Raw genomic sequence first — 57,542 nt, 5'->3', positions numbered from 1 at the left:
GTTCTGATAATGCGATGGTAACGACAGACGCGGTTTGTTTTTATCAGGTGCTTGATGCGGGAAAGGCCAGCTACGAAGTGAATGATTTGACACGGGCGATGCGAAACCTGGTGATGACGAATATTCGGGCGGTGCTTGGCTCAATGGAGTTGGATGAGATGTTGTCCAACCGTGATGCGATCAATATAAAGCTCTTGGGTAAAGTGGATGAAGCGACCGATCCCTGGGGAATTAAGGTGACCCGGATTGAGATTCGCGATATATCTCCACCACAGGATCTGGTCGCTTCAATGGGCAACCAGATGAAGGCTGAACGGGATAAGCGGGCGGCAATATTGGTGGCTGAAGGTCAACGGGAAGCCGCCATTCAAGTTGCGGAAGGTCAGAAGCAAGCTGAAATACTACGTGCGGAAGGCCAAAAGCAAGCGGCAATTCTTGAAGCGGAAGCGCGGGAGCGTCAGGCATCAGCTGAAGCTATGGCCACTAAAGTCGTGTCTGAAGCTATTAGTGATGGTAACCAGCAGGCAATCAATTACTTTGTGGCTCAAAAATATACAGATGCACTGCAAGCGATAGGGGCGGGCGACAACAGTAAAGTGGTGTTGATGCCGTTAGAAGCGAGTAGCCTTATTGGCTCTATTGGGGGCATTACTGAACTGCTGAATAACACCAAAGCTAAGGGCTGAGATAATGGCAGACTGGTTTAATGAACTAACACATTGGCACTGGCTGACGCTGGGCATGCTCTTGCTGACATTGGAGGTGCTTGGCACCTCTGGCTTTCTTATCGGTTTGGCAGTGGCTGCCCTGGTGGTGGCAGGTGCCGTGGCGCTGGACCTTGTGAACAGCTGGCAGTATCAAGTGCTCTGGTTTGCGTTACTGGGAATAGTGTTTACGATCCTTTACTGGCGAGTGTTTCGTGCGTTTAATCGTCAATCAGATGAGCCTATGCTGAATGACCGGGCGGCTCAGTTAATAGGTCGTCGTTTTCGCCTGGAAAAGGATTTCGATCATGGACAGGGACGGGTTCAGATTGGAGATACCTTATGGAAAGCAGAAGCGGAGGGTAGTCTGGCAGCAGGTGCCTCGGTTGAGGTTTACGGCAGCGAAGGGATGGTGCTGAAGATTCGTCTTCTGCCGGATAGTTGATCGCTTTTTTTGCACACTGTAGGCTCTCTTATTTGGTTTAAATAAAACGATGATATCGCCGGGGCATTAGCAGCTCGGGTGGTGTCTGTTTTAAAACTGAAAGCATCAGCGTTTTACCATGCCTAGTTGAACAGTACAGAGTGAATTTCAAGGTCTCATGCAATCGTCAGAATCAGATAAACTAGCGAGCCAGGGGGTGCTGGAAGAGGCTATTCAGCAGTCCGTCATCAGGGGTATTCACAGATATTTTGATGCTTGTCGGCAGCGGGTTCCCGGCTTTATTCAACAGCATTTCAGCTATCCTGCCGCACTGACTACCAACCGGGTTGCTTTTGGTCTTGATGTGTTACGGGCGCCGGTAAATCTGTTCTGGGCACCGTTATTTGCGCTGGTCAGTATGATTCGCTTTGGTGTTGGTCGCTTTGAGCGCCTTAGCTGGCTGCATCGCTTACTCGGGCGTTTTCCTGCTGGCTTCACGACGCAGGTGCAGACACATATCAGTGAATTGGTACTCAGAGATCTGTTGCAACATAATCTACCGCAACATTCATTGAGTTGGTTTATCGCGGAAGAGCTACGTACGCTGTATCAACAGAATGAAAATACGACCATAGGAAGTACCTTGTTTCATGCCCGGGCAGAGCCTATCGTCGAAGAGGCGCTGGCGCAGTATCGCATCACTCGTACCGCTTCGGCCGATATTACTAATACGCTGTCTTGTACCGTTCTGGGAGCTTTTGCTTTTCAGAAGTTTACCCCGGGAGGTATTGGTATCGCGTTGGTGCTCTCAACGATTATCAGTACGGAACTCGCGGCCACTGATTTTTTCTTAGGCGAAACCTTAGGCCATCTGTATTACAGTGTTTTTCCGCCTTCACCCTCTATCGGGGTGACACTGGCGACCATCGCCGGCGTACTGTCTCTGTTGTCCGCCGGTGCTGCATTATCCGGTGTGATCTCCGATCCGATACAGGCGGCAATTGGCCTGCATCGCTATCGACTGAATAAAATGCTCAGGCACATGGAGCTGGATATGCTGCGCCAGACAGACAGTAGTTTTCGGCCCAAAGATCAGTATGTCGCCCGTATTATGGAGTGCTTCGATCTGGTTCGAGCCGGTCTGTCCTGAACTGTTATAGCCTCTGAGTGAGAAAGGTAGTGGTTTTCGTTGCAGAGACTCCCTTAGCCGTGAATACAAAATCTAATGTTGCACCGGCCGGGCTGGTATAGCTGCTACAGATACGAAACGGTAGCCAGGTTGAACTACTTTCCCTGAGATCTATATTGGTGGGGCCGTGTAACTGAAAGCGGCTAGGGTCCGATAGTGAGACCTGGACGATATCTATTTCGTCTGAGAATCCTTCTACTTTGACACGGTATTGGTTGCATAGCCTGTTCGGTTCAACCCGGGTGAACAGTTCGGTACGATCGCGCTGAATTTCAATCAACAGACTTTTTGTCTCAGTAAAACCGTAGACCACAGCTGTGATAGCACTCAGCATGATAACGCCGTAACCTAGCAGTTTCATCCGTAATTTTGGTGAGGTGAAACCTTTTAATTGCTGCTCTGAAGCAAAGCGTATCAGTCCCCGTGGTCGCGACAGTTTATCCATTACCGTATTGCAGCCATCGATACAGGCTGCGCAATCGATACAGGCAGCCTGCAATCCGTCACGAATATCAATGCCAGTGGGGCATACCTGAACACACACGCCACAATCGACACAATCACCGCTATTCTCATCCGCGTTCCTGTATTGAGCACGAGGCTCACCCCGGCGCGTATCATAACTAACCGAGAGGGTATGCTGGTCAAACATCACACTCTGAAAGCGAGAGTAGGGGCAGGCATGCAAACAGATTTTTTCCCGTACAAGCCCAGCATTGGTATAAGTGAGCGCGGTCATAATGAGCAACCAACTCATCATAGTGATAGAGAGCTGCAGGTTGATGCCATCCATGACAATCTCTCGTATGGGAACGAAATATCCGGTAAAAGTGACAGCGGTGCCTAAGGCTAACAACACCCAGAGTCCGTGTTTCAATAAACGGCGAAAAAGACGTACCCCTTTGAACGAACCATCATAACGGGCTCGTTCATTTGCGCGTCCCTCAGTCAGTTGTTCAATGCGAATAAATAACCAGGTCCAGATACTTTGAGGGCAGGCAAAGCCACACCAGACACGGCCCCAGGCGACCGCTACAAAAAACAATAAGGTTGAGCCTGCAATCATCAGTCCTGCCAGCAGAGGCAGGTCATGCCATGAAAGTACGCTGCCAAAAAGATGAATGCGACGCAGCTCAAATGAAAAAAATAGAACTGGCTGGCCGTCAATCTGAACCCAGGCTAAAGCAAAATAGAGGGTAATCAGTGGCCAGGTCGTTAACCGTCTGAGGTTCTGAAAATATCCCTCGATGAGTCGAACGTGAAACTTACCGTCAGTTGCAAAGGGAGGGGTTGGGTCCTGCCGCACAGGGATTCTTTGAGTCATAGCTTCGTACCAAATTTTGATTAGCTGTAGATTAAGCTTGCAAAAGCGATAGGAGCAGGTGTAAATAAAATATACTTAATAGGTACAGATAGGCGGATTAACGCGACATGACATCAGAGTATCTCTATCAAAGGCTGGAAAGTTGGCTGCGGAAGGGGATTGAGGAGCAGCGCTGGCATCCGGGTGAGCGGCTCCCCTCTATCCGAGATCTGTGCCGACAACATCAACTGTCTAAAGCAACCGTTCAACATGCATTACAGCGATTGGAGGTGCAGGGCATACTGGAGGCCAGGCCAAAGGCCGGGTATTTTGTCGTCCTCCAGACGGAAGCGGTCAAGGAGCCGGTTAGCCGATCGCGAATAGAAGCGCCCAGGCCTGTCACCGGGAGTGACCTTCTGCTGGATATTATGCGTCGGAGTGCTGCGTTTGATCTGTTACCGGATCTGCACGCGGGCGATCTGCCCGCTGGAATTGTCACGCTTAATCGAGCTATTGCTCGCGCCCTTCGTCGACAACGGGGTGAGCTCTCCCAATATTATGATGAACCGGAAGGGGATCTGAGTTTAAGGCAGCAGTTAGCCTGGCATCTTTCGCGAAGAGGGTGGCCAGTTGATATCGATGAATTATGTGTCACCTCGGGTTGTCAGCATGCGTTGTTTTTGGCCCTCATGGCAACCTGCGAAAGCGGTGATGTTGTGGCGGTTGAGTCACCGGGTTTCTATGGTGTGTTACAACTACTCGAACAGCTGAATCTGCAAGTGGTTGAGGTGCCAACTTCCATCTCCACTGGTATGGATGTTGAGGCTCTGGAGGAAGTGCTGAAACGCTGGAAAGTGAAAGCCTGTGTTGTGTCCCCTGCTTTTTCTACGCCGGGAGGGGCTTTAATGCCTGATAGTGCTAAACAGAGATTATTAGCGTTAGCAGAACGCTATGACCTGGCGCTGATTGAAGATGATATCTATGCAGACACGGCGCTGGGGCAAGTGCCGGATCCATTGAAAAAGCTTGATACGGATAATCGGGTAATTCTTTGTAGCTCTTTTTCAAAATCGTTGTCCCGTGACCTGCGCTTAGGCTGGATCTCAGGTGCTCGCTGGCATGCGCGTATCATTCATCTCAAGCTGGTCACTCAATTAGCCAGTAGTCGTTATCTGCAGCAGGGTGTGGCTGAGTTTATGCGAGATGGAAGCTTTGCCACACATCTGAGGCGACAACGTACTGAACTCAGGGAGCGGCGTGATCAACTGATGGTAAATCTACGAGACTGGCCGGGTGATGTCCGAGTCAGCCTGCCTCAGGGTGGGTTGTGTGTATGGGTTGAGCTGGATGATCAGGTTGATACGCTGAGTGCCTATTCACAGGTATTACAACAAGGGGTTGTGATCACCCCCGGCCCTCTGTTCTCAGTATCCGGTCAGTTTAAAAACTGTCTGCGAATTAGCTTTTCTCACCCCTGGGATGAACGCCGGGTTACCGCACTCAAGCGACTTCCTGGGTTACTTGTTTAGTTGTGGGTTTAATTAATTTGCTGATCGCTGATTCAGACCAGCGAGCTGTGGGATGGCGCCTGGAGTTTGGCGTAAAAAACATCTGGAATCATGGGTTTTGAAAACAGGTATCCCTGAAAACAATGGCATCCCAGCTCCATTAACGCACTGCGTTCATTCAATGTTTCGACGCCCTCGGCGATGACCGTCAAATCTAACCGATCGGCGGTCGCAATAATAACCTCAACAATCGCCGCAAGCTCAGAAGAGGCGCGCAACCCAGACACAAAAGACCGGTCTATTTTCAGAATGTCCAGAGGCAGATCGCGGAGGTATCTGAGCGAAGAATAGCCGGTACCGAAATCGTCAATGGCGAAGGAAATGCCTCGTTGCTTCAGTAGTTTCATCTTATTGCTGGCGATAGAAAAATTATTCAGCAGCATGTTTTCCGTAATCTCTAACTCAACCAGTCGTCCAGGAATGTTTTTCTCATTCAGCATCTCCACCAGACGGTCGACAAAATCAACCTGCATGAATTGCAAAGGACTGATGTTGACTGCCAGTCGGTTGAATGACTCGGGCAAGCCTTGCTGATGCCAGTCAGAAAGCTGATTTATCGCCCGCTTCAGAACCCAGTTACCAATCTCGACAATCTGACCGCTCTCTTCGGCGATACCGATAAAATCGCCTGGGTAGATGACTCCGTTCTGCGGGTGCCGCCAGCGTAACAGTGCTTCAGCCCCAATAATCTGATCAGCATCGTTTACCTGAGGCTGATACCAGAGCTCAAATTCATTATTTTCCAGTGCCAGATGGAGGCCTTTTTCCAACTCCATTCTTTCCTGTGCAGTCGATTGCATCTCAGGGTCAAAGAATTGAAAGTTATTGCGTCCCTGCGCTTTTACCCGGTAAAGGGCGGTATCTGCGTGGCGGAGTATATCCAGTGAATTATTGGTGCTGTCCGGGAAAACAGCAATACCGATACTGGTACTGCAATAGAGCTGGTGGCCGGCAATGTCGAAAGGCACAGCCATCTGCTCAAGGACCTTTAAGGCCGTGGTGGCCGTGCTTTCTGCACAGAGTTCGGCAGAGGAGCCTGTTTCAGTCAGGAGTACCACAAATTCATCCCCACCAAACCGGGCACAGGTGGATGTATCAGGCAGAGCCTGGGTTAAGCGCTTGGCGACTTCGCAGAGAATCGCATCACCGATACCGTGGCCCAGAGAATCGTTGATGGTTTTGAAACGGTCCAGATCCAGATAGAGCACCGCACCGAAGTTTTGGTTTTCCTGGTGTTGTTTGACTGCGTTATTGAGATGGTCAATAAAGAGTCTGCGATTTGCCAGCCCTGTCAGGGTGTCAAAGAAGGCAAGTTCAAAAATCTGCTGCTCGGCCTCTTTTCGCACACTGATATCCCGCGCGAGAATCAGAATGTAGTCTTCGTTTTGTAAGCGCATCCTAATGCAACGGGCTTCAATAGGAAAATGTTCTCCCTGAGTACTGATCTGGATATCTTCTATGGTGCTAGCCTCTTTTTCATTGATGCTTGAGAAGAGGGTTTGTAACTGAGAACTTGTGTAGTTTTTACTAAATTCAGCGAGGGATCTACCCAGGAGTTTAGCGCTATCGATTGCTAAAGACTCGGTTGCCTGATTATTGACCTGAATAATGATACCGTCTGCACGACAGAGGAACATCGCATCGCCGGCATTCTCCATCAGAGAGCGTGAAAAGTATTCGCTTTTAGATAGCTCCTGAATGGTCTTATTCAGCTGATCTGTCATCTCTTTTCGTTCATGCCACAGCCGGTCAAAGCTGGAGACTAAATCGCCCAGTTCATCCTGCTGATCATAGGGAGGCGTAACGTTTTTATCGTTTTTACCTAATTGATTAACCCAATGTGCAATATTAAGAATTGGCTGAGACAGGTAGCGATAGAATAATATTAGAAAAATACTGGCCAGTGCGATGTTATAGAGCAATCCCAGCGCCATGCTGGTGACTGCCCGTCGGGTAAAGTTACCGGTAATCAGAGTGGTATCCAGGTCGATAATCAGCGTCGCAGAGCCGGTTCTGGATTCTTTAATGCTAAGTGGCGTTGCAATATGACTTTTGAAATAAAATAGGTTGTTACCCATCATCGTAAGCGGTGATGACTGGGCCTTCTGAGCACTACTTTCTGCCAGAGTATCACCGAAGTCATCAATCAAGGTGGCGCGATAAACTTCAGGAGCCAGCGTGAGGGCGGTAGTCACATCCTGAGCCAGATTACGATCAAGGTTATATACCGCTTGAATGGCAGTATCGCAATGCATGGCGATGGTTTGCTCTATGCCAAGATTGAAATCTTTACGTTCCTGCTTATAATCCAGATAAATCTGTCCGCTGGTAGAGATCAAGCCCAGTAATAAAGATATTGTTAAGACAATAATGGCTTGCTTGAATGCAATCTTATGGCGGAAAGCAAGCTTCATATAGCCGCCTTGATTATCACTCTGATACTTTGTTTACAAATAGCGATCATATATCTCATCCAGTTCACCAGACGTTTTGATGTGCTCAAGCCCGGTGTTGAACTGTTCCAGTAATAGCGTATTACCCGGATAGGTTTTGCTTAAGCAAAGGTAAAATGAAACGCTCTCTTTGTCGGTAAAACGCTTTGTCTTGATCTTGTCCTGGAGCCCTAGCTGACGAACTCGATAGAGTGCTGTCAGTTCACCGATATAAAACACATCGATATCCCGGAAAAGAACAGAGCGAATACCACTATCCATATCCTGAGTTTTGCTATGGGGGATCTCTTTGCTGGCCAGCTCTTTTTGCATAGCCCAGGCTTCAATTGCATTGACCTTGTATTGGCTGAGGTCTGTTAACTTAGTCAGTTGACTATCATCAGTGTCGTTGGCCATCAGTGCAACCTGATTGGCTTCGCTCACTTTGTCGCTGAAGAGAATATAAGCTTCCCGTGCAGGCCGTCTTGCGCAACTGGTATATCCGGCGATATAGCCATGCTCAAGATTTTTTCTGATACGTTCCCAGGGTGCGGTACTAAACTTAACCTTAATACCGACTTTAGCAAAAGAGGCTTTGACGACCTCAATATCGATTCCACTGAGGTTATTCTGATCGTCCACGATGGTATAGGGTGGGTAATCAATGGCGAATATTTCGACGTGTTTTACTTCGGCCATTAACAGAGAAGTAAAGCTCGTTAATAACGCAAAAAAGATAATCCGAGACTTGAATAACAACACAGCGATCCCTCATCAAAATTGTTGCAGGTATATGTAACAGCAGATGTTTAACAGGGATATGACAAAAGTTAAGAAGCGGAGAATATCCCTATCTCCATTCTTTTCTTTTCTGGGAAAAAATCAACCGTTAGCAGGTTAAAAAGTGACCAAAATGGGGTAGTGAAATCGAATGCAGAGGGCCCGCGAATGAGTGTTAATGCTTTGAGACAGTAAAATTCTGCCAGCCTTCAATAATCTCGATGAAATCCTCTAAACCGCAGCTGGCTGTGGACTCCTGATCGTAAAACTCAAGGTGATCTTCGGGGGCATCATCTTCGAATGCTGAATCCAGCGCATGCGCACGGATAATTGCCTCATCTCTGTTGAGTATCAAATTGTACTCTGCACCTTCCATCAGGTAATCCAGCCGTTGCCGTTGCTGAAGTTCAGTAATAACCCTGAGCAGTTCAGTAATAACTGTCTGACGGCTGCGCAACTCATAGGTGAGCCAGTAGCCTAAAGCTTCATGGCCCATGGAAAAATCAGCTTTAAAGGCACCGTAAATATCATGGGTAAAGTCATAATCCATGGCAGTGTTCCATCAGTGTTAAGTAATTAGTGTAAGGGGATGCGGAGCATAGCACAGGCCTCTTTATAGCGCAGAGATTAGAGGCTCGCAAAGAACGCGAGAGTAGCTAGATGTCACTGCGTGACTTGCTAGTTGCTCGAAAATCAAAAGCTTGAGAAGGTTATGTAGGAGGTACGTCCCCGTGCCGATGGGAGTGCGGCCGTAGCTCGAAAGAGCGAGGGCCGGTCAGTCCCTTTGCTTTTTCGAGCCACTAGCTAGCCGAACTTGTTCGGCGGTCTAGCTGTTTATTATCTGAGTGACCAGCCGTCTTGGTCCGTGGGGTGTTGCTTCAGCTCGCCCCAAACGGAATAACATTTGTACTGTATCGCCTTTATCTATACCAAAGGTTTCTTTGAACCTGGCTTGTAGTGGCAGCATTTCAGGGTATTCCTGCAAGACCTGGCTCATTGGATGCTGCGCAAGCCCCATTGCGGTGGTTTTCAGGTTGATGCGACAGTACTCGCGACCAACGATTACCTGATCTAGTCGAGAGTTGCCTGTGGTAGTAATCCAGGCAAAAGTGGCAGTTGATTCAGCTGCTTTCTGGGTCATCGTCACGGCTTGTTCACCGAATGAGGTAGGATCTTTTTCGGTACTCTCCCGTGAGAGTATAAAGTTCTCGACGAAGACCTTCTTAAGCCCGCTCAATCCGGCCTGCGCCACGCTGAACCCGTCGCGATGTTGTTTCACCTCATCCTCATTGAAGCGAAACATCGCAATAGTCTCATGATCACGGCCTTTATCACCCACCTCGATCTGCATCGCATCGGTGAGTATCTGCTCGAAATGCTGCTTGGCTTCGGCAGAGCTGACGATGCTCAGGGCGTGATTATTATTCTTACCGTGAAAACTTTGTAATGTCTCGGTTTCTGTTTGGCTCAGGCTACGGTTGTCATACTCCCGCTTATTAGAGTGTCGGATGAGCAACTGAGCAAATAGAGGGTCGGGAGTGATCCCCGGCCGTTCAATCAGTTCGATAGAGGCAACGGGTTTATCGAGTAGCTCTGTATTGCTGTACATACCCTGTGGAAAGTAATCAATACTGGCTTCATGGCCAAGTCCGCTGGCGGCAATGGCCAGGGTTTCCAGAAATGTCCCCTGACCGATATGTATCTGCCGGTAAAACGGATCGGTGGCGGGCAGCAAGCGTTCGGGGTCTACATAAAGATCGAAGCTATGCGAGCCTGTTAAGTTAATAATCCAGGGCTGTTTATTGTGGGGGTTAGGGCAGAGGATGGCATAGGCCAGTACCTTCATGCGGATATCCTGCTCTGCTGGATCGGGCCCGTTCCAGCCAAAATTATCGGTAGGGGTGACGTCACTGCACCCTACAACAGTGCTGCCTAAGGCGGCCGTTCCGATACCCAGGCCGGTAATTTTAATAAAGTTTCGACGGTTCATTTGATTGATCCTTACATAAACGTATAAGTAATAAATATTGCTAGTATCAGTTAGAAATCAAACTGCATTCCATGGAATATATATTAGTTTGATTCCTTGGAATGCAAAGCGTATTCTTTGGAATATTATTCATACCGCTTCATATGAATGTTTTTAAGATGCCGTTTAAGTGTTGGAGATATGTGTGAATTCAAGAGAACAAACAGAAGTTGGGCTGATGGTACAGCTGGGTATTATTCGCCAGTTAATGGCCACTCGCGAAGCTAAATTATTTGCGAATGTATCGTTGAATCCCTCGCAATTCGGGGTGTTGAATCACTTTACCCATAACCCTGAACGCAGCTGGACGGTGACTGAACTGGCCGGTGTGATGGAGATGAATCAGCCCGGTATCACCAAAGTTGTCACGGTGCTTTTAGATAAGAAACTATTAGAGTCGGGGGCGGATAAAGAAGATAAGCGTCGACGTTATTTGAAAATAACCCCGCAAGGGTTAAAACTCTGCGACGAGATTTTAGGCTCTCTACTGCCTGATATTTCACACATCTTCGAAAGCTGGGAAGACGGGGAAATATCCCAAATGCATCAGCAGATGGAGAAACTGATGCGCTGGCTGGATGAGCATCGGGAAGATATAAAAAACGTGAGTGGCTAGAACGGTCGCATAAAGCGCGAAAGTGGCTAGAACGGGACTGCGTCCCTGCTAGTGGTTAGACGTGACTACGTCGCTTGCAAGGAAAAGCCGTTGCTCGATCGTCGCTTCGCGACTGGCTCGTTGTTTGTAGCTCGGAAGAGAAAAATTAAAAGCCTGCGGAGGTTATTAAGGGAAAGGTTGGTTGAGTAGGAGGTCCTACAGTATTAATACATTTTGTAGTTACCCTGAATCTAAAAGCCCAGTATCACTGCTGGGCTTTTTGTTTTTTCTAGCGACTAGCAAGCGGCGAAGCTGCGTCTAGCCACTCTCGCGTTTTCTGCGAGCCGCGCCTTATGCGAGTATCCCTTCAACCTCTTCAATAAACCCCTTCAACATCGCCAGACAAGTCCCGGCGTCGACATCGGTCATCTCATTACCTTCGCGCAACACGTAACGGGCATCGTCCAGGTCGGTGCGGAGGGAGAAGTAGAAAGTACCTTTCCAGAATTTGCTGGGCATGGGTTCCTGCTTCAGGTGTTCGCGGGCGATGCTTTCGTCGTTCACGCTGGGTAAAACCGCCAGTGCTTTATGCTTGTAGACTTTTACCACAACGCCTTCGGGCCAGTGTTGTAAACGGACATCCAGATCACACTTAATATCAGCGTTCTCTTTCTTGATATAGATCTTCTTCACTTCAAATGAACCGCGCCACTGGGCGAACTGCTCGCCGCTGAAAATCTGCTGCTCTATACCGTCAAAGTAAGTTTCGATCTGTTGGGTAATCTGGTTGATATCGTTAGACACTGTGAGACTCGCTTTAGCTTAAAACAAAGCGGGCAGGTTACCGGTTTGATTAACAGAGATCGATTGAGTAATTCTTATCGGCAGATAAAAAGTGTTACCAGAACAGCCGAGCATCACTGCCGCGCTGTTTCTTTATCAAACGACTGATTTACCTAATCTGGGTAATTTCCTCCTCCCAATCTATTTGCTTAAAAACTAATCAGAGCTAGATTACAGAGACATGAACTCTTCACCAGATTGTGAGCAGTCAATCAGTCGTTGGTCATGGAGACCCCTGAACTAAGGCGCTGGACGTCTTATACAGATGGATACAATGGAATGTACTCTGATAATCGATTTTTGAAACCAGTTGGTTTCTCTTTTGCACAGCGTTCAGCTGTTCTGTCTTCAATGCTTAAACACTCAACGCTTGGTGCTGTTTTACTGGCGATCCTGCTGGTATATCCATCGGCTTATGCGACGGACTATTTTGAAAATTACAGTGGTTTTAAACAGGCTCTGACACAGGCACTGCAGTCATCCGGTGATGTAAGTAAGAAGCCAGGCGCTGTGAGTATTATGCTGAAATACAATGATTCTCTGGTGAGCTATGAGTATCAACACTGGCAGGTAAAGCCGGAGTCGGTTTGCTACAGCGTTAAATATTGTAATGAAGCAAAGTATTCAAGATGTATGGATAGGGCGGATGAATTCTTTCATCAAACCTGTGAAGACCTGAAACAGGAAGGTTTAGCCCAGCCACGGGCTGCCGAATATCAAAAACTGTATTGTAGTGCTGCAGAAAAATTAGGGTCTTAAGTTAGTTGCATCTGACTAAGCGCCTGAATCAAATCTGGGCTCTTTTTTTGCAACGTTCTAAGCGAGCTTTTTTATTGCTGCGAGAACACAGCTCCTACAGTCTTGATACCTATGGTAGTTACCCACAACCCAAAAAGCCCAGCATCACTGCCAGGCTTTTTTCTTTTTCGAGCAACGAACTACGAGCAAGTCACGCAGTGACGTTCGAACTACTCTCGCGTTTTCTACGAGCCTCGATTGGCGGAAAGTCGCAACTGATGGTAGTTTAACTGCTTCGTCGAGCATCAATTACACATGAGATTATGTATGAAAATATTTTCGGCCGTTGTAGCACTCTGTCTGGCTGTGTTCCTGTTTTTTCTGGCACACGATATGGAAGGCATCAGCCTGCTGCGTATGGGTTATATTGTGGGTGGCGTTTGCTTACTAACACTGACACTCTTCATCTTTGTACCCCCAAAGACAGACGAGTCAGAATAAGCGGCTGGAATAATTGGGCCGTTTATCCACAGTCTAAATAAGACTGTCTCATTTTCCGTATAAAACCAGTCCGTCCTGTTATTCCCTCGGTGCACTCTGTGTTCTTAGCATGCCCCTTGGGTACTGTGGTAAAACCATATATTTAACCAAATGCTCACCACAGAGGGCACAGAGTTCGCAGAGAAAAGCTAAATTCGGATAATTAGGGGCTGGGTAACATTTAATAAATACAAAAAAGCCCGGCATCACTGCCGGGCTTTTGTTTTTTCTAGCTACTAACAAGCGGCGGAGCCGCGTCTAGCGAGGAGTGAAGCGACGTTCTAGCCTCTGTTGTGCTAAAGCGCCTCGATCTTCCCGTACTGTTCGGTCAGTTGACTCAACGAAGCCTGAAGCTCTGCCAGCTTCTCGCGTTCCTTAGCCACAACCGCCTCCGGTGCATTGGCCACGAACTTCGCGTTGTTGAGCTTGCCTGACAGACGACCAGATTCTTTCTCTAGCTTGTCCATCTCTTTCTTCAGACGGGCCAGCTCGGCACTCTTATCGATCAGACCAGCCATTGGGACCAGTACCTGCATCTCGCCAACCAGCTGTACCGCTGACATCGGTGCTTCTTCGCCGGCTTCCAGCCAGGTAACCGAAGCCAGAGATGCCAGCTTCGCCAGGAATGCCTGGTTGGCTTCCAGGCGGGCCTTATCGTCGGCGCTACCGTTCTGAATCAGGATATCCAGCTCTTTCGCGGGAGAGATACCCATCTCACCCCGGATATTACGAATACCGGTGATAACGCCTTTAAGCCAGTTGATATCGGCTTCGGCTGCGCCATCGAGCTTGCTTTCATCTGCAACCGGGTAGGCTTGCAGCATGATGGTGTCGCCTTCAACGCCAGCTTCCTGCTTGATGGACTGCCAGATCTCTTCGGTGATGTACGGCATGATCGGATGGGTCAGACGCAGGATGACTTCCAGTGCGCGAACCAGCGTGCGGCGGGTGCCGCGCTTCGCTTCTGCTGAGGCGTTGTCGTCCCACAGAACCGGTTTAGACAGCTCCAGGTACCAGCCACAGTATTCGTTCCAGATGAAGTCGTAGAGGCACTGGGAAGCCAGGTCGAAACGGTACTCATCCAGATGCTTTGTGACTTCAGTTTCAACTTTCTGGAGTTCACTCGCAATCCAGCGATCTGCCAGAGACAGCTCAAGGTCGCCACCGTTTTGGCCACAATCTTCGCCTTCGGTGTTCATCTGCACGTAACGGGCAGCGTTCCAGATCTTGTTACAGAAGTTACGGTAACCTTCCAGACGTTTCACATCCCAGTTGATATCACGGCCCGTTGAGGCCAGTGCTGCCAGTGTGAAACGCAGGGCGTCGGTACCATGGGCGGCGATGCCTTCCGGGAACTGCTTTTCGGTACGCTTGCCGATCTTTTCAGCCAGTTGTGGCTGCATCATGTTACCGGTACGTTTTTCCAGTAGCTCTGGCAGGCCGATACCGTCGATCATATCCAGCGGGTCGAGTACGTTGCCTTTCGACTTCGACATCTTGTCGCCGTTTTCATCGCGAATCAGGCCGGTCACATACACGGTCTTGAATGGTACCTGCGGTGTGCCATCTTCATTTTTCATGAAGTGCAGGGTCATCATCATCATCCGGGCAACCCAGAAGAAGATAATATCGAAACCGGTCACCAGTACATCGGTGGGGTGGAATGTCTGCAGACGTTGCGTGTCTTCAGGCCAGCCCAGGGTGCCAAAGGTCCACAGACCGGAGCTGAACCAGGTATCCAGAACATCATCGTCCTGACGCAGTTCGGTTTCCAGATCCAGACCGTATTTTTCACGGGCAGTGGCTGCATCTTTAGCAACGTAGACATTGCCTTCGTTGTCGTAGAATGCCGGAATCCGGTGTCCCCACCATAGCTGACGGGAGATACACCAGTCCTGAATGTCACGCATCCAGGCGAAGAACATGTTTTCGTATTGCTTAGGCACGAACTTGATATCGCCATTCTCTACCGCTTCTACGGCAGGACCAGACAGAGTCTTGGCGTCGGCAAACCACTGATCGGTGAGCATCGGCTCGATAACTACACCACCACGGTCGCCGTAGGGAATGGTCATATCGTTTTCTTCGATCTTAACCAGCAGACCGGCTTCATCCATATCGGCAACAATCGCTTTACGGGCGGCAAACCGCTCCATGCCGCGGTATTTCTCCGGCAGGGTTTTGTCCAGATCGTGGTTTTCGCTGCCATCGGTATTGAAGGTTTCTGCCGCGTCACGGATATCACCGTTAAGGGTCAGAACGTTGATCATCGGTAGCTTGCAGCGCTTGCCTACTTCATTATCGTTGAAGTCGTGGGCCGGCGTGATCTTCACACAACCGGTGCCTTTTTCCATGTCAGCATGTTCATCGGCAACAATGGGAATACGACGGCCAACCAGTGGCAGGATGATCTCTTTGCCGATCAGATCTTTGTAACGTTCATCGTCGGCGTTAACCGCAACACCGGTATCGCCCAGCAGGGTTTCCGGACGGGTTGTACCCACGACCAGGAAGTCATCACCGGCAGCGGTTTTTACACCATCGGCCAGGGCATAGCGCAGATACCACATCTTGCCTTTGACTTCGCGGTTTTCCACTTCCAGATCGGAGATCGCAGTGTGCAGTTTAGGGTCCCAGTTAACCAGGCGCTTACCACGGTAGATCAGGCCTTCGTCATACAGACGGATAAAGGCTTCCTGAACGCCGGTGTAGAATCCGGAATCCATGGTGAAACGCTCGGTTGGCCAGTCAACAGAGTCGCCCAGACGGCGCATCTGATTGGTGATCATACCGCCGGATTCACCTTTCCATTCCCAGATCTTTTCGATAAAGGCTTCACGACCCAGATCATGACGGGTTTTCTGCTCTTCAGCCGCCAGTTTACGCTCAACCACCATCTGCGTGGCGATACCGGCGTGATCGGTACCCACTTGCCACAGGGTGTTCTTTCCCTTCATCCGCTGATAGCGGGTCAGGGCATCCATAATGGTGTGCTGAAAAGCATGACCCATATGCAGACTGCCGGTGACATTCGGCGGTGGGATCATGATGCTATAGGCTTCACCTTCACCGGAAGGGGCGAAGTAACCATTATCTTCCCAGGTTTTGTACCAGGATTTCTCGATCTCGTGCGGCAGGTAAGTGGTATCCATTAATCGACCGTGCTCTCAATGCTTAAATTAGGGCAAAAAAAATAGTCAGATATTATACCCGGCGGGTACTTAAGTAGCTAGACGTGCTGCGCACTTGCTAGTGGTTAGACGTGCTTTGCACTTACTAGAAAAAGAGAAGAGCATTTATGCTGCTGAACTGAAATGTTTTTTCTAGCTACTAGCCAGCGGAGAAACCGTGTCTGGCGACTCGTGAAGCGACGTTCTATCTAATGAGCAGTTGTTAAATGTCGCTCCGAAACTTGCTAGTGGTTAGAACGGAGCCTTCGTCTCCTGTTAGAAAAGCATTTTGGTTCTGTAGTATCTATATTTTCTTTTGCTCTTTGTTTTTTCTAGCAAGCGACATAGTCGCGTCTAATCACTAGCAGGAAACGAAGTTTCCGTTCTAGCGACTTCTGCTTACGTAGTGATGAGATATGCCTTATCGTCATCGGTCAGGTTGAACTACACTGTGGCAGTTAACTGGCAAACAAAAAGGATTTTGTTATGAGTTATGAAGATTTGGATGTATGGAAACGTGCTTGTCGGATAAGTTGTGAGGTATATACGGTGCTTTCCCGCTGTCGTGATTTTGGGTTCAGAGATCAGATCACCCGAAGTGGTTTGTCGATACCCAGCAATATTGCAGAAGGGTTTGAGCGAGGCTCGAGAAAAGAGAAACGGAAGTTTCTCTACTATGCCAAAGGTTCTTTAGCTGAACTGAAAACTCAGGTTTATATCGGTCAGAGAATTGGCTATATCCATAACGAAAGAGGGAATGCCTGGCGAATGGAGCTGGATGAAATCCAGAAAATGCTGGCTGCACTTATTAAATCTACTGAATCCTGAGCGTTCTTATCTTTATCTAACTACTAGCTAGCGGCGAAGCCGCGTCCAACAAGACACGCAGTGACGTCTGGCGACTTATGAGGCCTTCGGCCTCATATCATGCATCTTCGGTGTTCTGCCGTTGCTTTTATAGAGGGCGAAATTTTTGCGGGTTGCCGCGAGGATGTCGGGTTGTTGAATGACAATCTCGAGGATTCGGTCGAACTTCAGGGTTTCCGCTGAAGCCTCCAGTGCCAGGTTGATGTAAACATCACGGTGTTGGGGTAGTTGATCACCCCAGCCGATCTGCACCGGGGCATCGGGTTTGCTGTTGAGCAGTCCATGGGGAATAAACGCATCCGCCCGGTAATCCCAGAGTAGCTGATCCAGACGTTCCGCTTCAGTTTCGCCGGTGACATGAATGTAGACGTTCAGACCGTGGCCTAATACTTTATCCGCCAGTCGGCAGAGGAAAGTGGTACGGCTTTCCGGCTCGGCATCAGGAAGAACATAGAAATCAGCTTGGCTCATACTTTTAAATTCCGGTCGGGGTCTGAGTGCGCCAGTGCGGCGCTATATCTTTTCTCAAAGAACTCACTTACTCACTGCAAGTAACTCTTTTTGAAAAATGTCTTGCGCTGACACACTCATATACCAGACTCAGGGCCCTGTGTTTTTAGGATTTACTCGTCGTCAGCCAGATCATCAACCTGAGCGATAAGGTGCTGACACAGCAGTGGAACGCAACGTCCGGTCGCGCCTTTTGCTTTACCCGCACTGTTCCAGGCAACGCCAGCGATATCCAGATGTGCCCAGCGATACTTCTTGGTATAGCGGGACAGGAAGCAGGCAGCCGTGACGGTACCCGCTGCCGGGCCGCCAATGTTGGCCATATCGGCAAAGTTGCTGTCCAACTGTTCCTGATACTCATCCCAAAGCGGCAGACGCCAGGCTTTATCGGCGGAAAACTCACCGGCGGCCAGCAGGTCATCGGCCAGCAGGTCGTCATTTGAGAGCAGGCCGGTTGCCTGATGTCCCAGCGCAACAATACAGGCACCGGTAAGGGTGGCAACATCGACAACGGTGGCTGGGTCAAAGCGTTCTGCATAGGTCAGCGCATCACAGAGTACCAAACGACCTTCGGCATCGGTGTTAAGGATCTCTACGGTCTGGCCGGACATCGTGGTGACAATATCACCAGGCTTTGAGGCGTTGCCTGCAGGCATGTTTTCGGCAGACGCGATGATAGCGACGACATTCTGCTCCAGGCCTAACTGGGTCAGTGCTTCCATGGCTCCCATTACACTGGCAGCACCGCACATGTCATATTTCATCTCATCCATCTTAGCGCCAGGCTTAAGGCTGATGCCACCGGTATCAAAGGTGATGCCTTTGCCGACTAAGACATGAGGTTGTTGATCTGACTCGCCACCTTTGTATTCCATGACGATCAGTTTAGAGGGCTCCGAGCTGCCTTTACCTACGGATAGCAGGGAGTGCATGCCCAGTTGTTCCATCTCAGCTTCATCGAGAATAGTGGTAGTCAGCTCATCGCACTCTTCAGCCAGCGCCAGTGCCTGCTCTGCTAGATAGGAAGGGGTGCAAATATTTCCCGGCAGGTTGCCCAGTTCACGAGCGGTATCAACACCGTTGGCGATAGCCGAGCCATCGCTGATAGAGAATTCACCCAGCTCTGCATCATCCTGGCTAAGCAGAAAAGCGATGCTTTCCAGATTCAGGGGATCGGCCTTTTTGCTCTTGGTGGCGTCATACTGATATAGCTCTGCGCTAGCCCATTCGGTGTTATGGCGCAGTTGACGATAGAGATCCTGATCGGCACTTTCCAACCCGTCTAATGCGATCACTGCTGATTGGCATTGGATCAGCTTCAGATTGGACATGATGCTCTTGATGATTTTCAGTTGGTTGCGATCATTACGCTCATCGGCTTTGCCGATACCGATCAACAGAACACGGGCAGCACCGATGCCTGGAACCTTGTGAAGTAACAATGCCTGACCGGCTTTGCCCTGGTGATCACCGATAATATCGTTCAGATAACCGGCAGAGGCAGTATTGATCAGCGCTGCTGAAGGAGCGAGTTCGCCATCAGGGGCGATACCGACGATTAAACAGTCAGTTTCCAGAGATTCAACCGAACCGGTAACTATTTCAAATTCCATGCTTTCTCCACACAAGACATCGTGCCTGGTTTATAAGATAATGACGCACCGGTTCAGCCTAAGTGTGCTGGACAGGTTTTATAATGCATTCCCGGATTTTATCCTAATGCCGCAGAAACAAAACCCCGTTTTCGGTATCAGAGACAATTCTTTACCGGCAATTACACAGGATACGGTAGTTTGATTATCTTTCGCTATCTGGCCAAAGAAGTTCTGATCAGCATGGTAGCCGTCACCACGGTACTGTTGTTGATCATTATGAGTGGTCGTTTTATTAGTTATCTGAGTATCGCTGCCGCCGGTGAAATACCGATGGCAGCGGTATTCTATTATCTGCTGTTTCGCTTGCCGGGCTTTCTTGAGCTGATTCTCCCACTGGGGCTGTTTCTGGGTATTCTGCTCGCCTATGGCCGTTTTTATCTTGAGAGCGAGATGGTGGTGTTGCAAGCGACGGGCATGAGTCAGCGCCGTCTGACGATGTACACGCTGGGTCCGGCGGTACTGACCGCTTTGCTGGTAGGCTCGATGAGCCTGTTTTTATCGCCTTATGGTGCAAACCAGACCGAAATTATGTTGCAGAAACAGCGTAACGTCGGTGAATTTGATCTGATTACTGAGGGGCGCTTTCAGGCGATGCCCCGGGGTGATCGGGTGACTTATATTGAACAATTAGATACTAACAGCGGCACGATGAAAGGCGTTTTTATCACTGAGAAGATCAAGAAAGGTGATAAGGAGCAGGCGGTTATGGTGGTGGCTGAAAAGGGCCGTAGTTATACCAACCCAGAGACGGGGGTGCGTTATCTGGTGCTAGATAATGGTTATCGCTATGAGGGTAACCCCGGCGAGGCGGATTATCGACAGATTCAGTTCCAGGAATATGGTATTCGGTTGCCCAAGCAGGAACAGGTAAAACCGGTTAACGAGCTTTATTCTATCCCGACCGAAGCGTTGTTTGACGGAGATAATGCCGAGCGAGCCCAGTTGCACTGGCGTTTATCTCTGCCAATGCTGACGTTGATTGTTGCACTGCTGGCGGTACCTTTGAGTAAAACGAACCCCCGGCAAGGACGATATGCCAAGCTGATACCCTCGATTTTGTTGTATATGACCTATTTATTATTGTTGACCAATGTACGTAATTATCTTGAAAAAGATGGTGGCCATGTGGCGTTACTCTGGTTGGTGCATCTGCTGTTCTTCGGTGTTGCGATGAGTATGTTGTTCTTTCAGGGGCGCTGGGCACGACTGTTGGGTCGCCGGAGGGTTGAACATGCGGCGTAAGCTGGATCGTTATATCGGCAAACAGGTACTCCTGAGTATTCTGGTGGTGATGGTGATCGTCGTCGGTCTGGACTTCACGTTTCGGGTAATTGAAGAGTTGCCTGAACTGAACGAGCGCTATACCACGTTAATTATGCTGGGCTATGCCGGGCTGAACATGCCTGCCGCTTTCTATGAGTTTTTGCCTTTGGGTTGTCTGGTCGGTTGTCTGATCGGCCTGGGTGGACTGGCCAGTGGCAGTGAGTTGACGGTTATGCGGGCGGCAGGTATCTCTGTCTGGCAACTGGTGCGGATGGTACTAAAACCGGTTATCGTACTGTCGTTACTGGCTTTGGTTGTCGGTGAATATATCGCGCCATACGCGGGGGCCCTTTCGGAGAGTATCCGGGCACATCATCTGAACCGGGGCACCGTATCGGCTCGTGCGGGTGTGTGGCACCGTGAGAGCGGTGAATATATTCATATCAATGTTGTGACGCCAGACGGTGAAACCCGGGGAATTACGCGCTTTGGACTGGCACCGGATAGTAGTCTCTCGTATAGCAGCTATGCGAAGAGTGGCCGTTATCAGAATGGGGCCTGGGTTTTAGAAGATGTGACGGAAACCCGCTTTATTGAAGACCGTACGCAGACGACGGTATATGACACTCAGGCCTGGGAGATAGAACTTAATCCCCAGCGCTTGAAAGTGCTGATGGTTAAGCCAAAAGAGATGTCGACCAGTGAGCTGTACAACTACAGCCAGTATCTGGAAGAACAGGAGTTGGATAATGATCGCTTCATGCAAAGTTTCTGGCGCAAAGCGTTTCAGCCTCTTGCCATTATCGGCTTAGTTCTGGTCGCTGTTTCTTTTATCTTCGGCTCACTGCGCAGCGTTTCTACCGGCCAGCGGATTATCACGGGTGTGGTCGTGGGTATGGTGTTTAAAATCAGTCAGGATATCCTGGCCCCACTGAGTTCGCTCTATCAAGTAGCCCCGGTCTGGTCTGCACTGGTGCCGATTTTGATCTGCATGCTGTTGGGCGGATGGCTTATTAAACGGGCGGGGTAGCTCGCAAAAAGCGCGAGAGTGGCTAGACGTGCTCCGCATTTGCTGGTGGTTAGACGCAACTTCGTTGCTTGCCAGGAAAAGCATTTGGGCTGCGGTATATCCGTGATATTGATATTCTTCTTCTGGTCTTTGCTTTTTTTAGCTCCTGGCTAGCGACGTAGGAGCGTCTCGCAAGTGCGAAGCACGTCTCGCTACTATCAGTAGGGCACGTAGGTATTCTTTATTTACTTTTCTTGTTTAACAAAACAATCTGCGTTTCGGAAAAGCTGTCATGCCAGGTGGCTTTGTTAGCTGAAAAGAGCATCCAGAAGAAGCCCAGGCCGAAGCAGGCGAATGATAGGATGGCGGTCATGAAGCGGATAAGAGCCTGACGCAGGCTGATATGTTTGCCATCTATGGTCTGTACTCTGAGTTTCCAGGCTTGCATCCCCAGCGTCTGTCCCAGGCGCACCCAGAAGTAGGCGAAGAAGGCGAAGGTCAGTAGAAATAGCACAGATTGAAATAGCGGGCCTTCAACAACATTTCCGTTATTCAGGCCGACGGCAGCAAAACCGGTACACATCCAGATGGCTGCAACCAGAAATGCGTCATAGATCATCGCTGCAAAGCGACGTAGCAGACTGGCTTGTTGCACTTCAGCTTCACATTCCGGAAAAACTCTATTCATCGTGTTAATTTCTGTCTCAGGCTTCAAATCAACACCGGGCGATGCCGGTGCATGGCTCTAGTTTGGCAGGCGGAACAAGAGGCGTAGCCGGGTTCCCAGCAGGCTACCGGCAAAGGCGGCTATCAACCATAGCCAGCCATGCAAACTGCCGGAGACTATACCACCAAAATAGGCACCGATGTTACAGCCAAAAGAGATTGTTGCACCGTAGCCCAGCATTACTCCGCCCAGTATGGCTGCAAACCAATGAATGCTCGGGATCTGCCATTGCCAGCTGAATTTTCCGGCCAGCGTAGCGGCCAGAAAAGCTCCCAGAATAATGCCGATGTTCATGACTGAGACGGTATCGCTCAGTAAAGGCTCCATCAAGGCTTCTTCGCGTCCTGGCTGCAGCCAGTATGCCCAGAAATCTAATTCTAACTCCAGCCCGATGGCAAAGGTTTCTTCCAGCCACAGGTAGGCTTTTGCACCCCAGAGGGGGTAGGCGACTGCAACGGACCAGGGTCGTCCGGTTTCAGCGAGTACGGCAAAGTTAAGCAATGCCAGTACCACGCCGCCCCAGATAAAAGGCCAGGGCCCCTGTAGTAGCATTTTCAGATTGAAGTTGTGTTGGCGAAGATCCTGTTCAATATCACCGTGGTAACGCTTTTCCAGCCAGAAAGAGAGGCTGGCAATGAGCGCAAAAAGGGCCAGGTTTACCGCAATAGCCAATCCGGTGCCCAGTGACTCAATGATCGCGACCGGTGCAAACTGAGGTAGGGTGGTCCACCACTCATAATCGGCACTGGCCCACAAGCCTCCAATCATAAAGCCAACCATGCTGGGAATGGCTCTAATCTGACCACCACCTACATGATAGAGGTTGCCTGATGCACAACCGTTGCCTAACTGCATGCCGATACCGAAAATGAAAGCCCCGAAAATAACAGACCAGCCAAGCGGGCGAGTGTAACCTGCAACGTCATCTCCCAGCAGCGTACCGCTGGAAAGTACTGGGAAGAACAGGCAGACAGCAACCCCCAGCATGAGCATCTGAGCACGAAGCCCTCGTCCCCGGCGATTAACGATTAGGTTCCGCCAGGCAGAGGTAAATCCGAAAGAGGCATGAAACAGAGAGAGACCGAGGGCTGCGCCCAGGATTAGCAGTGTCGCCTGGTGGCTGTCATATTCCCGGAGTAGATACAGGGATCCTGTAATCAGTAACAGCAGAGCCAGCGAAAGGCTGCGAAGCCGGTTAAAGCGCGCAGTGAGCGGCAGGGTTTCAATTTGATTCATGGGGGTATCGGGCAGACAGCTGGTTAAAAGTTGGCCACTATAGCACTCTTCGGAAGAGAAATGGAGTTAGACACAGGTATAAAAAAACCGGACACTGGCCCGGTTTTCTATACGGTGACAATCTTTATTTGAACGGAGTTACATATTTGCTCTTGTACTCTGTTGCCAGTAGCTTCGCTTGTTCCAGCTCAGTATCCGACAGTTTCATAACGATTCTTGACTGAATAGCGCTGGCGGTTGGATTGCCCAGCTCCAGTGCGTTTTGCAGCCATGCGTACGCGGTGATGTTAGTCTGTTGTCCCGCATCAGAACCGTGATTGTTGGAGTACATTGCGCCCAGGAAGAACATGGCATCCATATACCCTTTTTCAGCGGCTTTACGGTACCACTGCTCAGCTTGAGCGAAATCTTGTGCGACACCTGAGCCAAAGTTATAGGCCCGTCCCAGATTATGTTCAGCCTCTACCAGGCCTTGCTTTGCTGCCATTGAATACCAGTTCAGTGCTGCAGAGGTATCGCGGCTCACGCCATAACCAAACTCATACATCTCGCCTAAACGGTTTTGTGCGAGAGCATCACCGGAATCAGCAGCAGGCTCAACGGTCTTAAGTTCAACTCGATAGGCTTTATCTTTGTAAGCCCGGCGACTATTAACACATCCCAGATGGCCCTGATCACCACAGCGATTGTAAAATTTGACGGCCTTTGCTTCATCAGCGTCAACGCCCCAGCCGAATTCGTACATCTGACCCACCATGTTCATGGCATCTAGATTGTTTTCCCCGATTAGCGGCTCCAACTCAGACATCGCAGTGCTGTAATCCTGTGCTTCAAAGGCTTTAAGGCCTTTTGCCAAGCTAGCGGAAAATGCAGAGGCTGTGTTGAGAGTCAGTAGCAGACCGGTGGCGGCCAGTAGTAGTTTCTTACTCATCGTGATGGGCCCGTATAGTTGTATATAAAAAATTGGCGCCTATTATAGCGGCCTGCTTGGCTGTCTTGATAGGGACAAAACAGAAGTTTTTGACCGGGACTCTTGGCGCAGATCAGTTAATTGCTTAATTAGCAGGATCTAATGTTGGGCGTATTCTACATGATCAACCTGAAAAAAACAGGGTTTTGGTTAGGAAGTTGCGAGTATGCTCAAGGGGATTTAACTTCCCAGCAGCTCGATCATATAGCCATCCGGATCGCGGGCAAATGCCAGAATGGTTGAGCCGTGGAGCATTGGACCTGGTTCACGAACGATCTGACCGCCCTGCGCTTTGATTTTTTCACAGGCATCGTAGACATCCTCAACTTCGATGGCGATATGGCCGTAGGCGTTACCCATTTCGTAACTGCTTGTCTCCCAGTTATGGGTAAGCTCCAGTGCGGTAGTCTCGTGCTCGGGGCCGTAACCAAGAAAGGCGAGAGTGAACTTACCGTCTGGAAAATCTTTGCGGCGTAATAGTTTCATTTGCAGAATTTCAGTATAGAACGATATCGATTTTTGAAGGTCTGTGACTCTAAGCATTGTATGTAAAAGTCGCATTTTGGGCGCTCCCTGTTTGTGGCCTGATAGCTATTCATCGTAAACTATAGCCAAGACAGATCAAATTCATCGTTGAGTATTCTGTTATCTGTATCGGTAATTAAGGTGTATGTATGTTTCAAGATATGTCTAAAGCCCTGGACCAGTCTATGGGGCCGTTTAAAGAACTGGTAAATATTCAAACTAAAATGCTGGAAGAGCTAACACGTCAGCAGATGGCTTGTACTAAGGCCTGCATAGACGCGACGGTGGCGCAGACCCGTCAGATGCAAGGCTGTAATTCGCCTGAAGAGCTGATTAAGCTTCAACAGGATTACGCTAAACAGCTGGAAAGCTCTTTGAAAGAAGCAAATGATAATAATATGAAAGCATTGAACAGCGCCTGCGAATCAGTTGAGCAGCTGGCGAGTGATGCTTTCGATGCTTTTGCGCCTAAAACGTAGATGCAGGTCTGGTTTAACTACTAAGTGAGTTTTGATGAGTAAGGAAATAGGCCTTTTTTACGGTTCCACGACTGGTAATACCGAGAGTTGTGCCGAATTGATTGCTACCCGAATAGGTATGGATCGGGTTGAGCTGCGAGAGCTTGCCAACGACGGATTAGACACAATATCTGACTACCGTTATCTGATTTTGGGTATGCCTACCTGGGATTATGGTGAGTTGCAGGAAGATTGGTCCGATGTCTGGGCCGAGCTGGATGATATTGATTTCAGTGGTGTTAATTGTGCTTTGTTTGGTCTGGGTGACCAGGTGGGCTATGGCGAGTGGTTCCTTGATGCCATGGGCGCTTTGCATGATAAGTTAGTGAGCCGTGGCGCGGTACTCACCGGCTACTGGCCCGTGGAAGGTTATCGTTTTGAAGGGTCGAAAGCACTTGTTGAGGATCAGAGCCAGTTTGTAGGGCTGGCGCTGGATGAGGATAGTCAGAGTGATCTGACGGCTGAGCGGGTAGAGCGTTGGGTGCCTCAGGTATTGTCGGCGTTCGGCATCTGAGACATTACTAGCTACCGTTGATCCACAGGTGGGCTGCGATGCTGAGAATGTATCCCAGCCCTATTGCCCAGCTCCATTTAAGATGGCTGTAAAAAGTATAAACTCCCTGTGCTTGTCCCATCAGAGCGATTCCCGCCGCCGAACCAATAGAGAGTAACGACCCACCAACTCCCGCTGTTAAAGTGATTAACAGCCACTGATTGCCTGACATATCCGGTTGCATCGTTAAGACAGCGAACATTACCGGGATATTATCGATCAGCGCAGAGAGTAAGCCGATCAGGCTGTTAGACAGCGTAGGCCCCAGGTTGTTGTAAACTAGATCGGATAGCAGCGTCAGATAGCCCAGCGTTGCTAGCCCGCCTACTGCCATGACGATGCCGTAAAAGAACATCAACGTATCCCAGGAAGAGCGTTCCACTACTTTGAAGATGTCGAATCGGCGGATGACGTCGGTATGATCGCCTTTCATCTTGCTGATGTCGGTCAGATTTTCTGAATGGTGATTATGGATATGACCAGTATCGCGAATTCCGGCTTCAAACTGACTCAGATAATAGCCATACAACTTGAGAACCCCCAGTCCGGTCATCATGCCCAGTACTGGCGGCATATGCAGTAAGGCGTGGCTGCTGATTGCCAGCAAAATAGTCGATAGAAAAAGAATCAGGATGGGCACGGCGCCGGGCTTCATTTGACGTTTCTGGCCTCGTCTGTCCGGCAGGGGTTTAATTCGTTCAACGGTCAGGCACATCAGACAGGCCGGTACTAACCAGTTAATCAGAGACGGAATAAAGAGGCTGAAGAAACCACTAAAGCTGATCATTCCTTTTTGCCAGACCATCAGCGTGGTTATATCCCCGAAGGGACTAAAGGCTCCGCCAGCATTGGCGGCGACAACGACGTTGATACAGCCGACGGTAACAAATTTGACGTTATTATGGCCGACGGCCATCACCACGGCGCCCATTAGCAGTGCGGTGGATAAGTTATCGGCGATCGGTGAGAGAAAAAAAGCCATCAATCCGGTGGTCCAGTATATCTGGATCAGGGTGAGCTGGCGGGCGATGAGCCAGGCTCTTAAGGCCGCAAAGACCAGGCGTTCTTCAAGGGTGGTTATAAAAGACATTGCTGCCAGCAAGAAGAAAAAAAGTTCGGCATAGTCCAGCAGGTTGTGGCGAAACGCCTGAGCAGCACTAACTGTATCGCCATCAAGGCTAAATGCCAGTCCGACCAATAGCCAGATCAGGCCAGCGGCGATGATCATCGGTTTGGACTTACGCAGATGGAAAAACTCTTCGCCCAGCACAAACAGATAACTGATCAGAAAGATGGCAATACAGGTGATGCCGATAAAGGTTCCGGTGTATGAACTGCTGCTTTCAACAGCAGCGAGAGCTGGCGTGGACAGTAATGCCAGAGATGAGCAACAGAGGATCAGCAGAGGATACATTTTATGCCAGTTAGCTCGCGGTTCCCTTCGTGAGTTCTAATTCTTGCTGATAAAGGGGGTGAAAGTCGAGTTTTTTCAGTGCTTTTGATACACAGAGGCAGGTGAATCGGGTAAAATGTGCTGCTTTTTTAAACGCCCATTTTTCTTTACCGGTTCATTAATTTATTGATTCATCATTTAACTGGTACACAGAAGCAGAGAGTTAAGCGACACGATGGAAATCAATCCGATCACCAATAGCCTTAAAGATATCACCGACCGCACCGAAACTTTGCGTGCCTATCTGGAATACCCGGAGAAGCAAGAGCGTCTGGAAGAGGTCACCCGTGAGCTTGAGGATCCGGCTGTCTGGAATGAGCCAGAACGTGCCCAGGCGTTGGGTAAAGAGCGTGCGATGCTGGAAGGGGTGGTGAAAACCATCGATGATCTGACATCAGGCGTTACTGATGCTCGTGACCTGCTGGATATGGCGGTTGAAGAGGATGATGAAGACACCGTAGAGGAAGTTCGCACTGAAGTCGGGGGACTTGAAGAGCTTCTGAATCAGTTGGAATTCCGGCGTATGTTCTCCGGTGAAGCTGATGGTAATAATGCCTTCCTGGATATTCAGTCCGGTTCCGGTGGTACTGAAGCCCAGGATTGGGCTGAAATGATGTTACGTATGTACCTGCGTTGGGGCGAAGATAAAGGCTTTAAAACTGAGCTGCTGGAATGTTCCGCGGGCGATGTGGCGGGCATTAAGTCAGCGACGATTAGTTTTCAGGGTGAGTATGCATTTGGCTGGTTGCGCACCGAAACCGGTGTGCATCGCCTGGTACGTAAATCCCCGTTTGATTCCGGCGGTCGCCGTCATACCTCTTTCTCTTCGGTGTTTGTCTCCCCAGAGATCGATGACAATATTGAGATAGATATTAATCCAGCGGATCTGCGAGTTGATGTATACCGCGCCTCCGGTGCTGGTGGACAGCACGTTAACCGGACTGAGTCAGCGGTACGTATTACCCATGAACCTTCCGGCGTTGTAGTACAGAGTCAGAGTCAGCGCTCTCAGCATCAGAACAAAGATACCTGTATGAAACAGCTGCGGGCGAAGCTATATGAGCTGGAGATGTTGAAGCGTTCAGAAGCGGCGCAGGAACAGGAAGATAATAAAGCGGATATCGGCTGGGGCAGCCAGATTCGCTCCTATGTATTGGATGATCAACGGATTAAAGATCTGCGTACCGGCGTGCAGAGCAGTAACTGCGATAAGGTGTTGGATGGCGATCTGGATCAGTTTATTGAAGCCAGTCTTAAAGCCGGTCTTTAAGCTACTGCGCTCGATATTACGGCGTTAAAAGTTGGTTCAGAATGCTCACTTAGTAAACTAAGCTCCGCTTCTTCATCAACTTTTGCCTTGTTCTATCTTCGCTCGTAACGCTTAACAGATTTAGAACATATGAAGAAATTGCCACTAGGTGATTTCTAGAATTAAAGATTTAACCATTAAAGGTTCCACAGAATATGTCTGATAACACTCAGCAGCAAGATGAAAACCGCCATATTGCGGAGCGTCGTGAAAAACTTAACGGGCTGCGTGAAGCGGGTAATGCTTTTCCAAACAAATTCCGTCGTGATAGCTATGCTCAGGATCTGCAGGATCAGTATGGCGATAAAACCAAGGAAGAGTTAGCGGAAGCTGGTATCACTGTAAGCATTGCTGGTCGTGTGATGCTTAACCGGGGTGCCTTTGGTGTTGTCCAGGACATGTCTGGCCGGATTCAGTTTTATGTGAATAAAGAAGCTCGTCCTTTTGCTAAGTCACTGGATTTGGGCGACATTATCGGTGTAACCGGTATTCTGCATAAGTCTGGTAAGGGCGATCTGTATGTTGATCTGGGTGAGTATGAGCTGCTGACCAAAAACCTGCGTCCACTACCGGATAAGCACAAAGGCCTGCAGGACACAGAGATCCGCTACCGTCAGCGCTATGTTGATCTGATTACCAATGAACACTCGCGTAAAGTGTTTGAAACCCGTTCAAAGATAGTATCGGGTATCCGTAGCTATCTGTCGGATCGTCGTTTCATGGAAGTTGAAACACCGATGCTGCAAGTGATTCCAGGTGGTGCGACCGCACGCCCATTTATTACTCATCACAATGCCCTGGACCGGGATATGTTTCTGCGTATAGCCCCTGAGCTGTATCTGAAGCGGCTGGTTGTGGGTGGCTTTGATCGTGTATTCGAGATTAACCGTAGTTTCCGTAACGAAGGTCTCTCTACGCGTCATAATCCAGAATTTACCATGATTGAGTTCTATCAGGCCTATGCCGATTACAAGGATCTGATGGACCTGACCGAAGATATGCTTCGCACCGTTGCGCAGGATGTACTGGGTACGACCACTATCGTCAATACGGTCCGAAATGATGATGGCGAAGTGCTGGAATCTTTTGAATACGATCTTGAGAAGCCTTTTACCCGTCTCAGCGTATTTGACTCTATTTTGCACTATAACGACGATATCACAGCGGAAGCGCTGGCGGATGAACACGCTGCACGCCAGATCGCAGAGCGAATGGATATCGACGTAAAAGACGGTTGGGGTCTGGGCAAAGTTCAGATTGAGATCTTCGAGAAGACGGTTGAACATCGTTTGCATCAGCCGACGTTCATTACTGAGTATCCAACAGAGGTGTCACCGTTGGCCCGCCGTAGCGATGCGAATCCTTTTGTGACGGACCGTTTCGAGTTTTTCGTTGCCGGTCGCGAGCTGGCCAACGGTTTCTCCGAGTTGAATGACTCCGAAGATCAGGCGGAACGTTTCCAGGCTCAGGTTGCTGAGAAAGATGCGGGTGATGATGAAGCGATGCATTACGATGCGGATTACATTAACGCATTAGAATATGGTTTGCCTCCGACAGCAGGTGAAGGTATCGGTATTGATCGTCTGGTCATGCTGTTTACTGATTCGCCTTCGATCCGTGACGTTATTCTCTTCCCGGCGATGCGCCCAAGGGTCTGATGCACCGTTGAAGAGAACAGGTTAATCTATAAGGGCTGCCTTCGGGTGGCCCTTTTTGTCTTTAGGAAAGCCTTTATGAGTTGGTTAATACCGCAGCAAAAGCGACATCTACCCGGAAAACGCTGGATCAGTATTGCCTTGCGCTCTTTGCATCTGGTGGGTATTGCCGGGCTGGCTGGAGCCTATCTGTTTAACCAGCCGCAATCGGTATGGTTTCCCTACCTGATTGTGGGCGTGGGCAGTGGTGTATTAATGGTGGCCAAAGAGCTCTATGTTGATACTATCTGGCTCTACCAGTTGCGGGGTCAGTTGGTGTTGTTCAAATTATTACTACTGGCGGCCGGGATTTATTGGTTTGCTCAGCCTCAGGCCTGGATCTATATTCTGGTTATTCTGATCTCCGGCATCATTTCTCATGCGCCGGGTAAAATTCGTTATTACTCAGTTATCTATGGCAAGACGTTCACCCGGGAAGTGTGGATGGGGATGAGTGAGCCTAAGATCAGAGACTGTGGCGATAATTAATATAAACAATTGATAGTATAAGGAAGCACGAATGGTGCTGGAAAATGCCCCTGGCTGGCAATCCTGGCTGGCCCCTGAGTTCGATGCGCCCTATATGCAGACGCTACAAGCGTTTTTGCAACAGGAGCAGCTAGCGGGAAAAGTAATCTATCCCGATGCTAAGCATTGGTTTCACGCCCTTGAAGCGACCCCTCTGGAGCAAGTCCGGGTGGTCATTATCGGTCAGGACCCTTACCATCAGCCTGATCAGGCCCATGGATTGAGTTTTTCTGTGCGCCCAGGCATCAAAACACCCCCTTCGCTGGTAAATATCTACAAAGAGCTGGAAACAGATATGGGGATTCCCCGGGCCTCCCATGGTTGTCTTGAAAACTGGGCGCAGCAGGGCGTCTTACTGCTCAATGCTGTGTTGACGGTAGAAAACTCTAAAGCTGGCTCGCACCAAAAGAAAGGCTGGGAGCAGTTCACTGATCGGATTATAGCGACCGTAAATGAGCAATGTGAGAATGTTGTTTTTATGCTCTGGGGTAGTTATGCCCAGAAGAAAGGCGCAAAGATAGATCTTCAACGACACCTTATTCTTGAGTCTGCGCATCCCTCTCCCCTGGCTGCTTATCGGGGCTTCTTTGGCTGTCAGCACTTTAGTCAGGCGAATGCTTATCTTTCGGCTAATGGACGTAGCCCAGTTGATTGGCAGCTTCCTGAGATAGGTTAGTAGCTAGACGCAACTGCGTCGCTCGCTAGAGCGGCGCGCCTGCTAGTGGCCAGAAAGATCAAGAGCTTTAAAAGAACTCGTCTGGTAAGGTGATGATTGTGATACGCTTTTTCTAGCCACTAGCCACTAGCCACTAGCCACTAGCCACGTCTTGCAAGGAAAGCGAAGCTTTCCGCTCTGTCGACTGAAAGGAGACGCTTTATGCCCGATACGGTTCGTTTGAAGGTCTTTCATCTGGATTCAGAGGCTCAATCAGCCCTTTCACAGCTATTTGAGCTGCGGCTGGATGAGATTTGGGCGGGTGGCCTGCACACCTGTCTGGGACAAGATATGAATCGTGCCTGCTGGCTACGTTTTCGTCTGGGGGACGAACAGTGGATCGAAATCAGTGTTGCTCGCCATCAGTTTAAAGATGGATTTACTGTGGGCAGTCTGGCGGTGCAGGAGGTTGAGGCGATTGTTCCCCGTCCTGATCATTGCAGCTGGATCAGTTTGCCAGTAGCCGCCCGGTTGGAGTCTATTGATATTTATGAACAGCGTGAGTTGATCGATATCGTTGCCTCCGATCTTGATATCCCCTCAGAATCACTTAATTACGACGCGCTGTTGGTGCTGCAGCTGGATAATGGCTCCGCTATTATGCTGGGAATGGAGCAGGACTTTGTAGATGGAGAGTTGGTGGTTTTGCAGACTGATCAGCCTGAGGAACAGATAGGCCCGGGGTTACGCCTGCGACGTACATTGGAAAGTAGCTAAAACGCTCTTTCACTACTGTTCTGGTGAGACTTTTCGAGTTGCTGGAAAGGGAAATTTAGCAGAGAGTTATCACCATTGTTAATGGTGACTAAAGATAAAAAAACCGCCATAGAGGCGGTTTTTTACGTTATGTTTTCGACCTTTAAGCGCGGCCGGTAAACTTACGGTCTTCTACATTGACTTTGACTCGGTCACCGGTGGATATGTGCTCAGGTACTTGAATCATTAGTCCTGTGGATAGTTTTGCTGGTTTAGTCCGGGCGGTAGCTGAGCCACCTTTGATCGATGGGTCCGTTTCGATGATCTCAAGTTCAACAACTCCGGGCAGATCCAGAGCAACGGGTGCGTCGTTAACAATCACGACATGCAGACCCTGGGAATCATCGGTTACGAACTGCAGTTCATCCTCGATAGACTCTTTGTTCAGGCTATACGAACTGTAATCTTCACTGTCCATAAAGACATACTCATCACCATCGGAGTATGAGAAAGTGACCGCGCGGCGAATCAGGTCTGCCAGATTTAATATATCTGAGTCTTTAAAGGTTTCATCAATTTTATGGTTGGTAGACACATTGTACATACGCATACGATAGAGGCTTCCACCGGCACGGCCCTGTGGTACTGAACGCTCTATATCGCGAATAATATAGGCTTCACCGTTAATATCGACTGCGGCATTTCTTTTTATTTCACTGGCTTTAGGCATCTTGTCTGGTCCCGAGGTAAAATGTAAGGGTGATCAAATTATAAGTAGTTATTCATCTGCAACTACATCGTCTTCCGTTCAAACAGTTCAGCATCCAGTTCGTAGGGCAGGTCCAGGCGTTGTAATGGCTGGTCGCTGCCTTCAAGTGTTAGGGTTGCTGTTGCGTCATCAAAGCTCGTTTTCAGCATCACGGCCAGTAATTCACCGCTGTTATTCAGATCCGGATCCATGGCTGCGCTGACCAGAGTGCCGACGCCAGCACGATCTGCTGAGTTAATTTTAGTCCCGGCGGCAGGAGCGCTGTCGGCGTTGAAACGTAAGCGGTACATGGGTCGGTTAAGCTTCCCCCGATGCTGTAAACGGGTAACGACTTCCTGACCGGTATAGCAGCCTTTAGTAAAGCTTACACCGTCAAATGTCTGCAGATTAACCATCTGGGGTATAAAGGTTTCTAATGTGTCACTGCTTAGAGAAGGGATGCCATAACGGATCTCTTCAGACAGCCAGAGGTTAGTGTCGGATAAAGTCGCACTTTTCTGTAGTTCGGGTAGCAGTGCTGTCGCTTTTTCCAGGGGTAGCCAAAGTTCAAATCTGTCACCGGGCGTTTTAATCAGAACACTACTTTCACTTAAGCTGAAGGCTTCGGTTTCTCTTGGTACGTTGAAGCCAGCTGCTTGCAATAGCTCAGAAGCTTGCTCTCCGGCTATACCTAAACCAACAATCGTATCAGAACGATCCTGAGTTTCGGCTTTAGAGAAAATCATATACTTTTTCAGGTTGGCCATCGCCGCGTCCAGTATCTGACGTTCGGTACGTAACCAAAAACCGCCTTCTGCAGGCATTAAACGGCTCAGACTAATCATACTGCCTTTGATGTTGCAGTGAGCGCCGAGTAAGCTTCTGCCTGCACTGACCTGGGCGATATCGCAGGATAGTTGACCTTGAAGAAATTTTTCAGCATCGGGGCCGACAACGTCAAACAGACCCAGATGAGTCAGAGGGGTTATGGTTGTCGAAGAGGAAGCACCTGTCGGCTTAGAAACCTGACAATGACCCCGTTCATCAACCTGTACTCCCAGTGTATTAAGTGTGTCTAACCAGCTCATAATAAAACCTGAAATAAATGTATGTAAGTGCCTACAAACCTGTAGGTGCCTTATATGATGCTCTCAACCTTTTTGTAAGACGAGTTAGTCTTGGCTGATAGCTTGTCCTAAGCGAACTGTATCTTCAGCTTTTAGCGACTCAGTCCACTCAATGGCGTCTTTACCAAGCAGTAAAACGACTGTGGAACCCAGTTTGAACCGGCCCATCTCTTCACCTTTTTGAAGTGTAACGGGCTCAGAGGGAGTCTGGTGATCAACACGCCAGCTATTCTTTTGTGGTGGTGCAACCTGTCCACCCCAGACGGTTTCGATACCCGCCACGATCATCGCACCGACTAATACCATCGCCATGGGCCCCCGTTCCGTATCAAAGATAGCAATCAGGCGTTCATTTCGGGCAAACAGGTTATCGACACCTTCTGCTGTGGTTTGGTTGACTGAGTATAGATCGCCAGGGACGTAAATGCTTTCTCTGAGTGTACCGGTAATCGGCATATGTACACGGTGATAATCACTTGGCGAAAGATAGATGGTAGCGAAACGACCATTGATAAAGGGCTCAGCCAGGTCTGCGTGGCCACCTAAGAGTGTACTCAGACCGTAGCCGCGACCTTTTGCCTGAAGTATGCGGCCGTAGTCTATAGGGCCGATCTGGCTAATGGCACCATCAGCAGGTGATACGACAGAGGCTTCATCAAGGGGACGCATGCCTGGCTTTAATGCCCGGGTAAAAAAGGCATTAAAGTTTTCAAATTGTTCCAGATCTTCGACGACCGCTTCCGACATATTTACCCTGTATTGTTTGGCAAATAGCTTAATGAAAGGGCGTTTGATCCAGTTGCAGCGGCTTTCTGCAAGGTAGCCTACGGCGCGGGAGAGCAAGTGTTGCGGCAACAGGTGTTGCAGCAGAATAAACAGAGAGTCTTTCACAGTCAGTTTTCCGAAAGTTGTTCCGATCGATCGTGGTGTTTGGGTATAAGGTCAGGGCTCAACCGGTGTGTCTTCCCGGTTACCCCATTCAAACCAGGAGCCATCGTAGCAGCGTACCTTGTCGAACCCAAGGTGTTTTGTAAACAGATAGCTCAACCCTGAACGACGATGGGTCTGGCAATGGGTGATTACCGTTTTATCCGGGGTTACGCCGAGTGCGGCTAGCTCCGCCCGAATATCTTCAGCAGGGCGCAGCTCAGGATAGTCAGTAGAGACTAACGCACGGGTCCATTCATAGTTAACAGCCCCGGGAATATGTCCGCCGCGTTTAGCATTGATCACTTTTTCACCGCTGAACTCCGCCGCTGAGCGAACGTCGAGCACGATATGGTTTGTATCTCTGAGATGATCAGTGATGTAGGCAATATCGGCTAAATAACCGGGCTCTGAAGTGACAGGGTAGTGGCTGGGGATCGCTTTATTTTCGGTTGATTCTATAACGAAACCGGCGTTGATCCAGGCAGGCAGGTGGCCGTTAAGAAACGAGCAGTTACGGTGGCCAACGCTATGGAGAGTCCAGATCATGCGGCCAGCCCAGGGGCCCATCTGATCATCGTAGACAACGACCTGCTGGTCGGCGGTAAGCCCCAGTTCTCCGAATAAGCTGCTGATCTGTTCAGGTTGCGGAATCTTATTAGCAATATCTCCGCTGCCGCGTAGGAGCCTGGCAGGATCCATATGGATGGCCCCGGGGATATGTCCCTGTAGATAATTTTCCCGGGAAGAGAGGTCGATGACCAATATTTTACTATGGGCTTGGGCGGTGGAAAGTTGTAACGGTGATATCACCAGTGGCAGGCTCATTTACGGGCTCCAGCTCGTGTTTTGTATACTTCTTTCAGGCACAGCCCGGCGGCCGTGCTGAGATATTTAAATTTTTCCTGATGAAAATTCTGGACGCCATCCTGTTGGCCTTCCCGATCGGCGTAAAGAATAGCAATAGGTTTACTGCCCGCAAATATCGACATGATCAGGTAGTTTTGATCACTGAGATAACGGCTGTAGGTGCCGGGTAGCATTGCCTTTATGCGTTGCCTGTTCTCTTTGGTGACCAGTATACAGCCCTGTTTATCATACAAACGGAAGAACAGGCTATTAGAGGCTAGTGGGTGACTTGAAAGCAGTAATGGGTGTCCATCTTCAAAGCCGACGCCTTTAACTACTTTAATAGTGTCGCTTTTTGGTGGAATAATATTCAGGGCAAGGCGTTTAAGACCAAGGCCTTCGGTAAGCCCGCGGAGTAGATCGTCCAGTACCTGGGTTCCCTGAGTGTAGTGGTCTGCTCGTTTAATAAAGCGCTCGGCGTACATCTCGTAGATATCTTGATTCAGGAAATCAAATTCTGGTTTTGGCTCTGCTATTGTGGGCGGTGTTTCACTTTTCTCGGTTACTTCAGAGCGGTTTTCATCGGTGAGTGCATTATCGCTTTCAGGTTTATTTTTACTTTTCTGATAAACAGTGCTGTTGGCCGTAGCACTGGCTTTCTGGCTTTTTTCGTTTTTAACCTGCAGGCTTGGATTAGCAGATTGTTCGCCAAATAGTTTGTTATCGGCGTTGGTTAAACGGTAGGTCATCTGAAGGTCAGATGGCAGCATTAACATATCAGCGGCGGGAGATAGTGTGCCCGGGACGTGGTAGCTTTGTGCCGCCAGTGCGCAGTTTTTGTGTAATAGCGCCTGAGTTTGATTCAGTTCTGAACGTAGATAATCATTAATAATATCAGTGATCTTCAGGGACGCTTCGCTACACCAGTCATAAGAGGTGGTATGGGCGAGCCAGACGCTCAGCTTTACCGGGAAAAATTTCTGCTGAGTCAGGTGGTTTAACTGGCGCAAGTCATCGCCATGTAAACGCGGATCGCCTAAGGCCCTCTGGTGCAGTTGAGTGATCATCTGTCGGTTGAGGGTGAAATCTTGCTCCAGAGTTGTCCTGGCCAGCTGTGATAATGGCCATAGATTTAACAGTTGTTTTGATATTGCCTCAACAGGACAGCCGAGTATCTGTGTCTCTGCAAGATCAGGCGCGATACCTTTATCCCGAATTAAAATCTGAATTCTGGACATGTGATAAGGGGCTTCAAGCCAAAGTAGCCAGTGACCTATATCGTAGAATAACGCAGCCTGATAGCTCTCTTCTGCGAACATGCCTCCCCGGGCCTGATGGAGCCAGCTGCGTATCTGGACAGCCGCGTGATGACTGTTGGCGACAACACGAAAATACATTTTTTGGGCTGTGCTGGCGGGGTTGAGCCGAATGCTGGGTAAATTTTTGACTAACTGTGTGATTTTTTGCAGGCCAAGCGAGCCGATGGCGTGATCAATGCTGGTGACTTCAGATTGTTTTTCATCATGAAGCTTACTGGCGGCTAATACCGCATGAAAGCTGAGCAAGGGGTCGGCTTTTATCAAACGACCTATATCGACAACTGAGCAGTTTTGATCGTTCAGTTTTTTTTCTAATCGCCTGATAATGCTGAGCCTGATTGGTGGTCGTTTATCACTTAGGAAACGACACCATTGTTCAGCATTTTGAGGGTTTTGTTGTTCGCTCATCAGCCCTGATTGCCTGCGTCTGTATCAATCCTGATTCAATGAATTCAGGATATGTTTATAACTATGTACCCGTTGTTCGCTGATATTACCCTCTTCTATAGCTGTTTTGATAGCGCAGCCGGGTTCCTGTTCATGGTTGCAGTCCCTGAATTTACAGTAACCGAGAAAAGGGGCGAATTCGCGAAACCCGTCAAGCAGGTTATGTTCATTGATGTGCCAGAGGCCAAACTCGCGTATTCCGGGAGAGTCGATGAGATCGCCGCCTTCTGGAAAATGAAAAAGTCGGGCGGTTGTGGTGGTGTGGGTTCCTTTACGGGTGGCTTCAGATAAAGCCCCCACTTTGAGGTCTATTCCTGGTAATAAGGCGTTAATCAACGATGACTTACCAACACCGGACTGGCCGACAAATACGCTGATTCGGCTATTAAGCTGCTCTCTGAGTGGCGCCAGGCCCTGCTGGTCTGTTGAGGATACGGTCATGACCTGATAACCAATAGAGCGATACAGCTCAATCATAGTCTCTATGCGGGCACGATTGTCATTGTTCAGCAGGTCGGTTTTATTTACGAGAAGAATTGGTTCGATGCCGCTCAGCTCCGCGGCTACCAGGTATCGGTCTATCAGGTTGTAATGGGCCAGAGGCTCCACCGCAATCGTAATGACGATCTGATCAATATTAGCGGCTACCGGTTTCAATTCGCCGTGGTTATTGGGGCGTTGCAGAATAGTTGTACGTGGTTGGGTGGCGACTACCACGCCGTATTCAGCGCCTGCACGCCAGATAACATTATCGCCGGTGACCAATGCATCCAGGTTGGTGCGCATATGACAGCGGAAAATCTGACCCGCAGCTTCACCCTCCAGTGCTTCGACATCAACCTGACGGCCAAAATGGGAGATGATCTGGCCATGTTGCTCGGGCCCCAGGTCACCACCTTCTAGTTGCTGATCAATATTCGAGTCTTTGCGGGCCGCTCGCTGGGCGCGCTCGTCCTGAATTTTTTGTACGCGCCAGGTCTGGCGTCGGTTAAGCTTTCGTTTCGACATTTATCAGCTAAATCTGCTATGGGGGTGAATTTGTACAGCCTGCTAAGGTATTCTATTCAGCAACAAATTTATAGTACTGACGCTAAGGAATACCATTATGTCACGGCAGAGTAATCTGATCTGGATCGATCTTGAGATGACCGGCCTGGATCCGGAGCAAGACCGGATAATTGAAATCGCCACTATCGTAACAGATTCGCAACTGAATATTCTTGCTGAGGGGCCTAATCTGGTCATTCATCAATCGGATCAACTACTGGATAGTATGGATGAGTGGTGTACGAAGCAGCATGGCCAGTCCGGCTTGACTCAGAATGTAAAAGACTCGGTTATCAGTGAACGTCAGGCTGAGCAGAATACCATCGATTTCATTGCCGGTTATGTCGATAAAGGGGCTTCACCTATCTGCGGTAATTCAATTGGGCAGGATCGACGCTTTCTGGTGAAATATATGCCGGAACTTGAAGCATTTTTCCATTACCGCAACCTCGATGTCAGTACTATTAAAGAGCTGGCCAGGCGTTGGGCGCCTGAGGTATTGGATGGGGTGGTGAAGAAAGGCTCGCATTTAGCATTGGACGATATCAAAGATTCAATTAATGAACTGGCGCACTACCGGGAAACCTTTTTTAAGCTCTGATGCGAATAATTGTTCGCCATGTTCTCAGTCTGGGAGGTGGATTTTTAACAATCAGAAGATGTATCCGGTCTTTACATCTACACTGATTAATAGAGCTTGTGAATCGATAGTATTCACGCGTAGATTGAGAGTTGTATAACCATAAGCTTAAAGCGTTGTTGGCACGAGAAGCAGATGACCGATTCAACCAGGATGGAAAATTTCAGGGAACATCAGCCACCGTCTGATGAAGTGTTGGCGATGTCTGTCGAGGAACTGGATCAAATTCTACGTTTCCAGCAGGCTATTTTTACTCAGGTGGCCAGTAATACGCCTTACCTCGAGGTGTTGTCGGCGCTTTGCCGGATGGCGGAAAAACTGCTGCCCGACTCAGTGGCCACGGTAATGTTGCGAGATGATCAGACCGGGTTGTTGAATGTATTGGTTGCTCCGAGTGTACCTCAGGAGGGAATCGATGCTTTGACGGGGCTGGCTCCCGGTCCGGGTAGTGGCTCTTGTGGTAATGCGGTTATGCGAAATGAGCCGGTGTTTGTTCGAGATACCTATACGGATCCACGATGGGAAGATCTGAGGCAGCTGGCTGTTGATTTTAACCTTTGTGCTTGCTGGTCGATGCCTGTCCGTAATAATGCTGGCAACGTCATAGGTTCATTTGCTTTATCATCATTTGAGAACCGCTCCCCCTCAGGGTTTCATACCCGGCTGTTGGATGTAGGCGCTTCAATGGTCAATATAGTTCTGGCAAAACAGTCTCAGGAAGATGCGTTGGAAGAGCAGCGGCAGCAGCTAATAACAGCGCTTGAGTTTGATTCGCTGACGGCCCTGCCGAATCAGGCAAAGCTGAAGATGGAGCTGGATCACTGTATCGCTGTGCAATCGCTGTTGTTAATGAATCTGGATAATTTCCGCTATATTAATAGCGCTTATGGCCCGGCATTCGGGGATCAGTTTCTCTGTAAAGTTGCTGAGTTACTGACGCAGCAGTTTCCGGACGCTGAATTACACCGGATAAACGCGGATGAGTTTGCGCTTTATTACCGTCAACCGGCCGAGCTACAACTGCAAATAGAGTCGTTTAAGCAGTACCTGTTTTGTCATCCGATTCAGATCGCTAATCAAAGTTTTAGTATTACGTTCACCGCGGGAGGCTCCACTAGCCGGACCGGTTTGCTTGAGCAAGCAGTTCAGGCGATGAGTCAGGCTAAAGCACGAGGGAAAAATCAATATCATCTCTACGATGCTGCACAGGATGAGCCTGATCAAGCATTGAGTCGGCAGTATATTAGCTGGAACGCTAAGTTGCATGATGCGCTGAACCAGGGACGGGTAATGCCGTTCTTTCAGGGGATCAGAGATAATGCTACCGGGCAAATCGTCAGTTATGAAGCTCTGGTGAGACTAGAGGTAGAGGGTGTTTTCTATACTCCTTATCATTTTCTGAATGTGGCCCGGTTGTCAGGTCTGTTACCAACGATTACCCGGGTTGTTGTTGATAAAGGGTTGGCAAAAATTACCGGAACAGGGCTGACGCTTTCTATCAATATTACTGAGGATGATCTGTTACAGGAATATCTGGAAGACTTTCTCACCGATAAGATAGCTGAGTACAGTGTTGAGCCACAGCAGATTGTATTGGAGATCCTTGAGGGAGTTAGTGCGGCCGGTAAGAAAAGCCATATTGCTCAGCTAAGTCGATTAAAACAGTTGGGATATAAGCTGGCGATCGATGACTTTGGTACGGAGTATTCCAACTTTGAGCGGATCGTAGAGCTGCATGTGGATATTGTGAAAATCGATGCTAAATATATCAAGCATATAGATACTGACAGTAAGAGCTATGAAATCACCCGGGCGATCGTTTTCTTTGCCCGTAATGCCGGTATTAAAACGGTGGCTGAGTATGTTCATAATGAAGCGGTTCAACAGGTCGTTGAATCCTTAGGTATTGATTTTTCTCAGGGGTATCTGTTCAGCGAACCCACGCAGGATCTACCTATCAACATCAAAAGCTAAGAGATAATCGTCATTGGAGTTTTCTGTTATGACGACTATATTCGGTGCTGTATTCGGTTGGATCTAATCCGGCAGTTTTTTTGCGCGGGGGTGATCCAGAATAGGGGTGTTGTTGACTGCTGTTTCAGTGTTTAGCTGGTCCAGCGCCCAGAGTGCGTGCTCACGTACTAACAAATCGTCAGTGTTTACCAGCTTTTGCAGTGCTTGAATGACGGCTTCTCCGCCTCGACTATTGCCTAGTGCTACGGCAATATTTCGTTGCCATCCACTGAATCCTGTCCGTCGAATGGCTGAGCCTTCGGTTCGCTTAAGAAATGTCGCCTCATCCCATGCCAGTAACTCGAGTAGAGACGCTTTATCCAGCTGATGACGAGGAGTGAAATCATCTTCATCGCTGGCCTGGGAAAAGCGGTTCCAGGGGCAGATTAACTGGCAGTCATCGCAGCCGAAAATACGGTTGCCGATGAGGGGTCTGAATTCCTCCGGAATGGCGCCTTTCAGTTCGATCGTCAAATAGGAAATACAGCGTCGAGCGTCCAGTTCATAAGGCGCGACGATCGCCTGAGTTGGACAGATATCGATACACGCCTGACACTGCCCACAATGCTCTTCAGTATAGGGAGAGTCGATGGGAAGCGGGAGATCAACAAACAGCTCGCCTAACAGGAACCAGGAACCGGCTTCACGGTTGAGTATGAGTGTGTGTTTGCCTTGCCAGCCCAGTCCGCTGTTACGGGCGAGAGGGCGTTCCAGTACCGGGGCGCTGTCAACAAAGGGGCGATAGCCAAACGGGCCGGTCAGGGTCTCAATAGCTTTGCCCAACTGACTGAGCTTTTTTCGCATCACCTTGTGATAATCCCGTCCCATGGTATAGCGGGAGATGTAGGCCTGGTCCGGGTTTTTGAGAATTCTGATAGTTTCAGTGTTGGGGGGCAGGCAGTTCATTCGCACGCAGATAATTCTCTGGGTGCCTTCTGTGAGCAGGGCTGGGTTTATTCTCTTTTCTATATTGTTTTCCAGGTAGTTCATCTCTCCCTGGTAGCCTTTGTCCAGCCAGCTTTCTAGTGCGTCAGCTTCTGCACTGAGATCGGTGCCGGTAATGCCGCACTGTTGAAAGCCAAGTGAAATGGCGGCGCTTTTGATCTGGTTCGCCAGGCTTTGTAGTGTTTCGGGGTCGTATTGAGTCATTGGCGCTATATAATGAAGTTAGAAAAAGTATCCAGAGAGTATGTTATGCCACATTCTGTATTGCCGGCCTCATTATACACAGCAGAACAGACACGCGCGCTGGATCAAACTGCGATTAACAGTGGCGTGCCTGGATTTAAGCTGATGCAGCGTGCGGGACATGCTGCTTTTGACCGGCTACGACATCGCTGGCCTGAGGCGTGTAGCGTTACAGTGCTGTGCGGCGGTGGTAATAACGGCGGTGACGGGTTTGTTGTTGCCGTTTTGGCACAGCGCCTGGGCATGCAGGTGCAGTTGCTCTGTATTGGTCCTGAGGATTTTTCCTCTGGCTTAACCGGTGAAGCTTTACAAGCCTGGAACTGGTTGCTGGAGGAGCAGGTACCTTATCAGCATTATGCCGGACAGCCCTTTGTTGGTGAGCTGGTTATCGATGCGTTGCTAGGTACTGGTATTGCCGGGACCGTAAGAGGGGATTTTCAGCGTGCCATTAATCAGCTAAATCGAACAGATACTCCGGTGGTCGCTTTAGATATTCCCTCGGGTTTGTGCAGTGATACCGGTGCCGTTATGGGAGTCGCGGTACGTGCGGATATGACTGTTACCTTTATTGGTGTTAAGCGAGGGCTGTTGACTCACCAGGGGCCTGAATATGTGGGTGAGTTGTTATTTGATAGTTTACGGGTAAGCGATGATGTCTATGAATCCGTAGAGGTGGCCGGGTTTATTACCGGAGCAGATGATGTCAGCCATCTGCTGCCGCCCAGAGAAGAGACAGCCCATAAAGGCAGCTGTGGTCACGTGCTGGTTGTGGGGGGAGATACTGGGATGGGTGGGGCTGTCATTATGGCAGCTCAAGCCGCCGGTCGCTGTGGTGCCGGGTTGGTAACAGTGGCGACCCGAACAGCTCACTTGGCCCCTTTGTTGACCCGCTGCCCTGAAGCGATGGCGGTTGGGGTGCGTTCAGGCGCTGAGTTGGACCGTTACATTCAACGAGCGGATGTGCTGGTGGTGGGGCCAGGTCTGGGTAAGCATGCCTGGGGCGAACAACTACTGATGGCTGCTCTGAAGAGTGAAAAACCCTTGGTGTTGGATGCAGATGCGCTTAATTTACTCGGCCAGAGGGGGGTATTTGGTCAGTTAAAGGGTGGTAACTGGGTGGTTACACCTCATCCAGGTGAAGCGGCACGTTTACTGGACTGCTCGGTGGCTGATGTGCAGGCTGATAGATTTGCTGCGGTGGTTGCTTTGCAGTCTGCTTTTGGCGGTGTTGCGCTATTGAAAGGGCCTGGAAGCCTGAGTTTTGATGGGGATGCTATCCATTTAAACCCGACGGGTAACCCGGGTATGGCCAGCGGGGGAATGGGAGATGTGCTCAGTGGCGTTATTGGTGCGTTGATCGCTCAGGGATTGTCTTCTGGGGATGCGGCTCGATTAGGCGCCTGGTTGCACGGGGCTGCTGCTGATAGAAATGCAGAACAAAAAGGTACCCGAGGTATGCAAGCGACCGATCTGTTGGCACAATTGCGTTTGTTGGTTAATGGGTTGTGAGGACAGACAGAGTGTCACAAGAGAGTGAAAACAGTATTTTTGTTGCTGATGAAGCCGCTATGGTTGCCTTCGGACATCGGTTAGCGCAGGTCGTTGAAGGGGGAGAAGTTGTTTTTCTCAATGGTGATCTGGGGATGGGGAAAACTACTCTCAGTCGTGGTGTGTTGCGGGGATTTGGCCATCAAGGTTCTGTTAAGAGTCCCACTTATACACTGGTTGAACCCTATGAGCTGGATGAGTTGACGGTGTTTCATTTTGATCTTTATCGTCTGGGGGATCCGGAAGAGCTTGAGTACTTAGGTATTCGCGACTACTTCACCGACCAGAGCATCTGTCTGATTGAATGGCCTGAAAGGGGAGAGGGGGTTTTGCCGGTTGCGGATCTTTTATTGAATATATCGGTTGAACAACTCGGGCGGCGAATAAATTGGCAGCCTCAGACTGAAAAAGGCCGACTATTGGCCGATAAGTTAAAACTGTCTGATAATTAAAGAGATAATGGTACAGGCTGGTTATGGGTTGTAACGGGAACAGGTTTTAATCGCGTGATGATAAGCAGAGTAATACGGCGTTCAGGTTTTTTTACTGTGCTGGTGAGTTTCTGGCTGGTGGCGGTGAGCTGTTATGCAACTGACGTGAATAATGTGCGGGTCTGGATTGCGCCTGATCATGCTCGTCTGGTGTTTGACCTTTCGGGGGCGGTGCAACATAAACTGTTTACCCTTAAGAAGCCTGATCGTATTGTACTGGACCTGTCCGGGGCGAAATTATTATCCGATCTGTCGGTCGTTGATCTGAGTAAGAGTCCGGTTTCGTTAATGCGGTCCGGTTCACGCAATGGCGGCAAAGATCTCCGTGTAGTGCTTGATCTGAAAGAGACGGTTAAGCCAAAGAGCTTTGCGCTTAAGCCTAACGATCAATATGGTCATCGTTTGGTACTTGATCTGTATCGTGAAGTGTCGGAAGAGGTTCCGCAGAAGACGGCGATCGCATCAGCAGATAATCCAGCGACCTTACGGGATATTATTATCGCTATAGATGCCGGACATGGTGGGGAAGACCCCGGGGCTATCGGGCCGGGCCGGGTTAAAGAGAAAACGGTAGTGCTGGGTATCGCTCGTGAATTGAAAGCGTTGTTGGCAAAAGAGCGAGGTTTTAAGCCAAAACTGACCCGGGATGGTGATTATTATATTAGTCTGCGTAGCCGTACCCAACGAGCCCGCAAGATGAATGCGGATATGTTCGTCTCTATTCATGCTGATGGTTTTAAGGATAAACGGGCTAAAGGAGCATCTGTTTGGGTGCTATCTCCCCGTGGAGCGAGCAGTGAAATGGGCCGTTGGCTGGCCCGTAAAGAGAACAGTGCTGATCTGATCGGTGGCGTTGGTAGTGTAAGCCTGGAAGATAAGGATGATGTGCTGGCTAAAGTGCTGCTGGATATGTCGATGACGGCAAGTCGCAGCGATAGCCGACAGATTGCGCATAGTATCCATCGTAATCTGGGCCGTTTTGCGAAGATGCATAAGAAGCAGGTAGAGCAGGCCGGTTTTGTGGTGCTTAAATCACCGGATATTCCATCGATTCTGGTTGAGACCGGTTTTATTACCAATCATGATGAGGCCGCTAAGCTTAAATCCAAAGCCTATCAGCGGAAAATGGCACAGGCTATTTTTGCTGGGATTAAAGCGCATTTTACGAATAAACCCCCGGCGCTGACCTGGCTGGCCTGGCAGAAAAATGGACAGAGAAATGCTAAGTCGATGTCTTCCAGCTACAAGGTAATGCGAGGGGATACACTCTCTGTTATTGCCAGTAGGAACGGTGTATCGTTGACCGCTCTGCGAAAGGTCAACGGACTCAGAAATGCTGACCATATTCAGATAGGTCAGGTGCTGAAGATTCCTGCCAGTTAACTATTGATACGAAACTCATAAATATATGTCCCGAATACACCTGCTAACACCGCGGCTGGCAAACCAGATCGCAGCCGGCGAAGTTGTTGAACGCCCCGCTTCAGTGGTTAAAGAGATATTGGAGAACAGTCTTGATGCGGGTGCTAGCCGTATTGAGCTGGACGTTGAACAGGGTGGGGTTAAACTGATCCGTCTGCGGGATGATGGTCAGGGAATTGAGAAAGATGATCTGCCATTGGCGCTGAGCCGTCATGCAACCAGCAAAATACGTAACCTGGACGATCTTGAGGCGGTGCAAAGTCTGGGGTTTCGGGGTGAGGCGCTGGCGTCGGTCAGCTCTGTATCCCGTCTCATGCTGACGTCTCGAACAGCAGATCAGGATGCTGGCTGGCAGGTGCAGACTGAAGGCCGGGATATGACTGCAGAAGTTGCTCCGGCTGCGCATCCTCAGGGTTCAACCGTTGAGGTGCGGGATCTGTTCTTTAACACCCCGGCACGACGAAAATTTCTGAAAACAGAGAAAACTGAGTTTAAGCACCTGGAAGAGGTGGTTAAACGAATGGCGCTGAGCCGTTTCGATGTCGGTTTTACATTGCGTCATAACCAAAAAGTCATTCATCAGTTGCGACCTGCAGATACCGATGCAGAGCAGGAGCGGCGAATAGCTTCGTTGCTGTCCCCGGCGTTTATTGAAAACGCGATGAAAGTGGATGTGTGTGCTGAGGCATCCGGGCTCAGGCTTTGGGGTTGGGTTGGTTTGCCTACTTTCTCAAGGAGTCAGGCTGATCTGCAGTATTTCTTTGTTAATGGCCGAATTATCCGCGATAAGGTGGTAGCCCACGCATTGCGTCAGGCATATCAGGATGTGCTGTATCACGGCCGTCATCCTGCTTATGTTTTATATATGGAGCTGGATCCGAAGCTGGTGGATGTTAACGTACACCCAACCAAACATGAGGTGCGCTTTCGCGAGACTCGTTTGGTTCATGACTTTATTTTTCGCACCACCCATCGAGTTATTGCTGATATTCGCCCGGAACAAGGGTTAGAGCCTGCTATATCAGGCGCAGCCGCCGGAGCAATGTTGAATGCAGCACCGGGACAGGCGCTGACAGAGCAGCATTTTGAACAGAGCCGTATGCCTCTGCACCAGCTGCAGCGCGATACCGGGGCGGCGGGATCAGGTTTTTCGGCACAGAACCGTTATCAGTCCGACCGGCCTACCGTCGGACAGGTACGAGAGCAAATCTCGGGCTACGCTGCATTGCATCCGCAACAGGGCTTGGGGTCCGAACAGCAGAATGGGTCCCTGACTGAGACCGATAACGGGGAGTGTCCGCCATTAGGCTATGCTATTGCTCAACTGCATGGCGTGTTTATTCTGGCGCAGAATGATGCCGGATTAGTCGTAGTTGATATGCATGCAGCCCATGAACGCGTGGTTTATGAGCGTATGAAGCTGGCTTATGAGGCTGAAGGTGTGCGTAGCCAACCGTTGCTGGTGCCCGTGAGTATGGCGGTCAGTGTTGCGGAAGCGGACTGTGCCGAAGAGCGGGCCGACGTGTTTTCTAAACTGGGGTTTGAAATAGCTCGCATGGGTGAAGAAACTCTGGTTATTCGCCAGTTACCAGTCTCGCTGGCCAGTGCTGATGTCAGTAAGCTGATCCTCGATGTGCTGGGGGATATGGTGCAGTTTGGTACCAGTCAGAAAATTCAGGAGCAAACCAACGAATTGTTGGCTACGATGGCCTGCCATGGATCCGTCCGGGCTAACCGACAGCTAAGCATTCCGGAGATGAATGCGCTGCTGCGTGATATGGAACAGACTGAACGTAGTGGTCAGTGTAACCACGGCCGTCCTACCTGGACTCAGATGTCGATGAATGACCTCGATGGTCTGTTTATGCGAGGCCAGTAACGTGAATAACCAGAAACATCCCCCCGCTATATTTTTAATGGGACCGACTGCCTCGGGTAAAACTGATCTGGCAATGGAGCTCTATGATCGTCTGCCCTGTGAAATTATCAGTGTTGATTCGGCGATGATATATCGGGGTATGGATATTGGAACAGCGACGCCTGATGCGGCGTTTCTTTCTCGCTACCCTCACAAATTAGTGGATATACTCGACCCGGCTGCTAGTTACTCTGCTGCTGATTTTCGTGCAGATGCGTTGCGTGAGATGGCTGAGATTAGTGCTGCCGGTAAAATTCCCCTGTTGGTCGGCGGTACGATGTTGTATTACCAGGCCCTGTTAAAGGGGTTAGCCATACTGCCTCAGGCAAACCAGGCGATCCGTGATCGGTTGACGGGTGAAGCTGAACTGCATGGCTGGGATAGTCTGCATAAAAGGCTACAGCAGGTAGATCCTGTTGCGGCACAACGGATACATCCGAATGACCCGCAGCGGATGCAGCGGGCGCTTGAAGTGTATGAGCTGACAGGACGCTCAATGACTGAGCTGTGGCAAGAGCAGGAACAACAGAAGCTTCCCTATGATGTCCGCCAGATCTGCGTTATGCCGCAGGAACGTAAAACAATTCATGAACGGATCGAAAAGCGCTTTCAGATTATGCTGGAACAGGGTTTTGAGGAAGAAGTGCGGGGGCTCTGGAATCGGGGCGACCTGAATCTACAGATGCCTTCTGTTCGTTGCGTTGGTTATCGTCAGATGTGGGAATATTTTGAAGGTAGCTGGGATTACAACACGATGATTGAAAAGTCGGTGATTGCAACGCGACAACTCGCTAAAAGACAGATAACCTGGCTGCGTAGTTGGGATAATCTGCACCATTTTGAATCTGCTGACCCGAATTTAACCAATAATGCCTTGAAATTGTTGGATGGGATCATTATATAATGCAATACTGATTTTATTTTTTGGGCTGCCCGGCTTTTAGGTGGCAGCATTTTGTTCTGCGATGTTATTCGTTTTAACAGTTCTGCAGTGCATAACTTACTCTTAGGAAGGAGCTTCCAATGTCAAAAGGGCAATCGTTACAAGACCCTTATCTGAACGTACTGCGTAAAGAACGGGTACCGGTATCCATATTTCTGGTGAACGGTATCAAACTTCAAGGACAGATTGAGTCGTTCGACCAGTTCGTTATTCTGCTAAAGAATACGGTCAGCCAGATGGTATATAAGCACGCTATTTCTACTGTGGTACCGGCCCGTCCGGTGAAATTGCCACAGGCTGATGAATCTACTGACTGAGGTTTTCATTGTTCTTTGAGCGTCCCGAGTCTGGCGAATGCGCCATTCTGATTCATATCGATATGGCAGATGAGGTGGACCGGGAAAGTCCTAAAGAGCTGGAAGAGCTCGCCCTATCTGCTGGTGCTGATCCGGTTGCGTTTTTAACTGGATCTCGCAGTCTTCCTAGTCCTAAAACTTTTATTGGCTCTGGTAAAGTTGAAGAGTTGAAGGATCTCGTTCGTCTGCACGAAGCTGAATTGGTTATCTTTAATCATGCGCTAAGTCCGGGTCAGGAACGAAATCTTGAGCGCGAGATTGAATGCCGGGTTCTGGATCGTACTGGTTTAATCCTGGATATTTTTGCTCAGCGTGCCCGTACCCATGAAGGTAAGCTGCAAGTAGAGCTGGCTCAATTAGAGCACATGTCTACCCGGTTGATTCGTGGCTGGACCCATCTTGAGCGTCAGAAAGGGGGTATCGGTCTGCGAGGGCCAGGTGAAACACAGCTGGAAACAGACCGCCGGCTATTACGGGCCCGGATAAAAAGTATACTTAAGCGTTTAGATAAGGTGCGCAAGCAGCGTGAACAAGGTCGCCGTGCCCGAAGTCGCTCTGAAGTACCGACTGTGTCGCTGGTGGGTTATACCAACGCAGGAAAATCTACCCTGTTTAATCATATTACGGATGCGGAGGTGTATGCGGCCGATCAGCTGTTTGCAACGCTGGATCCAACCTTGCGACGCGTGGAGCTGGATGACGTAGGGCCGGCGATTCTGGCGGATACCGTAGGTTTTATTCGTCATCTTCCACATAAGTTGGTAGAAGCTTTTCGGGCAACACTGCAGGAAACGATTGAAGCTGATCTGTTGCTGCATGTGATTGATGCGTATGACGATGATCGCCAGTCTCATATCGATGAGGTGCACTCCGTTCTGCGGGAAATTGGCGCAGATGAAGTGCCGGTTCTGGAGATCTATAATAAAATTGATATGCTTGAACGGGCAGAGCCCCGGATTGACCGTAACGATGAAGGGAAGCCTGTCAGAGTTTGGTTGTCTGCGGTCACCGGAGAGGGTGTTGAATTATTGTTTAAGGCAGTATCTGAATTACTGTCGGACGATATTTTTCATGAACAGTTAAGCTTGAAGCCAGAGGAGGGCGGTTTACGTGCCCAATTCTATGCATCAGGTGCTGTTCTGAATGAAAGTGTTGATGAGCTGGGGCAGATCAATCTTGAAGTGCGTATTCAAAGAAAAGATCTGATGCAGTTGCTCAGCCGTATGAAAATAGCACCTGAACGATACTTGGGTGCTAATGTTAACAAGCCGGAGTGGTTGCATAGTTAAGGCAGCCTTCTTAGAATTTTTTTAATCGTTTAAACAGTTTTATAAACGGAGAATGATATGGCTTGGAATGAGCCTGGTGGTAACGGGAAAGATCAGGATCCCTGGAATAGTGGTGGCGATCGTCGTGGTGGCGGTAAAGATCAGGGGCCGCCTGATCTGGATGAAGCGCTGCAAAAATTGCAGGAAAAGCTAAATGGTATTTTTGGCAAAAAAGGCGGTGGTGGTAATAGCGGAGGAGGCTCTGGCCCGTCCTCGGCTTCTACTGGCGGTTTTTTTGGTGTTATAGCGCTGGTTGTGCTGATTGGCTGGGCAGTGATGGGTGTGTATACCGTCGACCAGCAGGAACGTGGTGTGGTGTTACGTTTGGGTAAGTATTACGAAACAGTAATGCCTGGCCTGCAGTGGAACCCTCCATTGATCGATAATGTGATGACCGCGAATGTGACGCGGGTAAACGCTTACGAACACCGTTCGTTAATGCTGACTGAAGATGAGAATATCGTCGATGTAAGCATGACCGTTCAGTTCGTTATCTCTGATCCTGTTGCGTTCAAGTTGAAAGTACGTGATCCGGAAGTGAGTTTAGGACATGCCTCTGAATCTGCTTTACGTCATACAGTTGGTTCATCGGAGATGAACTCTATTCTGACCGAAGGTCGAGAGGTTCTGGGTGATGATGTTAAGCGGCGTCTTCAGGGTTACATGGATGACTATCAGACCGGTCTGCGTATCACTCAGATAAATATCAAAGAAGCGAAAGCACCTTCACAAGTTCAGGATGCATTTGATGATGTAATCAAAGCACGTGAGGATGAGCAGCGTTCAATGAACCAGTCTGAATCTTACCGTAACGGTATTATTCCTGAGGCGCGGGGTATTGCTCAGCGGATGAAGGAAGAGGCTAACGGTTATCGTGAGCGTGTTGTTGCTCAGGCAGAAGGTGACGCGCAGCGCTTCAGTGCCTTGTTGACTGAGTATACCAAGGCGCCTGGAGTGACCCGTGAGCGTCTCTATCTTGATGCGATGGAGCAAGTGCTATCGAACAACTCAAAAGTGTTGGTCGATGTTGAAGGTGGTAATAATATGATGTACCTGCCACTGGATAAGTTGGTTGAGAGTCGTCCGCGAACTTCAATTAGTAGCGGTGGAGGTAGTTTGAATAGCTCCGAGCTAAGAGAAGTTACGGATCAGGTGATTGAGCAGCTTCGTCAGCGTCAGCAATCTACAGGTAGGGAGGCACGCTAATGTCAGGTAAATCTATGACGGCGCTGGTGATTGCGCTATTACTGCTAGTGGTTGGCTTTAACTCTCTCTATATCATTAAAGAGACTGATCGGGCGGTACTGCTGAAGTTTGGTGAGATCGTGAATCCAGATATTCAGCCAGGTCTGCACATCATGTGGCCGGTTGTGAATAAAGTACGCAAATTTGATGGACGGGTTTTGACGCTGGATGCTCAGCCTCAGGCATATCTGACCATTGAGAAGAAGCGTTTGATTGTTGACTCCTTCATTAAGTGGCGAGTGATCGATCCGCAGAAATACTACACCGCTACATCCGGTGACCAGTATAAAGCGGCAGATCTGCTCTTCCCTAACGTGGATGCGGGGCTGCGAAATCAGTTTGGTGAGCGTACGCTGACCGAGGTTGTTTCCGGTGAACGTGATGAGCTGATGTCAGAATTGGTTGAGCAGTTGAGTATTCAGACCAAGGATGAATTAGGTATTGAGATGATCGATATTCGGGTCAAGAAGATTGATCTGCCTCAGGAAGTCTCTGCATCTGTTTATGAGCGAATGAGAACGGAACGTGAGCGTGAAGCCCGCGAATTGCGTTCACGTGGTAAGGAGTTTGCCGAAGGTATCCGGGCTGACGCAGATCGTCAGAAAGCGGTTATTGAAGCGAATGCCTATCGTGAAGCTCAGGAAGTGCGTGGTGAAGGTGATGCTTTGGCGGCTAAAATATATGCCGATGCCTACACTAAAGACTCTGAGTTTTACTCTTTTTATCGTAGCTTAAACGCTTATAAAGAGGCCTTTGGTCAGCAGGGCGATATCATGGTGTTAAAGCCTGATAGTGAATTCTTTCGCTATCTGGGTAACCCCAAGGGGCAGTGATCAGTATTCGCTAATTGTTGTATAAAAAATACGCGGAATAGGCTGCACTAAAGCGCCTGTTTCGTGGTAGTATTCCGAACCGGGTTTTGACCCGGTTTTTTTATGTGGCGACTATGTCGTTGTGTTGAGGTGCGGAATGAATTCTGACTTATGGCATCAGTTACTGATCGGTTTCTGTTTGATGCTGGTGTTGGAGGGAATTGTTCCTTTTCTCTATCCGCAACGCTGGAGAAACCTTGTGCATCAGTTAGCGCTGGTGAGTAACCAAGGGCTGCGTATGACAGGTTTTATAAGCATGATGGCTGGCGTCATCTTGTTGTATATATTTAACTGATTCACTGTATTTCGGAGAGTTGCATGACGTTGGCAGAACGCTGGTTGTTACCAGACGGCGTCAAAGAGGTGCTACCGCCTCAGGCACAACAGGTAGAATCGGCACGTCGCCGTTTGCTAAATCTGTATGATAGCTGGGGTTATGAATTAGTCATGACGCCGTTGGTCGAGCATCTGGACTCTTTGTTAGTGGGTGTTGGTCGCGACTTAGAGCTGAATACCTTCAAGGTTACAGATCAATTGACGGGGCGAATGTTAGGTGTCCGGGCTGATATTACTCAGCAGGTTGCGCGTATCGATGCGAATCGCTTGAGTTATCAGGGGCCGGTTCGCTTTTGTTACTGTAGCACGGTGTTACATACTCTTCCGGCTAATCCTCTGGCGTCTCGAAACCCGCTTCAGGTGGGCGCTGAGTTGTTCGGTCATTCCGGTGTTGCCAGTGATGCTGAGATAATCTCGCTGATGGTTGAAACACTGAATGCGATGCAGGTCAATCATGAGCTGAGTCTGGATCTGGGTCATGTGGGTATCTACCGTGGCTTGATCGGTGGGGCTGCGTTGAGTGCGGATCAGGAGGCAGAGTATTTTGAGCTTCTGCAGCGTAAAGATCTTCCTGAGATCGCATATTTTCTGGAACAGTCGGATCTGACGGATGCCGTAAAGCGTTATTTAGCGGTATTGCCAACATTGCATGGCGGACGTGAAGTGCTGCAACAGGCGCGTGACTGCTTTGCTGACGTTGATGATTCAATTATTGAAGCGCTTGATTATCTTGATGCTCTTGCAGCACAGATTTCTGCGCGCTATCCGCAGCTGGATCTTTATTTCGATCTGAGTGAGTTGCGGGGCTATAACTACCATACCGGTGTTGTTTTTGCTGCTTATGTTCCGGCGTTCGGGCAGGCGGTTGCTAAGGGTGGTCGTTATGATGAAGTGGGGCGTGACTTTGGTCGTGCCCGTCCGGCAACCGGATTTAGTGCGGATCTGAAAACTCTCGTGGAGTTATCTGTCGCTAATGAAAATCTGGCGCGTAAAACTGTGCTGGTACCGGTTACTGATGATTCAGCAGCATTGGATGCTGTGGCTGAATTGAGAGCTCAGGGTGAGCGTGTTGTTCAGTTGTTAGATGAAGCGGTTGTGGAAGATGCGCAATCCTTTACTCATCAGCTGGTGCAGCAGGATGGAGCTTGGGTTCTCGAGAGCCTGTAAATTTTTAAGTTAGATTAAGAGTCAGAGACAACCAATGGGCAAAAACGTAGTTGTTTTAGGTACGCAGTGGGGCGACGAAGGTAAAGGTAAAATCGTTGACCTGTTAACAGATCAGGCGTCTGTCGTGGCGCGCTTTCAGGGTGGCCACAATGCGGGCCACACGCTGGTGATTGACGGTGAAAAAACCGTTCTTCATCTGATTCCATCCGGTGTGCTACGTGAAAACGTACTCTGCCTGATTGGTAACGGTGTTGTACTGTCCCCAGAAGCGTTACTGAAAGAGATTAAAGAGCTGGAAGACAAGGGAGTGCCTGTGCGTGAGCGTCTGCGCCTGAGTCCTGCTTGTCCGCTGATCCTGCAATACCATGTTGCATTGGATGTTGCGCGTGAGAAAGCGCGCGGCAATGCGAAGATCGGTACTACTGGTCGCGGTATTGGTCCGGCTTATGAAGACAAGGTGGCGCGTCGTGGTTTGCGTCTGGACGATCTGATGAATCCAGAGCGTTTTGCAGAAAAGCTGAAAGAAGTGATGGAATATCATAACTTTATGCTGCAAAACTATTACCAGGCCGAACCTGTTAGCTATGATGCAGTGCTGAAGGAAGCGCTGGAGATGGCTGAGGTGATGCGTCCGATGGTGGCTGATGTAACGTCAATGTTGCATGGCTATCGCGAGCGCGGTGAAAGTATTATGTTTGAAGGTGCTCAGGGTTCATTGCTGGACATTGATCACGGTACCTATCCTTATGTTACTTCGTCTAATACGACGGCCGGCGGAACCTCAACTGGCAGTGGTTTTGGTCCGTTGTACCTGGACTATATTCTGGGTATTACTAAAGCTTATACGACACGTGTTGGTTCGGGTCCTTTCCCGACTCAGTTGGATTGTGCTATTGGCGATCGTCTGGCTGAGCGCGGCCATGAATTTGGTGCGACGACCGGTCGTGCTCGTCGTTGCGGTTGGTTCGATGCGGTTGCGCTGAAGCATGCGATTCAGATCAATTCGGTTTCAGGTGTTTGTCTGACGAAGCTGGATGTTTTGGATGGGCTGGAAAGTATTGAGATCTGTGTTGGTTATAAGGATGCAGAAGGTAATGTTGTAACTTCGCTGAGTGGTAGTGAAGATTATGATGCTGTTGAGCCTGTTTATGAGTCGATGCCGGGTTGGACTGAGACGACATTGGGTGCACAGTCTCTGGATCAGCTGCCAGCTGCTGCGGTTGCTTATATCAAGCGCCTTGAAGAGTTGATCGGTGCGCCGATTGATATTATCTCGACGGGTCCCGATCGTGTTGAAACGATTGTTCTGCGTCATCCGTTTGATGCCTGATCACTGGGTATAAAGTGATAAAGAAAACCCGGCCTGGTGCCGGGTTTTTTTATATTTGAATTTTGCTGTTGTTGGTTGCATAAAAAAACCGGGCATCGCCCGGTTTTTAGTTGTAAGTATGTGTTTTGCTGTTTACTTAAGCTCTTCGCTCATTGCTGGGCGAATGTTCTGTAATAGTGCTTTCAGCATTTTAGGATTACCTGCCACCAGATTACCTGATGTCTTGTAATTGTTGTTGCCGGTAAAGTCAGCGAGCAGGCCGCCAGCTTCCTGAATCATCAGAATGCCTGCTTCCATTTCCCATTGATTGAGACCGATCTGAAAGAATCCGTCCAGGCGTCCTGCTGCGGTGTAAGCCAGGTTTAGTGCAGGTGAGCCGCCGCTGTATATGCTGCCGCTTTCCAGGGTGATGTTTTTGAAGATCTCCTGGAAGTTGTCAAGATGGGCTTTATCGCTGCTGCGGCCAAAGAAGCCGCTGCCAATCAGAGAGCCATCAAGTAATTTGCGGTTGCTGACGCGCAGGCGTTTGCCGTTCATCTGTGCGCCTCTGCCTCGACTTGCCGTAAATTCTTCGCCTGTAATAGGGTTAAGAATAATGGCGTGCTCAAGCTTACCGCGCTGATGGCAGGCAATGCTTAAAGCAAAGACTGGCAGAGCGTTAGAGAAGTTTGAGATGCTGTCGATTGGATTAACGGTCCAGATTACATCACAAACCTTGTCTTCGGGTTTGTGAGTGCCTGTGTATTCACCGTTAATCTGGTGGTCGGGGTACGCCTTATGGATCGTGTTAACGATAGTGCGTTCAGCTTGTTTGCAAGTGTCTTCGAGATATTCGCTGACGCTTGCTTGCTCAGATTTGATCAGATCAAGACGTTCTACTGAACGAGTGATCTGCTCACCTGCGGCGCGAGCTCCGCGCAGGGCGATATTAACCATCGGTTGCATCTGTAAATACCAATAAGGGAACCAAAGCGGGCATTATACAAAACAGTTGTCATATAAAGAACCGTTCGGGATTAATAGTTGGTGATTATCTGGTAAAATACTGGCCTTTTTTAATGCGGGCGGGTTACAGATGCTGAAAAACATCCGAATTGTACTGGTTAATACCTCTCATCCGGGCAATATTGGTGCGGCGGCCAGGGCGATGAAAAACATGGGGTTGTCTGATCTCTGTTTAGTTGAGCCAAGAAAGTTCCCGCATCGGGATGCTGAGGCGCGTGCAGCAGGCGCAACAGATATTCTGGAAAATGCGAAAGTTGTTGATGATCTCGATCAGGCGTTGGCTGATTGTCAGTTAGTCGTTGGTGCTAGTGCGCGCAGTCGAACGATTCCCTGGCCGATTGTTAATCCGCGCGAGCTTGCTTCAATCGTGGCGCCACTGGCAGATGATGTTCGGGTCGCTGTCCTTTTTGGTCGGGAAGATCGGGGATTAACGAATGATGAGCTGCAACGTTGCCATCATCATGTGCATATTCCAGTTAACGAAGACTTTAGCTCGCTTAATATAGCGGCGGCGGTTCAGGTGATTACCTATGAATTGCGAATGGCTAAATTGTCGGATGTTGATGAGGCGAAACCGCAGTGGGGTACTGACTGGGATGTTGAGCTGGCGGATAACCGTGAGCTAGAGCTCTTGTTTGAGCATCTTGAGCAAACGCTGATCGAAGTAGACTTTCTTGATCCGGACAAACCGAGAAATCTGATGCCCAGATTGCGTCGTCTTTTTATGAGAGCG

General features: G+C 49.4%; 54 protein-coding genes (2 of these 54 only partly in view). 32 read left to right on the top strand and 22 right to left on the bottom strand.

Annotation, left to right across the window (positions count from 1 at the left end):
- The 3 genes from AMJAP_RS14915 to AMJAP_RS14905 all read left to right on the top strand — a co-directional run.
- Nucleotides 1-686 carry the 3' portion of an SPFH domain-containing protein gene (locus AMJAP_RS14915; RefSeq protein WP_019622647.1) on the top strand. The gene continues 232 nt to the left of window position 1, outside the view, so only the last 686 of its 918 coding nucleotides appear in the window; the start codon falls outside the window, past its left edge; it ends in the stop codon at nt 684-686.
- A 4-nt stretch (nt 687-690) separates the two neighbouring features.
- Entirely contained in the window at nt 691-1,149 is a 459-nt protein-coding gene (locus tag AMJAP_RS14910; protein ID WP_019622648.1) for an NfeD family protein, read from the top strand.
- A gap of 157 nt (nt 1,150-1,306) precedes the next feature.
- The gene (locus AMJAP_RS14905) at nt 1,307-2,278 is read left to right on the top strand and encodes a DUF6635 family protein (protein WP_019622649.1); all 972 of its coding nucleotides are present in this window, start codon (nt 1,307-1,309) and stop codon (nt 2,276-2,278) included.
- A 4-nt stretch (nt 2,279-2,282) separates the two neighbouring features.
- Here the strand turns inward: AMJAP_RS14905 and ccoG are convergent, their stop codons facing one another.
- The gene (gene ccoG, locus AMJAP_RS14900) at nt 2,283-3,641 is read right to left on the bottom strand and encodes a cytochrome c oxidase accessory protein CcoG (RefSeq protein ID WP_040404801.1); all 1,359 of its coding nucleotides are present in this window, start codon (nt 3,639-3,641) and stop codon (nt 2,283-2,285) included.
- A 107-nt stretch (nt 3,642-3,748) separates the two neighbouring features.
- Between ccoG and AMJAP_RS14895 the strand changes: the two genes are divergently transcribed.
- Nucleotides 3,749-5,149, top strand: coding sequence for an aminotransferase-like domain-containing protein (locus AMJAP_RS14895; RefSeq protein ID WP_019622651.1), 1,401 nt, complete (start codon nt 3,749-3,751; stop codon nt 5,147-5,149).
- Nucleotides 5,150-5,181: 32 nt separating this feature from the next.
- Here AMJAP_RS14895 and AMJAP_RS14890 read toward each other — a convergent pair whose 3' ends face one another.
- From AMJAP_RS14890 to AMJAP_RS14875, 4 genes are all read right to left on the bottom strand, one after another.
- The gene (locus AMJAP_RS14890) at nt 5,182-7,602 is read right to left on the bottom strand and encodes a GGDEF and EAL domain-containing protein (protein ID WP_019622652.1); all 2,421 of its coding nucleotides are present in this window, start codon (nt 7,600-7,602) and stop codon (nt 5,182-5,184) included.
- A gap of 33 nt (nt 7,603-7,635) precedes the next feature.
- The gene (locus tag AMJAP_RS14885) at nt 7,636-8,382 is read right to left on the bottom strand and encodes a substrate-binding periplasmic protein (RefSeq protein WP_019622653.1); all 747 of its coding nucleotides are present in this window, start codon (nt 8,380-8,382) and stop codon (nt 7,636-7,638) included.
- A gap of 193 nt (nt 8,383-8,575) precedes the next feature.
- On the bottom strand, nt 8,576-8,950 hold the full coding sequence (locus tag AMJAP_RS14880) for a YacL family protein (RefSeq protein ID WP_019622654.1): 375 nt from the start codon (nt 8,948-8,950) through the stop codon (nt 8,576-8,578).
- 276 nt (nt 8,951-9,226) lie between these two features.
- Nucleotides 9,227-10,390 carry an Acg family FMN-binding oxidoreductase gene (locus AMJAP_RS14875; RefSeq protein WP_019622655.1) on the bottom strand — a complete coding sequence of 388 codons (1,164 nt, stop codon included), beginning with the start codon at nt 10,388-10,390 and terminating at the stop codon, nt 9,227-9,229.
- Nucleotides 10,391-10,574: 184 nt separating this feature from the next.
- Between AMJAP_RS14875 and AMJAP_RS14870 the strand changes: the two genes are divergently transcribed.
- Complete coding sequence (locus tag AMJAP_RS14870; protein WP_026340213.1) at nt 10,575-11,045, top strand: MarR family winged helix-turn-helix transcriptional regulator; 471 nt, start codon at nt 10,575-10,577, stop codon at nt 11,043-11,045.
- 330 nt (nt 11,046-11,375) lie between these two features.
- Here AMJAP_RS14870 and AMJAP_RS14865 read toward each other — a convergent pair whose 3' ends face one another.
- A complete protein-coding gene (locus AMJAP_RS14865; RefSeq protein ID WP_019622657.1) occupies nt 11,376-11,828 on the bottom strand; it encodes a hypothetical protein in 453 nt (150 codons plus the stop codon).
- 318 nt (nt 11,829-12,146) lie between these two features.
- On the opposite strand from AMJAP_RS14865, the gene AMJAP_RS14860 reads away from it, so the two are divergent.
- Together AMJAP_RS14860 and AMJAP_RS14855 are read left to right on the top strand one after the other, a co-directional pair.
- Entirely contained in the window at nt 12,147-12,626 is a 480-nt protein-coding gene (locus AMJAP_RS14860; protein WP_019622658.1) for a hypothetical protein, read from the top strand.
- Between the two features lie 306 nt (nt 12,627-12,932).
- Nucleotides 12,933-13,106 carry a hypothetical protein gene (locus tag AMJAP_RS14855; protein ID WP_019622659.1) on the top strand — a complete coding sequence of 58 codons (174 nt, stop codon included), beginning with the start codon at nt 12,933-12,935 and terminating at the stop codon, nt 13,104-13,106.
- A gap of 335 nt (nt 13,107-13,441) precedes the next feature.
- Here AMJAP_RS14855 and AMJAP_RS14850 read toward each other — a convergent pair whose 3' ends face one another.
- Entirely contained in the window at nt 13,442-16,297 is a 2,856-nt protein-coding gene (locus tag AMJAP_RS14850) for a valine--tRNA ligase (protein ID WP_019622660.1), read from the bottom strand.
- A gap of 504 nt (nt 16,298-16,801) precedes the next feature.
- On the opposite strand from AMJAP_RS14850, the gene AMJAP_RS14845 reads away from it, so the two are divergent.
- Nucleotides 16,802-17,143: a four helix bundle protein gene (locus AMJAP_RS14845; protein WP_019622661.1), complete on the top strand. Its 342-nt coding sequence runs from the start codon at nt 16,802-16,804 to the stop codon at nt 17,141-17,143.
- A 75-nt stretch (nt 17,144-17,218) separates the two neighbouring features.
- On the opposite strand, the gene AMJAP_RS14840 is transcribed toward AMJAP_RS14845, so the two are convergent.
- Both AMJAP_RS14840 and AMJAP_RS14835 read right to left on the bottom strand, forming a co-directional pair.
- Complete coding sequence (locus AMJAP_RS14840) at nt 17,219-17,653, bottom strand: DNA polymerase III subunit chi (protein WP_019622662.1); 435 nt, start codon at nt 17,651-17,653, stop codon at nt 17,219-17,221.
- A 152-nt stretch (nt 17,654-17,805) separates the two neighbouring features.
- Nucleotides 17,806-19,305 carry a leucyl aminopeptidase gene (locus tag AMJAP_RS14835; RefSeq protein ID WP_019622663.1) on the bottom strand — a complete coding sequence of 500 codons (1,500 nt, stop codon included), beginning with the start codon at nt 19,303-19,305 and terminating at the stop codon, nt 17,806-17,808.
- 180 nt (nt 19,306-19,485) lie between these two features.
- On the opposite strand from AMJAP_RS14835, the gene lptF reads away from it, so the two are divergent.
- Entirely contained in the window at nt 19,486-20,589 is a 1,104-nt protein-coding gene (gene lptF, locus AMJAP_RS14830) for an LPS export ABC transporter permease LptF (protein WP_019622664.1), read from the top strand.
- Complete coding sequence (lptG, locus tag AMJAP_RS14825) at nt 20,579-21,640, top strand: LPS export ABC transporter permease LptG (protein WP_019622665.1); 1,062 nt, start codon at nt 20,579-20,581, stop codon at nt 21,638-21,640. The genes lptF and lptG overlap by 11 nt, the downstream gene beginning before the upstream one ends.
- Before the next feature lie 220 nt (nt 21,641-21,860).
- On the opposite strand, the gene AMJAP_RS14820 is transcribed toward lptG, so the two are convergent.
- The 4 genes from AMJAP_RS14820 to gloA form a co-directional block, all read right to left on the bottom strand.
- Nucleotides 21,861-22,307: an RDD family protein gene (locus AMJAP_RS14820; RefSeq protein ID WP_019622666.1), complete on the bottom strand. Its 447-nt coding sequence runs from the start codon at nt 22,305-22,307 to the stop codon at nt 21,861-21,863.
- A gap of 57 nt (nt 22,308-22,364) precedes the next feature.
- The gene (locus AMJAP_RS14815) at nt 22,365-23,582 is read right to left on the bottom strand and encodes a YeeE/YedE family protein (RefSeq protein WP_019622667.1); all 1,218 of its coding nucleotides are present in this window, start codon (nt 23,580-23,582) and stop codon (nt 22,365-22,367) included.
- A 124-nt stretch (nt 23,583-23,706) separates the two neighbouring features.
- The gene (locus AMJAP_RS14810; RefSeq protein ID WP_019622668.1) at nt 23,707-24,513 is read right to left on the bottom strand and encodes a tetratricopeptide repeat protein; all 807 of its coding nucleotides are present in this window, start codon (nt 24,511-24,513) and stop codon (nt 23,707-23,709) included.
- Between the two features lie 219 nt (nt 24,514-24,732).
- Nucleotides 24,733-25,113 carry a lactoylglutathione lyase gene (gene gloA / locus AMJAP_RS14805; protein WP_026340216.1) on the bottom strand — a complete coding sequence of 127 codons (381 nt, stop codon included), beginning with the start codon at nt 25,111-25,113 and terminating at the stop codon, nt 24,733-24,735.
- A gap of 113 nt (nt 25,114-25,226) precedes the next feature.
- On the opposite strand from gloA, the gene AMJAP_RS14800 reads away from it, so the two are divergent.
- Nucleotides 25,227-25,556, top strand: a complete 330-nt coding sequence (locus AMJAP_RS14800) for a phasin family protein (protein ID WP_019622670.1) — start codon at nt 25,227-25,229, stop codon at nt 25,554-25,556.
- Nucleotides 25,557-25,590: 34 nt separating this feature from the next.
- The gene (gene fldB / locus AMJAP_RS14795) at nt 25,591-26,109 is read left to right on the top strand and encodes a flavodoxin FldB (RefSeq protein ID WP_019622671.1); all 519 of its coding nucleotides are present in this window, start codon (nt 25,591-25,593) and stop codon (nt 26,107-26,109) included.
- Nucleotides 26,110-26,116: 7 nt separating this feature from the next.
- Here fldB and nhaD read toward each other — a convergent pair whose 3' ends face one another.
- Nucleotides 26,117-27,562, bottom strand: a complete 1,446-nt coding sequence (gene nhaD, locus AMJAP_RS14790; protein ID WP_019622672.1) for a sodium:proton antiporter NhaD — start codon at nt 27,560-27,562, stop codon at nt 26,117-26,119.
- A 214-nt stretch (nt 27,563-27,776) separates the two neighbouring features.
- On the opposite strand from nhaD, the gene prfB reads away from it, so the two are divergent.
- The 5 genes from prfB to AMJAP_RS14765 all read left to right on the top strand — a co-directional run bounded on the left by prfB (nt 27,777) and on the right by AMJAP_RS14765 (nt 32,564).
- Complete coding sequence (prfB, locus tag AMJAP_RS14785; protein ID WP_019622673.1) at nt 27,777-28,871, top strand: peptide chain release factor 2; 1,095 nt, start codon at nt 27,777-27,779, stop codon at nt 28,869-28,871.
- Between the two features lie 194 nt (nt 28,872-29,065).
- Nucleotides 29,066-30,568, top strand: a complete 1,503-nt coding sequence (lysS, locus tag AMJAP_RS14780) for a lysine--tRNA ligase (RefSeq protein WP_019622674.1) — start codon at nt 29,066-29,068, stop codon at nt 30,566-30,568.
- Between the two features lie 75 nt (nt 30,569-30,643).
- A complete protein-coding gene (locus AMJAP_RS14775) occupies nt 30,644-31,093 on the top strand; it encodes a hypothetical protein (RefSeq protein WP_019622675.1) in 450 nt (149 codons plus the stop codon).
- A 31-nt stretch (nt 31,094-31,124) separates the two neighbouring features.
- Entirely contained in the window at nt 31,125-31,808 is a 684-nt protein-coding gene (gene ung, locus AMJAP_RS14770; protein WP_019622676.1) for a uracil-DNA glycosylase, read from the top strand.
- A gap of 201 nt (nt 31,809-32,009) precedes the next feature.
- Nucleotides 32,010-32,564: a hypothetical protein gene (locus AMJAP_RS14765; RefSeq protein WP_019622677.1), complete on the top strand. Its 555-nt coding sequence runs from the start codon at nt 32,010-32,012 to the stop codon at nt 32,562-32,564.
- A gap of 142 nt (nt 32,565-32,706) precedes the next feature.
- On the opposite strand, the gene efpL is transcribed toward AMJAP_RS14765, so the two are convergent.
- The 6 genes from efpL to rsgA form a co-directional block, all read right to left on the bottom strand.
- Entirely contained in the window at nt 32,707-33,273 is a 567-nt protein-coding gene (gene efpL, locus AMJAP_RS14760; RefSeq protein ID WP_019622678.1) for an elongation factor P-like protein EfpL, read from the bottom strand.
- Between the two features lie 62 nt (nt 33,274-33,335).
- On the bottom strand, nt 33,336-34,379 hold the full coding sequence (gene ygfZ / locus AMJAP_RS14755) for a CAF17-like 4Fe-4S cluster assembly/insertion protein YgfZ (protein ID WP_019622679.1): 1,044 nt from the start codon (nt 34,377-34,379) through the stop codon (nt 33,336-33,338).
- An 84-nt stretch (nt 34,380-34,463) separates the two neighbouring features.
- The gene (gene asd, locus AMJAP_RS14750; protein WP_019622680.1) at nt 34,464-35,309 is read right to left on the bottom strand and encodes an archaetidylserine decarboxylase; all 846 of its coding nucleotides are present in this window, start codon (nt 35,307-35,309) and stop codon (nt 34,464-34,466) included.
- Between the two features lie 51 nt (nt 35,310-35,360).
- Nucleotides 35,361-36,173, bottom strand: a complete 813-nt coding sequence (locus AMJAP_RS14745) for a sulfurtransferase (protein ID WP_019622681.1) — start codon at nt 36,171-36,173, stop codon at nt 35,361-35,363.
- Nucleotides 36,170-37,921: an HDOD domain-containing protein gene (locus AMJAP_RS14740; protein WP_019622682.1), complete on the bottom strand. Its 1,752-nt coding sequence runs from the start codon at nt 37,919-37,921 to the stop codon at nt 36,170-36,172. The genes AMJAP_RS14745 and AMJAP_RS14740 overlap by 4 nt, the downstream gene beginning before the upstream one ends.
- A gap of 24 nt (nt 37,922-37,945) precedes the next feature.
- Nucleotides 37,946-38,968 (bottom strand): small ribosomal subunit biogenesis GTPase RsgA, encoded by a 1,023-nt coding sequence (gene rsgA / locus AMJAP_RS14735; RefSeq protein WP_019622683.1) that lies wholly within the window; start codon nt 38,966-38,968, stop codon nt 37,946-37,948.
- A gap of 97 nt (nt 38,969-39,065) precedes the next feature.
- Between rsgA and orn the strand changes: the two genes are divergently transcribed.
- Nucleotides 39,066-39,608: an oligoribonuclease gene (gene orn, locus AMJAP_RS14730; RefSeq protein ID WP_019622684.1), complete on the top strand. Its 543-nt coding sequence runs from the start codon at nt 39,066-39,068 to the stop codon at nt 39,606-39,608.
- Between the two features lie 174 nt (nt 39,609-39,782).
- Complete coding sequence (locus tag AMJAP_RS14725) at nt 39,783-41,621, top strand: GGDEF domain-containing protein (RefSeq protein WP_236588729.1); 1,839 nt, start codon at nt 39,783-39,785, stop codon at nt 41,619-41,621.
- 63 nt (nt 41,622-41,684) lie between these two features.
- Here the strand turns inward: AMJAP_RS14725 and queG are convergent, their stop codons facing one another.
- Complete coding sequence (gene queG, locus AMJAP_RS14720; RefSeq protein ID WP_019622686.1) at nt 41,685-42,809, bottom strand: tRNA epoxyqueuosine(34) reductase QueG; 1,125 nt, start codon at nt 42,807-42,809, stop codon at nt 41,685-41,687.
- Between the two features lie 12 nt (nt 42,810-42,821).
- Between queG and AMJAP_RS14715 the strand changes: the two genes are divergently transcribed.
- From AMJAP_RS14715 to AMJAP_RS14660, 12 genes are all read left to right on the top strand, one after another.
- The gene (locus tag AMJAP_RS14715; protein ID WP_019622687.1) at nt 42,822-44,357 is read left to right on the top strand and encodes a bifunctional ADP-dependent NAD(P)H-hydrate dehydratase/NAD(P)H-hydrate epimerase; all 1,536 of its coding nucleotides are present in this window, start codon (nt 42,822-42,824) and stop codon (nt 44,355-44,357) included.
- Nucleotides 44,358-44,368: 11 nt separating this feature from the next.
- Nucleotides 44,369-44,848, top strand: a complete 480-nt coding sequence (tsaE, locus tag AMJAP_RS14710) for a tRNA (adenosine(37)-N6)-threonylcarbamoyltransferase complex ATPase subunit type 1 TsaE (RefSeq protein ID WP_019622688.1) — start codon at nt 44,369-44,371, stop codon at nt 44,846-44,848.
- A 57-nt stretch (nt 44,849-44,905) separates the two neighbouring features.
- Complete coding sequence (locus AMJAP_RS14705; RefSeq protein ID WP_051088431.1) at nt 44,906-46,270, top strand: N-acetylmuramoyl-L-alanine amidase family protein; 1,365 nt, start codon at nt 44,906-44,908, stop codon at nt 46,268-46,270.
- A 25-nt stretch (nt 46,271-46,295) separates the two neighbouring features.
- On the top strand, nt 46,296-48,188 hold the full coding sequence (gene mutL, locus AMJAP_RS14700) for a DNA mismatch repair endonuclease MutL (RefSeq protein ID WP_019622690.1): 1,893 nt from the start codon (nt 46,296-46,298) through the stop codon (nt 48,186-48,188).
- Nucleotides 48,154-49,131: a tRNA (adenosine(37)-N6)-dimethylallyltransferase MiaA gene (gene miaA / locus AMJAP_RS14695; RefSeq protein ID WP_019622691.1), complete on the top strand. Its 978-nt coding sequence runs from the start codon at nt 48,154-48,156 to the stop codon at nt 49,129-49,131. Before mutL ends, miaA begins: the two co-directional genes overlap by 35 nt.
- Nucleotides 49,132-49,250: 119 nt before the next feature.
- The gene (gene hfq / locus AMJAP_RS14690; RefSeq protein ID WP_019622692.1) at nt 49,251-49,487 is read left to right on the top strand and encodes an RNA chaperone Hfq; all 237 of its coding nucleotides are present in this window, start codon (nt 49,251-49,253) and stop codon (nt 49,485-49,487) included.
- Between the two features lie 8 nt (nt 49,488-49,495).
- Nucleotides 49,496-50,815 carry a ribosome rescue GTPase HflX gene (hflX, locus tag AMJAP_RS14685; protein WP_019622693.1) on the top strand — a complete coding sequence of 440 codons (1,320 nt, stop codon included), beginning with the start codon at nt 49,496-49,498 and terminating at the stop codon, nt 50,813-50,815.
- A gap of 57 nt (nt 50,816-50,872) precedes the next feature.
- A complete protein-coding gene (hflK, locus tag AMJAP_RS14680; RefSeq protein WP_019622694.1) occupies nt 50,873-52,060 on the top strand; it encodes an FtsH protease activity modulator HflK in 1,188 nt (395 codons plus the stop codon).
- Nucleotides 52,060-52,932, top strand: a complete 873-nt coding sequence (gene hflC, locus AMJAP_RS14675; RefSeq protein WP_019622695.1) for a protease modulator HflC — start codon at nt 52,060-52,062, stop codon at nt 52,930-52,932. Before hflK ends, hflC begins: the two co-directional genes overlap by 1 nt.
- 136 nt (nt 52,933-53,068) lie before the next feature.
- Nucleotides 53,069-53,266, top strand: coding sequence for a DUF2065 domain-containing protein (locus AMJAP_RS14670; protein ID WP_019622696.1), 198 nt, complete (start codon nt 53,069-53,071; stop codon nt 53,264-53,266).
- A gap of 23 nt (nt 53,267-53,289) precedes the next feature.
- A complete protein-coding gene (locus tag AMJAP_RS14665; RefSeq protein WP_019622697.1) occupies nt 53,290-54,474 on the top strand; it encodes an ATP phosphoribosyltransferase regulatory subunit in 1,185 nt (394 codons plus the stop codon).
- A 34-nt stretch (nt 54,475-54,508) separates the two neighbouring features.
- Entirely contained in the window at nt 54,509-55,804 is a 1,296-nt protein-coding gene (locus AMJAP_RS14660) for an adenylosuccinate synthase (protein ID WP_019622698.1), read from the top strand.
- A 132-nt stretch (nt 55,805-55,936) separates the two neighbouring features.
- Here the strand turns inward: AMJAP_RS14660 and AMJAP_RS14655 are convergent, their stop codons facing one another.
- Nucleotides 55,937-56,749: an inositol monophosphatase family protein gene (locus AMJAP_RS14655; protein WP_026340219.1), complete on the bottom strand. Its 813-nt coding sequence runs from the start codon at nt 56,747-56,749 to the stop codon at nt 55,937-55,939.
- Nucleotides 56,750-56,879: 130 nt separating this feature from the next.
- On the opposite strand from AMJAP_RS14655, the gene trmJ reads away from it, so the two are divergent.
- Nucleotides 56,880-57,542 carry the 5' portion of a tRNA (cytosine(32)/uridine(32)-2'-O)-methyltransferase TrmJ gene (gene trmJ, locus AMJAP_RS14650; protein ID WP_019622700.1) on the top strand. Its footprint extends 81 nt past the window's final position, so the window shows 663 of its 744 coding nt (coding positions 1-663); its start codon is at nt 56,880-56,882; the stop codon falls past the right edge of the window.

It is taken from the genome of Amphritea japonica ATCC BAA-1530, assembly GCF_016592435.1.
Taxonomy (GTDB): domain Bacteria; phylum Pseudomonadota; class Gammaproteobacteria; order Pseudomonadales; family Balneatricaceae; genus Amphritea; species Amphritea japonica.
The sequence above is the reverse complement of the archived record's forward strand: the minus strand, read 5'-3'. Positions and strand labels throughout refer to the sequence as shown.

Bases quoted from the DNA above. Each gene is read 5' to 3' on its own strand.
- ccoG (WP_040404801.1), bottom strand. From the start codon at position 3,641: ATGACTCAAAGAATCCCTGTGCGGCAGGACCCAACCCCTCCCTTTGCA.
- fldB (WP_019622671.1), top strand. From the start codon at position 25,591: ATGAGTAAGGAAATAGGCCTTTTTTACGGTTCCACGACTGGTAATACC.
- AMJAP_RS14845 (WP_019622661.1), top strand. From the start codon at position 16,802: ATGAGTTATGAAGATTTGGATGTATGGAAACGTGCTTGTCGGATAAGT.
- gloA (WP_026340216.1), bottom strand. From the start codon at position 25,113: ATGCGACTTTTACATACAATGCTTAGAGTCACAGACCTTCAAAAATCG.
- AMJAP_RS14705 (WP_051088431.1), top strand. From the start codon at position 44,906: ATGATAAGCAGAGTAATACGGCGTTCAGGTTTTTTTACTGTGCTGGTG.
- AMJAP_RS14715 (WP_019622687.1), top strand. From the start codon at position 42,822: ATGAAGTTAGAAAAAGTATCCAGAGAGTATGTTATGCCACATTCTGTA.
- queG (WP_019622686.1), bottom strand. From the start codon at position 42,809: ATGACTCAATACGACCCCGAAACACTACAAAGCCTGGCGAACCAGATC.
- ygfZ (WP_019622679.1), bottom strand. From the start codon at position 34,379: ATGAGCTGGTTAGACACACTTAATACACTGGGAGTACAGGTTGATGAA.
- hflK (WP_019622694.1), top strand. From the start codon at position 50,873: ATGGCTTGGAATGAGCCTGGTGGTAACGGGAAAGATCAGGATCCCTGG.
- mutL (WP_019622690.1), top strand. From the start codon at position 46,296: ATGTCCCGAATACACCTGCTAACACCGCGGCTGGCAAACCAGATCGCA.
- lysS (WP_019622674.1), top strand. From the start codon at position 29,066: ATGTCTGATAACACTCAGCAGCAAGATGAAAACCGCCATATTGCGGAG.
- AMJAP_RS14810 (WP_019622668.1), bottom strand. From the start codon at position 24,513: ATGAGTAAGAAACTACTACTGGCCGCCACCGGTCTGCTACTGACTCTC.
- AMJAP_RS14860 (WP_019622658.1), top strand. From the start codon at position 12,147: ATGTACTCTGATAATCGATTTTTGAAACCAGTTGGTTTCTCTTTTGCA.
- hfq (WP_019622692.1), top strand. From the start codon at position 49,251: ATGTCAAAAGGGCAATCGTTACAAGACCCTTATCTGAACGTACTGCGT.
- AMJAP_RS14880 (WP_019622654.1), bottom strand. From the start codon at position 8,950: ATGGATTATGACTTTACCCATGATATTTACGGTGCCTTTAAAGCTGAT.
- nhaD (WP_019622672.1), bottom strand. From the start codon at position 27,562: ATGTATCCTCTGCTGATCCTCTGTTGCTCATCTCTGGCATTACTGTCC.
- AMJAP_RS14745 (WP_019622681.1), bottom strand. From the start codon at position 36,173: ATGAGCCTGCCACTGGTGATATCACCGTTACAACTTTCCACCGCCCAA.
- AMJAP_RS14815 (WP_019622667.1), bottom strand. From the start codon at position 23,582: ATGAATCAAATTGAAACCCTGCCGCTCACTGCGCGCTTTAACCGGCTT.
- miaA (WP_019622691.1), top strand. From the start codon at position 48,154: ATGACCTCGATGGTCTGTTTATGCGAGGCCAGTAACGTGAATAACCAG.
- AMJAP_RS14905 (WP_019622649.1), top strand. From the start codon at position 1,307: ATGCAATCGTCAGAATCAGATAAACTAGCGAGCCAGGGGGTGCTGGAA.
- AMJAP_RS14775 (WP_019622675.1), top strand. From the start codon at position 30,644: ATGAGTTGGTTAATACCGCAGCAAAAGCGACATCTACCCGGAAAACGC.
- orn (WP_019622684.1), top strand. From the start codon at position 39,066: ATGTCACGGCAGAGTAATCTGATCTGGATCGATCTTGAGATGACCGGC.
- AMJAP_RS14670 (WP_019622696.1), top strand. From the start codon at position 53,069: ATGAATTCTGACTTATGGCATCAGTTACTGATCGGTTTCTGTTTGATG.
- efpL (WP_019622678.1), bottom strand. From the start codon at position 33,273: ATGCCTAAAGCCAGTGAAATAAAAAGAAATGCCGCAGTCGATATTAAC.
- AMJAP_RS14850 (WP_019622660.1), bottom strand. From the start codon at position 16,297: ATGGATACCACTTACCTGCCGCACGAGATCGAGAAATCCTGGTACAAA.
- rsgA (WP_019622683.1), bottom strand. From the start codon at position 38,968: ATGTCGAAACGAAAGCTTAACCGACGCCAGACCTGGCGCGTACAAAAA.
- AMJAP_RS14740 (WP_019622682.1), bottom strand. From the start codon at position 37,921: ATGAGCGAACAACAAAACCCTCAAAATGCTGAACAATGGTGTCGTTTC.
- AMJAP_RS14765 (WP_019622677.1), top strand. From the start codon at position 32,010: ATGCCCGATACGGTTCGTTTGAAGGTCTTTCATCTGGATTCAGAGGCT.
- ung (WP_019622676.1), top strand. From the start codon at position 31,125: ATGGTGCTGGAAAATGCCCCTGGCTGGCAATCCTGGCTGGCCCCTGAG.
- AMJAP_RS14875 (WP_019622655.1), bottom strand. From the start codon at position 10,390: ATGAACCGTCGAAACTTTATTAAAATTACCGGCCTGGGTATCGGAACG.
- prfB (WP_019622673.1), top strand. From the start codon at position 27,777: ATGGAAATCAATCCGATCACCAATAGCCTTAAAGATATCACCGACCGC.
- AMJAP_RS14890 (WP_019622652.1), bottom strand. From the start codon at position 7,602: ATGAAGCTTGCTTTCCGCCATAAGATTGCATTCAAGCAAGCCATTATT.
- AMJAP_RS14895 (WP_019622651.1), top strand. From the start codon at position 3,749: ATGACATCAGAGTATCTCTATCAAAGGCTGGAAAGTTGGCTGCGGAAG.
- AMJAP_RS14655 (WP_026340219.1), bottom strand. From the start codon at position 56,749: ATGCAACCGATGGTTAATATCGCCCTGCGCGGAGCTCGCGCCGCAGGT.
- AMJAP_RS14800 (WP_019622670.1), top strand. From the start codon at position 25,227: ATGTTTCAAGATATGTCTAAAGCCCTGGACCAGTCTATGGGGCCGTTT.
- AMJAP_RS14840 (WP_019622662.1), bottom strand. From the start codon at position 17,653: ATGAGCCAAGCTGATTTCTATGTTCTTCCTGATGCCGAGCCGGAAAGC.
- AMJAP_RS14725 (WP_236588729.1), top strand. From the start codon at position 39,783: ATGACCGATTCAACCAGGATGGAAAATTTCAGGGAACATCAGCCACCG.
- lptG (WP_019622665.1), top strand. From the start codon at position 20,579: ATGCGGCGTAAGCTGGATCGTTATATCGGCAAACAGGTACTCCTGAGT.
- AMJAP_RS14660 (WP_019622698.1), top strand. From the start codon at position 54,509: ATGGGCAAAAACGTAGTTGTTTTAGGTACGCAGTGGGGCGACGAAGGT.
- AMJAP_RS14820 (WP_019622666.1), bottom strand. From the start codon at position 22,307: ATGAATAGAGTTTTTCCGGAATGTGAAGCTGAAGTGCAACAAGCCAGT.
- AMJAP_RS14835 (WP_019622663.1), bottom strand. From the start codon at position 19,305: ATGGAATTTGAAATAGTTACCGGTTCGGTTGAATCTCTGGAAACTGAC.
- AMJAP_RS14855 (WP_019622659.1), top strand. From the start codon at position 12,933: ATGAAAATATTTTCGGCCGTTGTAGCACTCTGTCTGGCTGTGTTCCTG.
- AMJAP_RS14665 (WP_019622697.1), top strand. From the start codon at position 53,290: ATGACGTTGGCAGAACGCTGGTTGTTACCAGACGGCGTCAAAGAGGTG.
- hflC (WP_019622695.1), top strand. From the start codon at position 52,060: ATGTCAGGTAAATCTATGACGGCGCTGGTGATTGCGCTATTACTGCTA.
- AMJAP_RS14910 (WP_019622648.1), top strand. From the start codon at position 691: ATGGCAGACTGGTTTAATGAACTAACACATTGGCACTGGCTGACGCTG.